General features: G+C 65.9%; 50 protein-coding genes (2 of these 50 cut by a window edge). 11 read left to right on the top strand and 39 right to left on the bottom strand.

From position 1 onward, the window contains the following. From MUN23_RS03115 to MUN23_RS03025, 19 genes are all read right to left on the bottom strand, one after another. On the bottom strand, positions 1–325 hold the beginning of the coding sequence (locus MUN23_RS03115; protein WP_248762054.1) for a response regulator. 3,212 nt of this gene lie to the left of the window's left edge; the window shows 325 of its 3,537 coding nt (coding positions 1–325); its start codon is at positions 323–325; its stop codon lies beyond the left edge, outside the window. A 101-nt stretch (positions 326–426) separates the two neighbouring features. Further along, a complete protein-coding gene (locus MUN23_RS03110; protein WP_248762053.1) occupies positions 427–1,752 on the bottom strand; it encodes a rhodanese-like domain-containing protein in 1,326 nt (441 codons plus the stop codon). A gap of 39 nt (positions 1,753–1,791) precedes the next feature. After that, complete coding sequence (locus tag MUN23_RS03105) at positions 1,792–3,933, bottom strand: bifunctional diguanylate cyclase/phosphodiesterase (RefSeq protein ID WP_248762052.1); 2,142 nt, start codon at positions 3,931–3,933, stop codon at positions 1,792–1,794. A 131-nt stretch (positions 3,934–4,064) separates the two neighbouring features. Continuing rightward, positions 4,065–5,477, bottom strand: coding sequence for a UDP-glucose/GDP-mannose dehydrogenase family protein (locus MUN23_RS03100; RefSeq protein ID WP_248762051.1), 1,413 nt, complete (start codon positions 5,475–5,477; stop codon positions 4,065–4,067). Continuing rightward, the gene (locus MUN23_RS03095; RefSeq protein WP_248762050.1) at positions 5,474–6,679 is read right to left on the bottom strand and encodes a glycosyltransferase family 1 protein; all 1,206 of its coding nucleotides are present in this window, start codon (positions 6,677–6,679) and stop codon (positions 5,474–5,476) included. Before MUN23_RS03095 ends, MUN23_RS03100 begins: the two co-directional genes overlap by 4 nt. An 87-nt stretch (positions 6,680–6,766) precedes the next feature. Continuing rightward, on the bottom strand, positions 6,767–7,015 hold the full coding sequence (locus MUN23_RS03090) for a hypothetical protein (RefSeq protein ID WP_248762049.1): 249 nt from the start codon (positions 7,013–7,015) through the stop codon (positions 6,767–6,769). After that, entirely contained in the window at positions 7,008–8,441 is a 1,434-nt protein-coding gene (locus MUN23_RS03085) for a flotillin family protein (protein ID WP_248762048.1), read from the bottom strand. The genes MUN23_RS03090 and MUN23_RS03085 overlap by 8 nt, the downstream gene beginning before the upstream one ends. A gap of 204 nt (positions 8,442–8,645) precedes the next feature. Continuing rightward, a complete protein-coding gene (locus tag MUN23_RS03080; RefSeq protein WP_248762047.1) occupies positions 8,646–9,500 on the bottom strand; it encodes an HNH endonuclease in 855 nt (284 codons plus the stop codon). Between the two features lie 196 nt (positions 9,501–9,696). Then, positions 9,697–10,026: a ferredoxin gene (gene fdxA / locus MUN23_RS03075; RefSeq protein ID WP_248762046.1), complete on the bottom strand. Its 330-nt coding sequence runs from the start codon at positions 10,024–10,026 to the stop codon at positions 9,697–9,699. A gap of 6 nt (positions 10,027–10,032) precedes the next feature. Beyond that, positions 10,033–11,517 (bottom strand): aldehyde dehydrogenase family protein, encoded by a 1,485-nt coding sequence (locus MUN23_RS03070; protein WP_248762045.1) that lies wholly within the window; start codon positions 11,515–11,517, stop codon positions 10,033–10,035. Between the two features lie 40 nt (positions 11,518–11,557). Continuing rightward, a complete protein-coding gene (locus MUN23_RS03065) occupies positions 11,558–12,370 on the bottom strand; it encodes an SDR family oxidoreductase (RefSeq protein ID WP_248762044.1) in 813 nt (270 codons plus the stop codon). Next, positions 12,370–13,344, bottom strand: coding sequence for a dihydrodipicolinate synthase family protein (locus tag MUN23_RS03060; protein ID WP_248762043.1), 975 nt, complete (start codon positions 13,342–13,344; stop codon positions 12,370–12,372). The genes MUN23_RS03065 and MUN23_RS03060 overlap by 1 nt, the downstream gene beginning before the upstream one ends. 26 nt (positions 13,345–13,370) lie before the next feature. Beyond that, entirely contained in the window at positions 13,371–14,156 is a 786-nt protein-coding gene (locus MUN23_RS03055; protein WP_248763976.1) for an enoyl-CoA hydratase-related protein, read from the bottom strand. A 20-nt stretch (positions 14,157–14,176) separates the two neighbouring features. Then, entirely contained in the window at positions 14,177–15,469 is a 1,293-nt protein-coding gene (locus MUN23_RS03050) for a CaiB/BaiF CoA-transferase family protein (protein ID WP_248762042.1), read from the bottom strand. Then, positions 15,466–16,878 (bottom strand): FAD-dependent oxidoreductase, encoded by a 1,413-nt coding sequence (locus MUN23_RS03045; RefSeq protein WP_248762041.1) that lies wholly within the window; start codon positions 16,876–16,878, stop codon positions 15,466–15,468. Before MUN23_RS03045 ends, MUN23_RS03050 begins: the two co-directional genes overlap by 4 nt. A gap of 10 nt (positions 16,879–16,888) precedes the next feature. Continuing rightward, entirely contained in the window at positions 16,889–18,208 is a 1,320-nt protein-coding gene (locus MUN23_RS03040) for an MFS transporter (RefSeq protein ID WP_248762040.1), read from the bottom strand. Between the two features lie 162 nt (positions 18,209–18,370). Next, on the bottom strand, positions 18,371–18,976 hold the full coding sequence (locus MUN23_RS03035; RefSeq protein WP_248762039.1) for a helix-turn-helix domain-containing protein: 606 nt from the start codon (positions 18,974–18,976) through the stop codon (positions 18,371–18,373). A 580-nt stretch (positions 18,977–19,556) separates the two neighbouring features. Next, positions 19,557–20,285, bottom strand: coding sequence for a hypothetical protein (locus MUN23_RS03030; RefSeq protein ID WP_248762038.1), 729 nt, complete (start codon positions 20,283–20,285; stop codon positions 19,557–19,559). A gap of 399 nt (positions 20,286–20,684) precedes the next feature. Next, positions 20,685–21,143 (bottom strand): DUF4383 domain-containing protein, encoded by a 459-nt coding sequence (locus MUN23_RS03025; RefSeq protein ID WP_056347206.1) that lies wholly within the window; start codon positions 21,141–21,143, stop codon positions 20,685–20,687. Between the two features lie 304 nt (positions 21,144–21,447). Between MUN23_RS03025 and MUN23_RS03020 the strand changes: the two genes are divergently transcribed. Continuing rightward, positions 21,448–22,764: a DUF6350 family protein gene (locus MUN23_RS03020; protein WP_248762037.1), complete on the top strand. Its 1,317-nt coding sequence runs from the start codon at positions 21,448–21,450 to the stop codon at positions 22,762–22,764. 42 nt (positions 22,765–22,806) lie between these two features. Here the strand turns inward: MUN23_RS03020 and MUN23_RS03015 are convergent, their stop codons facing one another. Beyond that, positions 22,807–23,235, bottom strand: coding sequence for a hypothetical protein (locus tag MUN23_RS03015; protein ID WP_248762036.1), 429 nt, complete (start codon positions 23,233–23,235; stop codon positions 22,807–22,809). Between the two features lie 39 nt (positions 23,236–23,274). On the opposite strand from MUN23_RS03015, the gene purN reads away from it, so the two are divergent. Beyond that, positions 23,275–23,841, top strand: a complete 567-nt coding sequence (purN, locus tag MUN23_RS03010) for a phosphoribosylglycinamide formyltransferase (RefSeq protein ID WP_248762035.1) — start codon at positions 23,275–23,277, stop codon at positions 23,839–23,841. A 94-nt stretch (positions 23,842–23,935) separates the two neighbouring features. Here purN and MUN23_RS03005 read toward each other — a convergent pair whose 3' ends face one another. Next, positions 23,936–25,288, bottom strand: a complete 1,353-nt coding sequence (locus MUN23_RS03005; protein ID WP_248762034.1) for an MFS transporter — start codon at positions 25,286–25,288, stop codon at positions 23,936–23,938. 142 nt (positions 25,289–25,430) lie between these two features. Here MUN23_RS03005 and purH point away from each other — a divergent pair, with 142 nt between their 5' ends. Beyond that, on the top strand, positions 25,431–27,125 hold the full coding sequence (gene purH / locus MUN23_RS03000; protein ID WP_248762033.1) for a bifunctional phosphoribosylaminoimidazolecarboxamide formyltransferase/IMP cyclohydrolase: 1,695 nt from the start codon (positions 25,431–25,433) through the stop codon (positions 27,123–27,125). Positions 27,126–27,491: 366 nt separating this feature from the next. Here the strand turns inward: purH and MUN23_RS02995 are convergent, their stop codons facing one another. After that, positions 27,492–28,460, bottom strand: coding sequence for a serine protease (locus tag MUN23_RS02995; protein ID WP_248762032.1), 969 nt, complete (start codon positions 28,458–28,460; stop codon positions 27,492–27,494). Between the two features lie 242 nt (positions 28,461–28,702). Here MUN23_RS02995 and MUN23_RS02990 point away from each other — a divergent pair, with 242 nt between their 5' ends. Together MUN23_RS02990 and MUN23_RS02985 are read left to right on the top strand one after the other, a co-directional pair. Continuing rightward, positions 28,703–28,930, top strand: a complete 228-nt coding sequence (locus tag MUN23_RS02990; RefSeq protein WP_248762031.1) for a hypothetical protein — start codon at positions 28,703–28,705, stop codon at positions 28,928–28,930. Between the two features lie 228 nt (positions 28,931–29,158). Then, a complete protein-coding gene (locus MUN23_RS02985; protein WP_248762030.1) occupies positions 29,159–31,378 on the top strand; it encodes an NADP-dependent isocitrate dehydrogenase in 2,220 nt (739 codons plus the stop codon). A 119-nt stretch (positions 31,379–31,497) separates the two neighbouring features. Here the strand turns inward: MUN23_RS02985 and MUN23_RS02980 are convergent, their stop codons facing one another. From MUN23_RS02980 to MUN23_RS02930, 11 genes are all read right to left on the bottom strand, one after another. Further along, positions 31,498–31,983: a hypothetical protein gene (locus MUN23_RS02980; protein WP_248762029.1), complete on the bottom strand. Its 486-nt coding sequence runs from the start codon at positions 31,981–31,983 to the stop codon at positions 31,498–31,500. Beyond that, positions 31,980–33,194 carry a serine/threonine-protein kinase gene (locus MUN23_RS02975; RefSeq protein ID WP_248763975.1) on the bottom strand — a complete coding sequence of 405 codons (1,215 nt, stop codon included), beginning with the start codon at positions 33,192–33,194 and terminating at the stop codon, positions 31,980–31,982. The genes MUN23_RS02980 and MUN23_RS02975 overlap by 4 nt, the downstream gene beginning before the upstream one ends. Before the next feature lie 267 nt (positions 33,195–33,461). Next, entirely contained in the window at positions 33,462–34,802 is a 1,341-nt protein-coding gene (locus MUN23_RS02970; RefSeq protein WP_248762028.1) for an LPXTG cell wall anchor domain-containing protein, read from the bottom strand. Positions 34,803–34,889: 87 nt separating this feature from the next. Beyond that, on the bottom strand, positions 34,890–35,513 hold the full coding sequence (locus MUN23_RS02965; protein ID WP_248762027.1) for a hypothetical protein: 624 nt from the start codon (positions 35,511–35,513) through the stop codon (positions 34,890–34,892). Between the two features lie 474 nt (positions 35,514–35,987). After that, positions 35,988–37,058 carry a Gfo/Idh/MocA family protein gene (locus tag MUN23_RS02960; protein WP_248762026.1) on the bottom strand — a complete coding sequence of 357 codons (1,071 nt, stop codon included), beginning with the start codon at positions 37,056–37,058 and terminating at the stop codon, positions 35,988–35,990. Between the two features lie 34 nt (positions 37,059–37,092). Then, positions 37,093–37,782, bottom strand: a complete 690-nt coding sequence (locus MUN23_RS02955) for an ABC transporter ATP-binding protein (RefSeq protein ID WP_248762025.1) — start codon at positions 37,780–37,782, stop codon at positions 37,093–37,095. Positions 37,783–37,784: 2 nt separating this feature from the next. After that, a complete protein-coding gene (locus MUN23_RS02950) occupies positions 37,785–39,245 on the bottom strand; it encodes an ABC transporter permease (protein WP_248762024.1) in 1,461 nt (486 codons plus the stop codon). Between the two features lie 216 nt (positions 39,246–39,461). Further along, positions 39,462–40,559: a sugar-binding protein gene (locus MUN23_RS02945; RefSeq protein WP_248762023.1), complete on the bottom strand. Its 1,098-nt coding sequence runs from the start codon at positions 40,557–40,559 to the stop codon at positions 39,462–39,464. Positions 40,560–40,609: 50 nt separating this feature from the next. Continuing rightward, entirely contained in the window at positions 40,610–41,893 is a 1,284-nt protein-coding gene (mmsB, locus tag MUN23_RS02940; RefSeq protein WP_248762022.1) for a multiple monosaccharide ABC transporter permease, read from the bottom strand. A 48-nt stretch (positions 41,894–41,941) separates the two neighbouring features. After that, positions 41,942–43,498 carry a multiple monosaccharide ABC transporter ATP-binding protein gene (gene mmsA, locus MUN23_RS02935; protein ID WP_248762021.1) on the bottom strand — a complete coding sequence of 519 codons (1,557 nt, stop codon included), beginning with the start codon at positions 43,496–43,498 and terminating at the stop codon, positions 41,942–41,944. Positions 43,499–43,629: 131 nt separating this feature from the next. Continuing rightward, a complete protein-coding gene (locus MUN23_RS02930) occupies positions 43,630–44,820 on the bottom strand; it encodes an ROK family transcriptional regulator (RefSeq protein WP_248762020.1) in 1,191 nt (396 codons plus the stop codon). Between the two features lie 206 nt (positions 44,821–45,026). Here MUN23_RS02930 and MUN23_RS02925 point away from each other — a divergent pair, with 206 nt between their 5' ends. Beyond that, positions 45,027–45,821, top strand: coding sequence for a carbon-nitrogen hydrolase family protein (locus tag MUN23_RS02925; RefSeq protein WP_248762019.1), 795 nt, complete (start codon positions 45,027–45,029; stop codon positions 45,819–45,821). On the opposite strand, the gene MUN23_RS02920 is transcribed toward MUN23_RS02925, so the two are convergent. Both MUN23_RS02920 and alr read right to left on the bottom strand, forming a co-directional pair. Beyond that, positions 45,800–47,449 (bottom strand): PucR family transcriptional regulator, encoded by a 1,650-nt coding sequence (locus tag MUN23_RS02920; protein WP_248762018.1) that lies wholly within the window; start codon positions 47,447–47,449, stop codon positions 45,800–45,802. The genes MUN23_RS02925 and MUN23_RS02920 overlap by 22 nt on opposite strands. Continuing rightward, complete coding sequence (gene alr, locus MUN23_RS02915; protein ID WP_248762017.1) at positions 47,439–48,653, bottom strand: alanine racemase; 1,215 nt, start codon at positions 48,651–48,653, stop codon at positions 47,439–47,441. The genes MUN23_RS02920 and alr overlap by 11 nt, the downstream gene beginning before the upstream one ends. Positions 48,654–48,753: 100 nt before the next feature. On the opposite strand from alr, the gene MUN23_RS02910 reads away from it, so the two are divergent. Together MUN23_RS02910 and MUN23_RS02905 are read left to right on the top strand one after the other, a co-directional pair. Next, on the top strand, positions 48,754–50,292 hold the full coding sequence (locus MUN23_RS02910; RefSeq protein WP_248763974.1) for an amino acid permease: 1,539 nt from the start codon (positions 48,754–48,756) through the stop codon (positions 50,290–50,292). Further along, a complete protein-coding gene (locus tag MUN23_RS02905; RefSeq protein ID WP_248762016.1) occupies positions 50,289–51,986 on the top strand; it encodes an NAD(P)/FAD-dependent oxidoreductase in 1,698 nt (565 codons plus the stop codon). The genes MUN23_RS02910 and MUN23_RS02905 overlap by 4 nt, the downstream gene beginning before the upstream one ends. Here MUN23_RS02905 and MUN23_RS02900 read toward each other — a convergent pair. The 3 genes from MUN23_RS02900 to purU all read right to left on the bottom strand — a co-directional run bounded on the left by MUN23_RS02900 (position 51,983) and on the right by purU (position 54,111). Next, the gene (locus MUN23_RS02900; protein ID WP_248762015.1) at positions 51,983–52,501 is read right to left on the bottom strand and encodes a gamma carbonic anhydrase family protein; all 519 of its coding nucleotides are present in this window, start codon (positions 52,499–52,501) and stop codon (positions 51,983–51,985) included. The two genes, MUN23_RS02905 and MUN23_RS02900, sit on opposite strands and share 4 nt — an antisense overlap. A 76-nt stretch (positions 52,502–52,577) precedes the next feature. Then, positions 52,578–53,240, bottom strand: coding sequence for a class I SAM-dependent methyltransferase (locus tag MUN23_RS02895; RefSeq protein ID WP_248762014.1), 663 nt, complete (start codon positions 53,238–53,240; stop codon positions 52,578–52,580). 10 nt (positions 53,241–53,250) lie between these two features. After that, complete coding sequence (gene purU, locus MUN23_RS02890) at positions 53,251–54,111, bottom strand: formyltetrahydrofolate deformylase (protein WP_248762013.1); 861 nt, start codon at positions 54,109–54,111, stop codon at positions 53,251–53,253. Between the two features lie 257 nt (positions 54,112–54,368). Between purU and glyA the strand changes: the two genes are divergently transcribed. Further along, on the top strand, positions 54,369–55,667 hold the full coding sequence (gene glyA, locus MUN23_RS02885) for a serine hydroxymethyltransferase (protein WP_305886577.1): 1,299 nt from the start codon (positions 54,369–54,371) through the stop codon (positions 55,665–55,667). Positions 55,668–55,670: 3 nt separating this feature from the next. Beyond that, the gene (locus MUN23_RS02880; RefSeq protein WP_248762012.1) at positions 55,671–56,570 is read left to right on the top strand and encodes a bifunctional methylenetetrahydrofolate dehydrogenase/methenyltetrahydrofolate cyclohydrolase; all 900 of its coding nucleotides are present in this window, start codon (positions 55,671–55,673) and stop codon (positions 56,568–56,570) included. A 91-nt stretch (positions 56,571–56,661) separates the two neighbouring features. On the opposite strand, the gene MUN23_RS02875 is transcribed toward MUN23_RS02880, so the two are convergent. After that, positions 56,662–57,102 (bottom strand): CHRD domain-containing protein, encoded by a 441-nt coding sequence (locus MUN23_RS02875; protein ID WP_248762011.1) that lies wholly within the window; start codon positions 57,100–57,102, stop codon positions 56,662–56,664. Positions 57,103–57,253: 151 nt separating this feature from the next. On the opposite strand from MUN23_RS02875, the gene MUN23_RS02870 reads away from it, so the two are divergent. Then, positions 57,254–57,671 carry the 5' portion of a hypothetical protein gene (locus MUN23_RS02870; protein WP_248762010.1) on the top strand. 146 nt of this gene lie beyond the right edge of the window, so 418 of the gene's 564 nt are visible here — the first part of the coding sequence; it begins with the start codon at positions 57,254–57,256; its stop codon lies beyond the right edge, outside the window.

Here is a 57,671-nt window from a genome sequence, read left to right as displayed (position 1 = left end):
GGTAGACGTGGTCGTTGGCGAGGCCGTAGTAGGTCCAGATGGCCTGGCCGGCCGCCCAGACATAGGCGGCCACCGACATGAGGGTCCAGGCCCGGGCGTTCACGCCGCCGCGCAGCGCCGCCCGGCCGCAGCTGAAACCGGCCAGCAAAGCAGCCGCGAGGATGGAGAAATCACCCGCCACCACGGCCGTGGGAGTGCCGCTGTCGGCGGCGAAATACAATCCAAGAGCGCCTAGGGCCACAGCGGAAATCGCGATCAGCCACACCAGCGTGGCCGTGCTCCTTCCGGTGGTGCGACGTTGCTCCAGAAGACCGGTCTGAGACACGCGGATTCCTCCCCATAGGTGCGCCCGTCACCCGTAAAAGCTGAGACCCGGGCCCGCCCGAGACCTGGGCGAAGACGCATCCCTATGATATCCCTCACAACTCAAGAAGGACCGTACTTCCCGTCCACATGAACCACCTGCCGGCCCGCGCGTTGCAGCAGGCTCGCCGCCACCCCGGAACGGTATCCCGTGGCACAGTGCACCCACACCGTTCCCGCGGGAATCTCGGCCATCCGCCCCAGCAGCTCATGCAGCGGGATGTTCACTGCCCCGGCGAGGTGGCCGGCGTCGTACTCATCCGTCCGGCGGACATCGAGCACCACGTCCCCGGCGGTCCGCCCATGCAGCATGTCGGCCCAGTCCACACGAGGATAATGCACGACGGCGGTGCCCGGCGCGAGTGCCGACGGGTCCGTTCCGAGGGCGGCATCCGGGGAGTCGATGCCGATGCGGGACAGGTCCCGGATGGCTTTTTCGATGTCCTCTTCTGATCCCACCAGCGTCATTTTCTGGTTCCACGGCAGGACCCAGCCCAGGTAGGCGGTGAAGCTGGAGCCACGGCCATACTCGAAACTCACCGAGCCCAGCAGGTGCCTGCTGGCGAAGGCCACCCGGTGGCGCAGATCCACCACCCATTCGCCGTCTGCGAGCCGGCGGCTGAGCTCCTCCGGATCCACGGATTCCGGCACAGTGAGGTCCGCCGGCCCCGGACCCTGCCGGTTCGCCGGCGCCATGTGCGCATAGTAGGACGGGTAGGCCGTCAGGTTGCTGATGAGCTCCCGCACAAAGTGGTCCTCATCGGCGTCCGTAAACGCGTGGTTGGATTTCTGCTGTTCGGCGACGGTGGACGATCGGACGCTCGACGCCGGCCCGGACGAACAGAACGAGCCGAACCCATGCGTGGGGTACAGGGCTGCATCCGGCTGGGCCTCGGCGGCCAGGCGGCGGACCGAGGAGTACTGCGCGCGGGTGAGGTCCTCGGTGTCCTCGTCACTGACCAGATCAGTCCGGCCCACCGACCCGTAGAGCAGGCTGCCGCCCGAGAACACGGCCTGCTGCTCGCCGTCGCTGACCACGTAGCTGAGATGGTGGTGGGTGTGGCCGGGCGTGGCCACGGCCTTCACGGTGAGCCGGCCCACCTGGACCGTGCCGCCGTCGGCCATTGGCGTGTGTTCGAACCCGACGTCGTCGTTTGCGCTGACGAAATACTCGGCACCGTGAGCGCGGGCGAGGATGAGCCCGCCGGTGAGGTAGTCGTTGTGCAGGTGGGTTTCGGCAACGTGGGTGATCCGGACGTCGGCTTCCGCGGCCGCGGCGTCCACCCGGTCCGTGTCCCGCTGCGGATCGATGACCAGGGCCACCTCGCCGTCGTGGACCAGGTAGCTGCGGTCCCCGAGCGGCCGCGTTTCGATGACAACGACGTCCATAGAACCCATTGTCCTCGCGCAGCCCGTTGTTGGCGCCGGTCAGGCGGTTGTAGGCCGCCTGCCCGCCAGCGCTGCCAGGGCGTCTTCCGCCTGCCGGCAGGCCAGCCCCAGCTGCTGCCCGGTCTCAGGCAGCGAGAACAGGTACCCCTGCAGCGAATCGCAATCCAGCGCGGTCAGGTAGTCTGCCTGCTCGGCGGTTTCGACGCCTTCGGCGGTGACGGTCAGGCCCAGGCTGTGGGCCATGTTGATCATAGAGCTCAGGATGGGCAGGCGTTCCTGTCCCGTCCGGACCATGGACACAAACGTCCGGTCGATCTTGACGGTGTCCACCGGCAGGTCCTGCAGCCGGCCCAGCGACGAATAGCCCGTGCCGAAGTCATCCAGCGCCACCCGGACGCCGGCCTCGCGCAGGCTCCTGAGCTGCCGGATCAGGCCGCAGTCCGGGTCGAAAAACACGCTTTCCGTGACCTCCAGGACCAGCTGGTACGCGCCCACGCCACAGGCAGCGGCCAGGCGGAGAATGCCGTCGGCAAACGCCGGTTCCTGCAGCTGCACGCCGGACACGTTGACCGCGAGCGACCGCGTCAGGTCCTCGCGCAGCCAAGGCGCCAGCTGCACCAGGCTGAGCCGCATCACTTCGTTGCCGATCTCGCCGATCAGGGCGCTGCGCTCCGCCATCGGGATAAAGACCGATGGCGGGATGCGCTCGCCGGCGTGGTCCCACCGCGCCAGGGCTTCGAACTGGACTGTTTGCCCGATCCGCGGGGAGACAATCGGCTGGAAGGCCACCGAGATCTCACCGCGGGTGACCGCGAACTGCAATCCCGCTTCCATCTCCGTCCGCTGCACCAGCGCAGTCATCATGTCCGGATGGAAGCGCAGGAAACGATTCTTGCCCGCAGCCTTGGCCGCGTACATTGCGATGTCCGCCTCACGGAGCAACTCGGAAGCGACGATCGCCTCCTTACCGATGGAGGCGAGTCCCAGGCTGAGGCTCGGCCGCAGCGCCGTGCCGTTGATGGTCACGGGCACATGCAGGCAGCGGACGATGCATTTGGCAATGGCATCGGCGTCGGGGCAGGCCGTCAGCAGCACCACAAACTCGTCGCCCCCGAGCCGGGCCACCACATCCGCGGTGGGGACGCAGCCGCGGAGCCGGCGTGCCACCTCCAGCAGCATGTCATCGCCGGCCTGGTGGCCGAGGATGTCGTTGACTTCCTTGAAATTGTCCAGGTCGATGAGCAGGACGTCCACTGTCTTCAGGCGTGGTTTTTTGAGCGCCGCAGCGAGGGCCTGGTTGAACACCGCCCGGTTGGCCAGCCCGGTCAGCGGGTCCTGGAACGCAAGTGCTCTCAGCAGTTCCGCCTGCGCGGCCAAATCAGTCAGGGCCTGCTCGGCCTGCTCCTGCGCCTGCCTGCGCGGAGTGACATCCCGGAAGCTCCACACCCGGCCCGCGATCCTCTCACCAACCCGTTGGGGCCGCGAGTACCTTTCAAAGGTCCTGCCATCCTTGAAGTCCAGCACGTCGTGGCTTTCTGCCGCCGGGTTCGCCACAACTTCGGCGATCCTTGCCATGAAGGCCTCCGGGTTGGCAACCTGGGAGATGATCAGCCGCATGACGGGCACTTCGGTGTCACCGTCCAGGAGTTCCGGCGGGATGCCCCACATCTTCAGGAACTGGTCGTTGAACCCGGCCACACTGCCGTCCGAGCTGATCACAAGGATGCCGTCCGCAGTGGATTCGAGGGTGGCCGTCAGCAGTGACATGGCCTCGAGAAGGTCAGCGTCAGCTCCCTTCCGGTGTTCCGTGCTCCGGACCGAAACCAGCAAGACCTGCGAGCCGCCGTCGTCCAGCAGTGAGCCTGCCACCTCGGCGGAGAACTCCGTGCCGTCCCGGTGCAGTCCGTATACCTCACGCGGCGGCAGCGGTTCATCGGGCTGCGCCTGCAGGTGCTCCTGAAGCAGCCGCGTTTCGTTCCGGAACCCCTCCGACAGGAGCAGCCAGTGGTCGCTGCCGATCAGCTCAGCGCGAGTGTAGCCGAACAGCTTGCTTGCTGCCGTGTTGGCCATTTTGATGGTGCCGTCCGCGTTGACCGCCAGAAGCGCATCCGGACTGGCATCAAGAAGCGCACCGAAATTCGACGCGCCCACATCCTTGCCCTGCCGCCTGGAACCCCCCATGCGTCACCACCCCCACGCACATCATAAAGTGCAGGTTGTGATCGCGGTACGAAAACGCGTGACTTTTGTGCGGCGTTTGGAATTGGAGGACGGAATTCGCGCTTCGCTTGGTCCGCGGCGGTGGAAACGGGCTAAGAGTTACGCATTCCCGTCAGCCCGGCCCCGGAAACTTGCCCGGCCCCGGAAACGACGCTGACAGCGGCTCCGGCGTTGGTCCCCAGCCCGCGGACCACCCAGCCCTCCGCCTGCCAGGAAGCAGCATCCAGGACGTTCCTGGCGTCCAGGATCACCCGCCGCCGCACCAAAGCGCCCGCAGCGGCAGGGCTCAGGCGCCGGTATTCGTCCCACTCAGTAAGGAGGAGCACCAGTTCGGCACCCTCCAAGGCCCGCGTTGCGGAGGCTTCGAACCGCAGCTGCGGATACCGCAGCCACGCGTGGTTTACGGCTTTCGGATCGGTCACCGTCACGTGCGCGCCGGCCGCCGCCAGCCGGGCCGCCACGTCCAGGGCGGGGGAGTCGCGGATGTCATCGGTCTCCGGTTTGAAGGAGGCTCCGAGGATGGTGATGGCGCGTCCGGAGAGCGCGCCGCCGCACAGTTCCCCGGCCAGGGACACCGTCCGGGTCCGCTGGCGGACGTTGATGGCGTCCACCACGCCCATCCAGTCGGTCACAGGGTCCACGCCCAGCGCGGCGGCCTGGCTGCGGAGGCTGCGGATGTCCTTGGGCAGGCACCCGCCGCCGAAGCCCAGCCCGGCATGCATGTAGCGGTTCCCGATCCTCGGGTCCATGCCCATGGCCTCGCTGAGTTCGGCCACGTCCGCGCCGGACGCGTCGCACAGTTCGGAGATGGCGTTGATGAAGCTGACCTTGGTGGCCAGGAACGCGTTGGCGGCCGACTTGATCAGTTCAGCCGTGGCGAAGTTGCACACCAGGCGCGGAATGCCGGCGTTCAGCAGCGGCTCATAAACGGCATCCAGGGCAGCCGTCACGGCACGCGGCGCCCCGGTCTTGGGGTTGAAGGCCGCGGCGCGTCCGCCCGCCACACCGTAGACCAGCCGGTCCGGCACCAGCGAGTCCTTCACTGCTGTGCCCTGCCGCAGGAACTCGGGGTTCCAGCCCAGCTGCACGTCCGGCCGCCCCGCGAGGACGCCCTGGAGCATGTCCACCGTGCCCACGGGCACCGTTGATTTACCGACGACGACGGCGCCCCTCGCCAGGTGCGGGAGCAGCGCCTCGGTGGCGGAAACGAGGAAGGTGAGGTCGGCGCCGTCGGACGTTTTGGACTGCGGCGTCCCGACGCACAGGAAGTGGACCTGGGCGCCGGCGGCAGCGGCGACGTCGGTGGAGAACGTGAGGCGGCCGGTGCTGCGTCCGTCGCGGAGCAGTTCGTCCAGGCCGGGTTCGAAGAAGGGGGCCTGGCCGCGGCCCAGCTGGTCCACTTTGGTGGCGTCCACGTCGATGCCCACCACGGTGTGGCCCATGGACGCGAGCGTGGCGGCGTGCACGGCGCCGAGGTAGCCGCAGCCGATCACCGATATTTTCACAGGGACGCTCCACTTTTGGTTTGGGCAGGCTCAACCACCGGGCGGCGGCTCTTGGTTTCGACGGTTTCAGCCAACGGTTCTCCGGCGATTACTGATTGGTACTGACGCACCAGTTCGGCGCTGAGCACCGGCCACGTCCGCGCCTGGACCGAGGCGTGCGCTGTCCTGGCGAACGCGCGGCGCTTGGCGTCGTCGCCCATCAGGTCCATCACCCGGGCGCGGAAACCGGCCAGGTCGCCGGGCTGGTACAGCCAGCCTGTACGGGAGTTTTCCACCAGGTCCAGGGGCCCGCCGCGGCCTGTGGCCACCACCGGCACCCCCGATGCCATGGCCTCCTGGATGGTCTGGCAGAACGTCTCGAACTCGCCGGGATGGACAAAAAGGTCGAAGGACGCCACCGCCTTCGCCAGCTCCTCACCGCCGAGGAACCCGGTGAACACGGCGTCCGGCAGGGCTTCCTGCAGGGCGGACTTTTGGGGTCCGTCGCCCACAATCACCAGCTTGGTATTCGGGACCTTGGCGAGCGCGGCGAGGTCCTCCACCTGCTTTTCGATGGCCAGCCGGCCGACGTAGCCGATGATGCGCTCACCGCCGGGGGCAACCGTTGCCCGCCACCCGGCGTCGCGCTTTTCCGGCGAAAACCGCGCGGTATCCACACCGCGCCGCCACATGCCCACCCGCGGAATCCCGCGGCCGCGCAACTGGTTCAGCGCGAAGGTGGACGGCACCAGGGTCCGGGTGGCCAGCAGGTGGATGTTCTCCACCCGGTTCCACGCCCAGTTCTCCAGGAACGGCACACCATAGCGTGCGGCGTAGCTGGGAACCTCGGTCTGGTAGATGGCTATGGTGGGGATCCCCAACTGATGCGCGGCCTGCACTGCCCGCCACCCGAGGATAAACGGCGAGGCGAGGTGGACAACGTCGGGTGCGTAGTCGGCAAGGATTCGCTTGACCCGGTACACACCGCCCATCGCCACTCGCACGTTGGTGTAGCCAGCCAGCGGAACTGCGGGAACCCGGTGCACCGTCGCGCCGTGAACCATCTCGGCCGGTCCCACGAACTCGGAGACGGCATAGGTGGAAGGGGCGATGACCAGGACGTCGTGGCCCTGGTCCTCCAGGTGTTCAAGCACCCTCAGGATGGAGTGGGTCACTCCGTTCATCAGCGGCAGGAATGACTCGGCAACAATTGCGATCCTCACCCCTCCACGGTGGGCGCGGCGCCTGTCGGGGCGGGGTCACCCGGGTTGAGTAGAGGGAAAGGTTGGGTTAACAGATCAGCGGTGGGGTCAGCCGCCTTCGCCGTGCCGCAGCACGTCCGGGAGTTCGTCCACATAGACCGTTTGCGGCGGCTCGAAATAGATGACCAGCACCTCGTCACCGACTGCAAAGACGCTCGTCTTGTCGAAGGGGTGGGCATGGAACGCGTTGGTGCCGCCCAGATAGGGCAGCATGACCTCGCCGAGGGTGCCGGGGCCAATGCGCCCGGTCACGCGGCCGATCTTGCCGGTAAGGCTCCGGTCAACGTTCTTATGCATCGGGGGCTTTCGCGGGGCGCTTGCCTTCCCGGCTGTTCTTCAGTGCCGAAGACAAGGCAGGAAGGTAGTCGCCCACCTGGGCCAGGATGCCGCCCAGCATCTTGTTGACGCCCTCGCCGCCGTTCAGCACGGTCATCTGGCCCACGTGGGAGAAAGGCTCGGCCGCTGCGGCGATGATGGCCGGCATGTTTTCGGCCAGCTGCTGCGAAATGACGGCGTCCTGGTTGGTCCCGAGTGCTTCGGCGCGCGCCTTGATGCCGTCTGCCTCGGCCAGCGCCTTGGCCTTGATGGCGGAGGCCGCGGCTTCACCGCGGGCCCTGGTGGCAGCGGCTTCGGCCTCGCCGGTGACCTTCGTGGCTCCGGCCGCGGCCGCCGCGGCAGTGGCGTTCGCCTGGGCCTGGAGCTCCGTCCGGCGGGCGTTGGCCTGGGCTTCGAGTTCGGTGCGGCGGGCCAGCGCCTCGGCGGCGCTGATGTCCGCCGCCTTTTGGCCTTCAGCGTCGGTGCGTTTGGCATATGCCTTGGCATCGGCCGGCTTCCGGATGGTGGTCTGGAGCTTCTGCTCTTCCCGGTCCGCCTCCAGCTTGGCCACTTCCGTTTCCTGCACGACGACGTGCTGCCGGGCTGTTGCATCGGCCAGCGGTCCAGCCTGGGCGGCCTCGGCTTTGGCCCGTTCGGCGTTCGCCTGCGCCACCGACTGCCGGATGGCCGAAATGCTCTGCGCGTCCGCGATCATTGCGGCCGCCTCGGCTTCCTTCTCGGCCGCCTCACGGTTCCGCGTGGCCTCCGCGATCCGGGCCTCCATTTTGACCTGGGCAATGTGGGGCTTGGCGATGTTCTGGATGTAGCCCGTGGGGTCCTGCAGGTCCTTGATCTGAAGCGAATCCACCACCAGCCCCAGCTTCTCCATTTCCACTCCGCTGGCGCTGCGGACCTGGGACCCCAGCTTGTCCCGTTCGCGGATGATCTCTTCCACGGTCATGCTTCCGATGATGGACCGCAGGTGGCCCTCAAAGACGTTGTAGACCTGGCTTTCCATTTTGGGCTGCTGGCCCAGGAAACGCCTGGCCGCATTTGCGATAAACGGCGGGGCGTCACCGATTTTGTAAATTACCACGCCCTCCACAATCACCTGGATGCCCTGCGAAGTCACGCAGGAAACCTTTAACTCCGTTTCATTCAGCGTCAGGGAAAGCATTCGGACGGTCTGCAGGCCCGGAAATACCAGGGCGCCCTTTCCGGTGACAATCTTGAAGTCCATTCCGGCCCGGGTTTCCAGGGTCCCGCGGGTCAGGCCGGAGATGATCAGGGCCTCATTGGGCTCCGCCACTTTCCACATCAGTTTGATGGCCCCCCAAACAAAGCCGACCACCAGTATTGCCCCGATAATCGCGGCAAGAAGCGGGAAGAATGCTGACAGATCCGGCATGACGAGGTCCTTTCGCGTGCGGAACAGGCCTCCCAGGAAAGCCCCAATAATGGCAGCTGCTCAGGCCTTGCCGGTATTGCGTGTCGCCAATTCCGGCCTGCTGGCCAACTGTTGTAGACAGTCTGGTTGGCGCCCGCCCAAGAGTCCAGAGCGCGGGCTGTTGCGTGGGGTTTTCAACAGGCTGGATCTCGACCGACCAGGTTCCTATTTGCCGAGGATCTCGCGGGCAACGCGCTGGGCCTCAATCTCCTCAGGGGCAACGGTGGTTCCGCGGAGGTATCCGGCGGTGGCCATGATTTGCCGCAGCTCGGCGTGCGTGCGCGGCGTGCTCACCCCGTGGTGGGCCATGGCATGGCAATTGGCGCAGAGCGGAACCAGATCCGTGAGCGGATCCAGCTGGTAGCCGCCGCCGAGTTGGGCCGCCGGCACCACATGGTGGACGTCGATGAAGTCCTTGCCGAGCTCCCCGTACGCCAGTTCGAAGGAGAACCCGCAAGCCGCGCAGCTGCTGCCGCGGTGCGCGATGCACGCCCGCCGGGCCGCCGCATCACGCTCGTACCGGTTGGCGGTGACGTGCACGACGGCGGTCTCGGGGTACGTGCCGGGCACAGGTTGGGTGGGGTCAGGTCCTTGCGCCGGCCCGTGAGTGGCCCAGAGCGCCCGGACCGCGGCTTCGTCGCCGGACTCCAGCGCCATGCCCCCGGTTTCGGCGCTGGCCCACACGACGCCGGGCACCGCTGCGTCGAGGACCGCCGCAGGCACGTGGTCGCCCAGCGGCAGGAGCGCATCGAACGCAACCTGAACGGTGAACTCAGGCTGGCCCGACGAGGCCGCCTGATCCGTCTGCCCGGGCTGCCCCGACAGGACAACGCCATGGCCGAGCAGGCCGGGGCCGTGCGCTCCCAGCAGGAGCAGCCACACGCCGGCGCCCGGGGCAACGCTCCGGCCCACGCTCCAAGGCTCCAGATGCAGGCCGGTCACGGCAACCTGTTCAACAACAGCCGCGTAGTTCCAGCGGTTCCAGCCAGCCGGGTCCCAGCCCAGGATGATGTCGCTCATGGGGCCATTGTTGCAGGCCCCATGGCCCGTGCCGCCTTTGGCGCGAACGGACACTTGGGGCCCTGATTTCCAAGCGCGAACTGGCAGCTATTACCCTCAAAACCGAGTCTTGAGGGTAATAGCTGCCGGTTCGCGCCAGAGGGTGGGCCTCAAGTGTCCGTTCGCGCTTGGTCAGCGGGGTGCTGTTTCGGCACGCTCACCCACCGACCGGCTCGGTCATCGGCTCGGCGGCGACCACCGGGTGGTCCCGGCCCAGGTTCCCGAGGCCGGCGGCGCCTTGCGGGGATCCCAGCTCCTCGAAGAACTCCACGTTGGCTCGGACATAGTCGGCCCATTCATCCGGGACGTCGTCCGAGTAGTAGATGGCCTCCACGGGGCACACCGGATCGCATGCCCCGCAGTCCACGCACTCGGACGGATGGATGTAGAGCGAGCGTTCGCCCTCGTAGATGCAGTCCACCGGGCATTCCTCGATGCACGCCTTGTCCTTCACATCCACGCACGGCTGCGCGATCACATACGTCACGGCTGGCTACACACCCGTGTAGACGGTTTTGCCCCAGGTGAAGAAGTCCAGCGCGGACCTGCCCTGCTCGCGGAACGTGTTGGTGGAGGAATCTTTTACCCCGCCGAACGGCACGTTCAGGTCCAGGCCCGCCGTCGGACGGTTGACTTTGATCACGCCGGCCTGGGCACGGGCGGCGAAGTCCGTGGCGCGTGCCAGCGAGTCGGTGCAGATGCCGGCGGTCAGGCCGTAGCGGGAGTCGTTGATGGCTGCGAGCCCTGCCTCGTAGTCGGCCACCTCCAGGACCGTCACCACGGGCCCGAAGATCTCCTCGGTCACGGCGGCGTCGTCGAACGGGAGGTCGGTGAGCACGGCGGCCGGGACGAAGAGCGCGCCGGCGGGGTCGCCGTCGTACGATCCGTGCAGGAGGGTTGCCCCGCGTTCGACGGCGGCGCGCACCGCCGCCTGGTCCTGCTCGAACTGCTGCCTGCTCACCACGGCCCCCATCCGGACAGCGTCCGGCCCATCAGTGTCGAGGCCGTCCCCGACTGTGTAGGCGGCGGCTTCCGCCGTGAGTGCCTCCAGGAATTCCTTGCGGACTCCGGGCGTGACGTAGACGCGGGACGTTGCCGTGCAGGCCTGGCCGGTGAGGCCGAAGGCGCCGGCCGCCACCACCTGGGCGGCCTTGCGGGGATCGGAGTCGTCCAGGACCAGCACGCCGTTCTTGCCGCCCATTTCGAGCTGGACCCGGGCGCGGCGGGCGTTGAGGATCTCCTGCAGTCCGAGCCCCACGTTGGTGGAGCCGGTGAAGGAGAGCCCGGCGATGCGGGGATCGCGGGCCAGGGCGTCGCCCACCACGCGGCCCTTGCCGTGAACCACGTTGAACACGCCGGCGGGCAGTCCGGCGTCCTGCAGGGCGCGGGCCAGGTGCGTGGCGGAGAGCGGGGTGAGCTCGGCCGGCTTGATGACCACGGCGTTGCCGCTGATCAGCGCCGGGGCGGCCTTCCAGGCCGGGATGGCGATGGGGAAGTTCCACGGCGTGATGAGCCCGACGACGCCGAGCGGTTCGCGCCGGGTGGTGATGGTGGTGTCCGGCAGGCCGCTGGGCAGGACTTCGCCGGTGGCGGCCCAGCCGAGCGAGCCGAAGAAGCGCAGCACGTCCGAGGCGCGCTTGACCTCGCCCTTGGCTTCGGCGAGGGTCTTGCCTTCTTCACGGACCAGGTCTTCGGCGATGGCGGTCTGGCGTTCGATCAACAGGTTGCCGGCGGTGATGAGGATGGCGCCGCGGGAGGGTGCGGGCAGGGCGGCCCAACCGGGCTGGGCGGCGGCGGCAGCGCTGATGGCTGCGTCGACGTCGGCCGCGGTGCCGCTGGGGGAGAGGGCTGCAAGCTCGCCGGGGCGGGCCGGGTTGATGCGCTCCGTGCCCGCTTCGCCCAGCCATTCGCCGTTGATGAGGTGGTGGGCGGTGATGAGTTCGCGCTGCGTTGAGACGTCGGTGGCTGTGGAAGTCATGGTATTCCTTCGGGTCGTCGGGAAGAAGGGTGAGGGGGAGCTAGAGGCTGCGGATCAGGCCGCCGTCGCACCTGAGCGCGACTCCGGTGATGTACGACGCCGGCGCGCTGCAGAGAAACGCGGCGGCGGCGCCGAACTCCTCCGGTTCGCCGTAGCGGCGGGCGGGGATGGTCTTTCGGGATTCGAGCTGGATCTCTTCCAGCGTGGTGCCGCGGCGTTTGGCGGCGGCCTGGTCCAGTTCCGCCACGCGGTCGGTGGCGATCCGGCCAGGCAGGAGCATGTTGACCGTCACTGCGTCCAGGGCCACTTCGGCCGCGAGGGTCTTGAGGTAACCGGCCAGTGCGGCGCGGCCCGTGTTGGACAAGGCCAGGTTGGGCAGCGGAGCGGCCACCCCGCTGGAGCCGACGGCGAGGATCCGTCCCCACCGCCGTTCCCGCATGCCCGGAAGGACGTGCGAGATGAGGGCGTGGTGCGGCTTGACCAGAAGGTCGAAGGCGGCGGCCATGTCCTCGGAGCTCAGGGTGGCCGCGGCGCCGGGTTTCGGGCCGGGGCCGTTGAGGACCAGGATGTCGATGGGCCCCAGGTCCGCCACGGACTGTTCGATGGCGGACACGATGCCTTCCGGCGTGGTCAGGTCCGCCTCGATGGCCACGGCATCAAAGCCGGTGCTGGCGTAGGCGCTGTGTCCGTGCACGCCGTGCAGTTCCGCGACGATCTCCTTCGCCCGGTCGCGGCGGCGTCCGATGATGGCCACCCGGACACCTTCCGCCGCGAGGGCTTTGGCTATGGCCAGGCCAAGGCCGCCCGTGGATGCGGCCACCAGGGCTGTTTTTCCGGCGATTCCCAGATCCATCAGAACCTCCCTGCCGGCGCAGGTGCGCCGTCCGGGGCGGACTGTAACTCCAGGGCGTCGGACGCCTCGCGCAGATGGACGCCCATGCTGGACCTCAGGTCCTCGGGGAAGCCGGCAGCCGGCGGACGGACGCCCGCGTCCCGGATGAGGCCGCGTTCCCGCAGGCATTCCTTCCGGATGGCCAGGGCCACCTTCGACTGCTGTTCGAAGTTGATCAGCGGCAGGTACGGCAGCAGCTGGTCCCGCGCGGCCTGGTACCCGTCCTCCTGCCACGCCCGGACACACGCGATCAGCGCCTCGGGGTAGGAGAAACCGGTCATGGCTCCGGCCCCGCCGGCCATGAGTTCGTCCAGGAGTCCCTGGCCGCCCAGGCCGCCAAAGACGGAAACCCCGACGGCGGCAGTCAGCTCGGCGATGGCCACACTGGTGGGCGGCGCCTCGGCTTTGACCGCGATGACAAAAGTGCACCAGGTCACCACCGAGATCAGCGCCTTGGTGCTGATGCTGACGCCGCTGGCCAGCGGATAGTCCTGCAGCACCACCTTGGCGCCGGTGGCACGGTGGATGGCGTCCAGATGGGCGATCACCACTTCCGGCCGGGCCGAATTGGCCTGCACCATAACGGCCGCCAGGCGCCCGCCGGCCACGGCCTGGGCTGCGCGGATTTCCTCGATGGCGGGGCGGGCGGCCAACGCGGTCACGCCCACTACCAGCGGGAGGTTGGTGCACTCGACGGCGATCTCCAGGACCTGCCGGCGTTCTGCCACGGTGAGGGCTGCGGCTTCGCCGAAGACACCGAGGACCGTCAGCCCCGTGGCGCCGATGGCCTCGTAGTGCTCGACCATCCCGGACAGGCTGTCCAGGTCGACGTCCAGCGTGCTGCCCTGGAACGGCGTGGCAACCACGCCCCACACGCCTGGAGCCAAGGGCTCGCGTGTGTCCTTCCCGGTTCCGTTGTTCAGCGATTCAGTCATTGAATCCTCCTCGAAATTGTTGGGCATCAGCGGCCAGGCCAGACCGGCGGCCGCTTTTCCTGGAAGGCGCGCACGCCTTCGGCTGAGTCTTCGCTGTCCAGTGCCGCCATCAGTGCCGGCAGCCGGAGGCCGCGGGCCTCCTTGGCCGTGAGGTGGCCGGTTTGCGTGACCATCTGCTTCACGGCCCGGACTGAGGTGGGGGCGCAGGCCAGGATCTGGTCCACCCAGCGCTGCACCGCGGCGTCGAGCTCTTCGGCGGGGACCACCTCGTTGACGAGGCCCATGGCCTGCATCTCGGCGGCGTCCGCCTTCCGGCCTGTGAGCAGCATGCCCATCGCCTGGGTGTGGGGGATGCGCCGCACCAGTTGGTGGATGCCGCCGTCGAGCGCCAAACGCCCCACCCGCGGTTCCGTCAGCCCGAACTTCGCGCTGTCCGCGGCGATTACGATGTCGGCGCCGAGCACCATTTCCATGCCGCCGCCGAGTGCGTAGCCGTTGACCTTGGCGATGACCGGGATGTCCAAGGTGGCGCGGAGGCTCAGGCCGCCGAACCCGTTCGGGTCCAGCCCGGCCCAGTACTCCAGCCCCGTCTTATCCACTGCGGTGGCGGACATGTCCGCCCCGACGCAGAACGCGCGGGTGCCGGCGCCGGTGATAACAACGGCGCGGACGTCGGGGTCAGCTTCCAGCTGGTTCCAGATCTCGTTGAGAGTGGCCTGGGCGGTGCCGTTGACGGCGTTGAGGACATGCTGGCGGTCGATCACCACCGTGGCAACGTGGTTGGTGATGGTCAGGGTGACCTGGTCAACCATGGTCTGTTCTGAAACGGCGGTCACCGGAGAACCCCCAGCTGCTGCAGGCGCTCGATGGTTTCCTGATCGAAGCCGTTCTCCAGCAGGACCTCGACATTGTGCTCGCCGAGCCGCGGCGCGGCGCGCCGTACCGTGGGCGGGGTGGCGGAGAGCCGGATGGGTGCGTTGAGCATGCGCACGGTGCCCACGCTGGGGTGTTCAACCTCCACGATCATGCCGTTGGCTTCGGTCTGGGCGTCGGCCAGGGCCTGTTCCAGCGTGTGGACGGGGGCGTTGAGCAGCCCCTGGTCCTCGAGCTGGCCGGTCCAGTACTCGGTGGTGTTGGTGGCGATGCGCTCGCGGAAGATCGCCTGCAGGGCCGGCTTGTGCGCGAACTGCTGCTCCAGGTTGGCGAACTCGGGCCGGAGCGTGAGGTCCTCGTCCAGCCCGAGGGCTTCGGAGATGCGGGCCAGCGGGTCCGGGGTGAAGCCGCCCACCATGCACACGGCGCCGTCGGTGGTTTCAAAGACACCGCTCAGGGGCATGGCGCCCCAGTTGACCTCGTAGCCGCGGTTGAGCTGCATGCACGCCTCCTGCATCTGAAGGTGCAGCATGGAGTCGTACATGGTGACCTCCACTTTCTGGCCGACGCCGGAGGTTTCCCGGGTGCGCAGCGCCAGCAGGATGCCCTGCATCAGGTGCATGCCGGTGATGTAGTCGCAGAGGGTGGTGGGGTAGATGGCGGGCTTCTGGTCGTCCGATTCCCGCCGCCACATCACGCCGGAGTAGGCCTGCGCGATGGCGTCCTGGCCGCCCTTGTGCGAGTACGGGCCAACAGGGCCGAAGCCCGTGCCGGAGGCCCAGATGATGCCCGGGTTCTCCGCCTTGAGTTCCTCGTAGCCGAAACCCATCCGCTCCATCACGCCGGAGCGGAAATTGCTGACCACCACGTCCGCGTCCGCCAGGATGGCGTGCAGCACGTTCCGGCCTTCCTCCGTGCGTGTATCGATGGAGACGCTGCGCTTGTTCCGGTTGATGGACAGGAAGATCGGGTTGTCCTTGCCGTCCTTGTCCGGGAACGAGTTGCGCGAGATGTCCCCGGCGCCCGGCCGTTCCACCTTGATGATGTCCGCGCCGTAGTCGCCCAGCAGCTGCGTGCAGGACGGGCCCATAAACACCTGGGTGAAGTCCACGATCTTGATGCCGTCCAGCGGCAGCGGGGTTGCGGCGGGCTGGGCAGAACCGGCCTCAGCAGCGGCGGCGGGTGCCGCCGTCGTGCGTTCAGCTGTTGTGCGTTCCGCGGGAACTGTCAGTTCTTCGGTGACGGTGCTCATGCCGGCACCGCCGCGTCGGCGTCCAGGGTGGCGTTCGACGACGGGACGTCGCCCGGGTCGGCGCCGTGCCGGCGCATGCCCTGCTGGATGTCCAGCGCGGACACGTCGCGGACCAGGATGCCGTTATCGACGGCGAGGGCCGCTGCGACGCCGACGGCCTGGCCCATGGCCATGCAGGGCGGGATCTCGCGGGACATTTTCTGCGCCTCGGGGGTGGCGGAGTAGTGGCGGCCGGCCACCAGGAGCTGGTCCACTTCCGTGGGCAGCAGCGAACGGTACGGGTAGTAGTAGTCGCGGCCGCGGGCCACGGTGTCGGCGAAGTGCCGGCGCTGGGTGACGTCGTCCTTGGTCATGACGTATTCGCCCTGCAGGAGGCGGGTCTGGCGGACGCCCATCTGGGAGGCGACGTCCAGCATGTAGCAGTTTTCGAAGCCGGGCAGGTTGGCGCGGACGTAGTCCACGGCCTCGGAGATCCGGTCGCGGGCGGCGAACTCGGCGGCGGTCATGTCTGCCGGGTCCGTGCCGTCGAAGCCGGTCATGTGCGGGGCGTTGCACCAGACCACGCCGTCGATGGGGGTCTTGAGCCACCACAGTTCCCAGGCGCCGCCGAGCAGGCGCTTGATCTTGCGGTTGATGGCGCGGGCTTCCTTCGGGTTGGCCTGCTCGAAGGCCTCGGCTGCATCCGTGTTCACGTTGCCCAGGCGGAAAACGAGCGTGGTGAGGTAGTTGTCCTTGGCGTAGCTGGCGCCGGCCCGGGACGCGACGTCGATGTCGCCGGTGGTGTCGATGACAATGTCTGCCATAAAGGCCTGCGGGCCCAGCTTGGTCTCGCAGATGACACCCTTGATCACGCCGTTGTCCACGATGGGGCGGGAGAACCAGGAGTGCAGGCGCAGGTCCACGCCGGCCTCCCGGACCAGGTCGTTGGAGACGCGCTTCCAGCCGTCCGGGTCGAACGCCGCGGCGTAGCAGATGGGCTTGGGGTTGGTGTGGGAGTGGAAGTCGAAGGTGCCGTAGCGGCCCCACTTGTTCCAGAGTTCCTCGGACGTTTTGCGGTCATCAGCCGGCGGGACGACGGCGAGGCCCAGCTTCTGCAGGCGCTCGACGTACTCGGAGACGATGCCGGTGACGGTGATTTCCTGGCCGTTGATCATGTCGTCGAGCACCAGGACCATGCCGCCGGAGGCGAGGCCGCCGAGGGATGAGTAGCGTTCCAGCAGCGTGACTGTGGCGCCGGAGCGGGCCGCGGTGACGGCAGCTGCCACGCCTGCGGGGCCACCGCCCACCACGAGGACGTTGGAACGGGAGATGACGGGGGCGGTGAGGTCCGCCGTCGTGGTTGCAAGTTCCAGCGAGTTGAAGGAGGAGTTTTTGGGCGCGACGGAGTCGGCTGGGTGGAGCGGGTTCATGGGAGGATCCTTAGTTTCCGACGAAGATGCCGTTGGTGCGGCGGGCGGCGAGGTAGAAGGCGATGCTGAGGATGGACAGGACGGCCACGTATACGGGGAAGACCCAGGTCAGGCCCAGGGACTGGAGCCAGACGAGCAGGTAGGAGGCGGTGCCGCCGAACAGGGCGACGCCGATCCCGTAGCCGAGGGCCACACCGGTGCCGCGGCAGTTCTTGGGTATCAGGGACGTGCTGACCACGTTGTAGAGGGTCATGTTGAGGACCAGGACCAGGGAACCGCCGAGCAGGACCGCCGCGAAGCCGCCGATGCCGGGCTGGACGTACATCAGCATGAGGAACACGGAGGGGATGGCCAGGATGCGGGTGATCAGGAACCAGCGGGACATCGACTTGCCGTCGGCCAGCTTGCCGATGATCCAGCTGCCGACCACCATGACAACGCCAAGGGCGGTGGTGATGGCGAAGACCGACGTCGGGTCTTCCTTGAAACCGCTGCGGGCGGCGCTGGGCAGTCCGACGTTCCAGGCGTAGTTGTAGGCCTGGGCTGCGCCGACCACGAAGATGATCGCCAGGACGGAGAGCCAGTGCTTGCGGACCCCGGTCCAGACGGCGGCGGGGGAGTTGCTGGCCATTTCTTCGGGCTTGAGGGTTTCCGGCAGGGCGCGGCGGAGGTAGATCACCACGAAGCCGAAGAGTGCGCCGATGATGAACGGTACGCGCCAGCCCCAGTCGGCCATAACGGCGCCGCCGAGGGTGAGGCTGCAGAGGAAGCTGACCAGTGAGGCGAGCAGGATGCCGATGTTGACGTAGAAGGACATGATGCCGGCCACGTAGCCTTCGCGGCCTTCAGGCACCAGTTCCACGGCATGGGAGGTGGAGAGCGGGGCTTCGATGCCGGTGGAGATGCCCTGCAGGATACGGCAGGCCACGAGGATGATGCCGGCCCAGGCGCCGATCTGCTGGTAGCTGGGGCAGACGGCAATGACCAGGGTGGTGCCGGCCATCAGCATGATCGACATCAGCATCACCCGGCGTCGTCCGATCCGGTCCGCCAGGGTGCCGAGCAGGATGCCGCCGAGGGGGCGGAAGGCGAAGCCGACGGCGAAAACGGCCAGGGCGTTCAGTGTGGCCGAGAGCGGATCGGTGTTGGGGAAGAAGTTCGGGCCGATGAAGGCCGAGAGGAGGCCAAAGACCATCCAGTCGTACCATTCCAGGGCGTTGCCGAGGCCCAGTCCCAGCAGGCCCTTGCGGACCTCGGGGGTGAACTTTTCGTGTTTGCGGGTGGGGGAAGCTGACGTGACTGCGTTGTCCGTCGTTTGGATATCGAGCATGGAAGTGTCCTTACGCTTACGCCTTCGGAGGCGTGGGAGGGTATGACGCATCGACGCCTGTCGAAGCAGGCGTCCATGCGAAAGTGGCAAGGATTGTCGGCGGCCACAGTTCGTGTCCGGACAGTTATGGGAAAACGCTGACGCCGCTTGGGGACGGCAGGATTACCACGCGTGTGGTGCGTTGACCCAGATCGCTACGCATACCTCTTCGTAGCTGTTTTTGTACCAGTGGGGGATCTCTGAGGAGTACGTGATTGAGTCGCCCTCGTCCAGGCTGTAGCAGACGCCATCAAGGTAGACGTCCTTACGGCCGGAGATGATGTAGCAGAACTCCTCACCGCTGTGGGTAAAAGGTGTTGAACTGGTGTCGTGCCCTGGGGGCGTACTGATCCATTGGGCTTCGATGCCACCATTTACGTCCGGGGTGAGCAGTTCATGTTCTGCTCCGCCCACGGACTCGCGGGTGACGTTCTTCAGGCTGCGCCGCGCGGATCTGCGGACCACGGGGGACTTCGTTTGCTCCTGGCCGATGAAGAATCTCCCCACCGGGATATCCAGGCCGTGGGCCAGTTGCGCCAGGGTGGTGAAGGACGGGTTCGCCATGCCGCGTTCTATCTGGCTGACGATCGCTTGGCTGAGGCCGGTGATCTCCGAGAGCTTGGCGAGGGTCATGCCCTTTTCCTTGCGCATGGTGCGCACCTTGTTCCCGACAGTCGCCAGCAGGGCGCTGGTGGCGGGCGGGGCTTGGGTTGCGCTCTCGGTGGTCATCGCGAATCTTTCACTGGGTGATCTGACTCACATAACTATAGTGAAGATTTTTAGCGAGTCAACGGTTCTTCCTAAGTAAAGTGAAAAAATTTACAGAAGTGTGGGTTGGGTGCCAGAAAGCCTTTGGCGCGAACGGACACTTGGGGCCCCGATTTCCAAGCGCGAACTGGCACGAGATGACCTCAAATCCGAGTTTTGAGGGTATTACGTGCCGGTTCGCGCCGGAGAGTGGGCCTCAAGTGCCCGTTTACGCTTGGTCAGAGGGATGCGGTTCAGGTGAAGAAGTCCAGCACGGACCTGCCCTGCTCGCGGTCAACGAGTCATCCTAAATAGGGTGAACGTTGTACAGGAGTGCGGTCTAGGCGGGTGGGTGGCCCTCTCAGCCGCCCACCCGCACCTGGTGCTAGCCGAGCTCGCGCATCGGGTCGGGCCAGTTGCCCACTGTCGAGATGACGTGGGTGCGGTTGATCACAGCACTGTAGATGGACATAACGGTTTCTCCTGACTGAACGTGGTGTCCGCGCGCCGGTGGTGCGCGGGTGGGTCATGCTCTGCCGCGAAAAGGGCAGAGGTGACCTGTTCAGTCGGGTGAGGACCCTGGATCGAAGGAAGGACCGGCCGGCAGCGTCACGGCGCCGGACAGGTGTGGTCCACTGGTGGCTGTGGGGAGGAATGGCCAGGACCCGCCAAGGTCAGCCGCCCCCTCGGAGCCTCCGGCTGACCCGGAATTGGCCGTCCCGGCGCCATTGGCCAGGGCCGGGGGAATTCGCAGCGCAGGGTTTTGCGGCCCGTTTTTGGGGCCGGTAGGGCTTGCCGTTGCCTCCGGGGTGGAGGCCACGCCTGAGCGGTCCTGGGCCGGGCCGAAGACGAACCTCGGGGTGTTGGTGGCCGCCAGGCCCACCGGGCTGGCCGGTGTCGGGCTAACGCCCGCATTGCTGCCCTCCGCAACCGCGCTCGACGCCGGGAGGCTGGGTGCCGCCGTCGGCAGGGGGCCGGGTGCCGGCGTCGTAAGCGGTGGCTGGCCAGGCAGCGGCCGTATGCCAGGAACGGGCAGCAGATCGGGCACGGGCAGGGCTCCAGACAGGAGCGGCGGCAACTGCTCAGGCAGCGGCAGGACATCGGGGAGGGGAAGCGGGAGGGGCGCCTGTACCAGGGGCAGATCGGGAAGCCCGGGCACCAGGCCAGTAACGGTATCAACAGTGCCGGTGACCGTCGGCAGCGCGGGGGCTGCCAACGCGTTTGCGGCGGCCTCGGTCGAATCCGCCAGGGACGTTGCGGTTGCCAGTGCAGTTCCGCTTGAGCTCACCACGGCGGGAGGCGCCGGAACAGGACTGGGTTTCGCAAGAGCGGACGAAACGGGCTTCAGAAGGCCTCCCGCATCCGGGACGGGGCTTGCAGCGGTGGCTGTTCCCGCTCCCCACACGAGCTACGCCAAGGCGCTCAGGAGGGCCAACAAGACAGGTCGGGACGCGGAGCGGCAACGAGCCCGCAGTATCGCCCCCATCCGATCCCCCCATCGCCGATGGGCATCAGCGTACGCCTGGCCCCGGCCACCGTCCAGTATTAGTTTTCGCCGCCGTCGCGCACAAAGAAGCCGGTGCAGCTGGTCGCGGAACGCGGCAACTGCACCGGCGAGTAGGACGAAAATTCAGAACTTATTGATCATTTCTCATTCGCGGCTCCTGTTTCCCGGCTTGTCATTTCCGGGCTATTTCCTCTCGCCGGACATGTTCCTGGAGAACAGCCAGCCAGCAGCTATCATCGCCACGCCCAGCACCAGGTGGGTCCAGTTGTCAGCCATGTTGAACGACAGGAAGTTGGCCGCCGAGTCAACGCCGACACTGAGCCCGAAAATGCTGAGGATGATGTACAGCGCGCCTGCTCCGATGAGGAAGTTCCGTGCGCCATGCTCGGTCCGGGACATCGCCCAGCCCGTTGCGCCGATGGCCAGCTGCACAATATTGAGCAGCATGGACACCTGGAACAGCCCAAGGAACATTGCATGGGAATCAGGTCCCAGGAACATCAATTCGCTGTACTGGGTGGTGACGCCGGGGATAAAGCCCAGGGCACCCACCACCAACAACAGGATACCTACTCCCATGCCCGCATTCTGGACGTCTGCGCGCCCAAAATGAACGTGTGCATGTGGGGATGCGGTAGTCATTTTTTTCTGCCTCCAACCACTGATTGCGGACATTCCAATTTTACGGCGGCCCCGCGGAAAAAGCGCCGAATCAGGCCCGGATGGGGACATCTGCCCAGCAACATGAGCGACCCGGATGAGGCGCCCCGACAGTCTGAACGCCCGACGACAGCGCCATCACCGGCGGCGGCCGTCCCGCCGTCGTCGTCCGGTTCTTCGCCTGCTCAGCGCGGCGGACTACGAACTCTGGTGAGGCGCGTCTCGCAGGGGGAATCAGCCTGTCGAAGCCCGGTCCGGAGGCCCGGCCGTGACACCATGGGACACGATGAAACTGCGCGCTGATCAGACCGGAGACCGTGGCCTTCCCATGCCCTTGTGGCTGCAGGGAGGCCTCGAAACGGCGCAGGCTGCCATCATCTCCGCGCTCCTGGCCGTGGTTCCCATTGTGGCCGTGTGGGCCACCGCGGGCTTCCAGAACACCGCCTTTGATGCCCTGGCCCGCCTCGCCGGCCAAGGCTGGCTTCTGATTCACGGGGTGCCGCTGCAGCTCGCAGTCGTGTCCGGCGAGGCTGGTGCGGCCGGCAGTCCAGGCTCCGGCCTGCTGACCCTGGTGCCCCTCGGCCTGACCCTGATCCCGTTTTTGCTCGCCTGGCGTGCGGGGCGGCGCCTGGCCCGGGCCTCCTATACGGACCAACTGTGGCAGGCGCTGCTCGGGTCCTGGGTGGTCTACTCGGCGTTCGGCGCTGCCACCGGCTTTGTGTGCCGCACGGCCGACGTCGTCATTAACATCTGGTTGGCAATGCTCATCCCGCTCATCCCGTTCGCCCTCGGCATGGTGATCGGCGCCCGCCGCGAGGCAGGCTCGTGGAGCCGGCTGATCGGCGTCGACGCCGTCGACTGGATCTCGCGCACCAGCCAGCATTCCCGCTGGGCCGGCTCCTATCTGGGCTCCGCGGCGAAGGCGGGCTGTGTGGCTCTTCTGGCGGCTTTTGCGCTCGCCGGTGTGCTCCTGGCCGTGGACCTTTTTATCCACTGGAACCTGGTGATTGCTGTCTATGAAGCGCTCGACGCCGGCGCGGTAGGGGGTGCCGCCCTCACCATCGCGCAGCTTGGGTACCTGCCCAACCTTGTGGTTTTTGCGCTGGCCTGGGTCTCGGGCTCGGGCTTCGCCCTGGGCGTGGGCTCGCAGGTGGGGCCGCTGGGCACCGCCACCGGGCCGCTGCCGTCCATTCCCGTCTTCGCCGCTATCCCGTCAGGCCCGCTGGACTACGGGTTCGTGGCGCTGGTGCTGCCCGTTCTGGCGGGTATCCTGGCCGGCTGGTGGTTCCTGCGCGAAGGCGAAAACCACTTCGACGAGTGGCTCTCCATCAAGATTGACGCGCGCTGGTTCACCGCCACGGTGTCCACCCTTGCCCTCGGCGCGCTGGTCGGGGTGGTGTCCGGTCTGCTGGCCGCGGGCCTGGCCTGGCTGGCCCGTGGCTCGGCCGGGCTGGGACGCCTCACGGCCATCGGACCCGACCCCTTGTGGATGGGACTCTGGATTGCCGCGGAGGTGGGCATCGGCGTTGTGATCGGTTACGCAGCAGGACCGTGGCTGGAACGCCAGCAGCACGTGGATGAGGAAGCGGAACTGGCCCGCTGACGTTCGCGGCTGTTGCCGGCGTGGCTGCTTGTGCTGTGGCTGCTACCTGAGACCCGGCAGCGAGCTTTCCAGTTGGACCCGGCAATTGGAGAGCGCCTTGTCGGTGAGGGCCTCGCGTGAGCAAGTCTGGAAGTCCTGGACCTGGCGGAAAAACAGCGCCGTGGCCAGGATGACCAGCAGCATGATCAGCGATACCACCAGCCCCGAGATGGTGCCGAACAGGACCAGCTTGGACTCTTTGAGCCGGGCCGACCGGACCAGCAGAAGGATACCCAGCACAAAGCTCGCCGCGGTCAGGATGCCGGCGAGCCAGAGGTAGCTGACGTCGAGCTGGTAGACGAAGAAGGCGCCCAGCACGGTGACTATGAAGATCCGGAACAGGTTGCGGGTTTTGGTGAGCGAGTCCTTGGCGGCGTCGCTGAGCGGCTGTTTGGTCCGTTGCTGGCCAGCCGGTTCCGGGGTGTTGTTCATGTTTTCCAGCCTACGCGAGCGTGCCCATAAGCTAGACCCATGCGCATCGTAGTCCTCGTTTCCGGTACCGGGTCCAACCTCCAGTCAGTCATCGACGCCGTCAAGGCGGGGGAGCTGGACGTGGAAATCGCCGCGGTGGGCGCCGACCGGGAGGGGACCTACGGCGTCGAACGCTCCTCGGAAGCCGGGCTGGAGACGTTTGTGGTCAACTTCAACTCCTTCCCCACCCGTGATGAATGGGATGCCGCACTGACCGCCCGCGTGGCGTCCTACGCCCCGGACGTGGTGGTCTCCTCCGGCTTTATGCGTATCGTCAGCGCCGACTTCATCGCAGCCTTCCACGGCAAGTACCTCAACACCCACCCGGCCCTGCTGCCTGCATTCCCCGGCGCCCACGGCGTCCGCGATGCCATGGCCTACGGCGTGAAGGTCACCGGCTGCACGGTGCACTGGGCCGACGCCGGGGTGGACACCGGGCCCATCATCGCCCAGGAAGCCGTCACGATTGAACCGGGGGACACCGAGGAATCCCTGCACGAACGCATCAAGGTGGTGGAGCGCCGCCTCCTGGTCAACACCCTGGCCGCCCTCGCCGCTGCCGCCTAACCCCCTGATTTCTTGATGCTCTATCACTTAGGGTCGTTCTGAGTCCTCAGAACGACCCTAAGTGATAGAGCATTCAGGAGGGGCGACGGCGGGGCTACTCGAGGCGGCGCTGCTTGGTTTCGGGGGAGAAGAACGCCATCCACAGGACGGCCACCAGCACCAGCCCGCCGGCCAGGGCGAAGGACGTGGCCAGGCCGAGCTCGGGCCAGAAGTAGTTCGCAAATATCAGGGGCCCAAAACCAGCCCCCAGCCGCGAAAATGTTGATGCCCAGCCGAAACCCGTGCCGCGGAGCTCGGTGGGGTACAGCTCAGACACGTACGCGTAGAGCACGGGAATCGCTATCTGCACCACAAAGCCGAATACCAGCAGCCAGAAAACGGCTGCCGTGGGGATGTCCACCACAATCGCCACGATCACCAGGGTCAGCGCGGACAGCGGGCCGGTGATGGCCAGGATCCGTTTGCGGCCCACACGCTCCACCAGCAGCGCGGCCACAACAACACCCAAGAGCCCAACCGCGGCCATGGACGCCGTGGTCACAAACGCCTTGTAGTCGGCGAAGCCCGCGCCGATCAGGATCCGCGGCATCCATGTCAGGGACAGGTAGTAGACCAGCAGGATGCTGAAGAACAGGGCCCAGGCCGTGGCCGTGATCTTCCAGTTGAACTGCCACACCAGCCGCAGCTGGTGCCACGCGCTGCCGGCGGAGAGCCGCGGAACTTCCTGCGCGTCGGGCAGGCTGTAGGCCCGGGGTTCGGCGCCCGTTGCCGCCACGAGGTCGTCGATGACCTTGGCAGCTTCCTCGCGGCGCCCCTTGCGGATGAGGAACAGCGGCGACTCCGGAACGCTGCGCCGGACCCAGAACACCAGGAGCGCAGGCAGCACCATCACCAGCATGGTCAGCCGCCAGTCGCCGAACACTGCCACGAGGCCGGCGGATACAAAACCGGCAAGGGCCGCGCCCACCGGCCACCAGCCGTCCATCGCGGTGAGGACCTTCCCGCGCTGCTTGCGTGGTGTGAACTCACCCACCAGCGCGTAGTCCACCGGAATGCAGCCGCCCAGACCGAAGCCGGCCATAAAGCGGAACACGCAGAACCAGATGAAGTCGGGGGAGAAGGCGCCCAGGACCGTGAAGAGCGAGAAGATCAGCAGCGTGGCCGTAAACGCCTTCTTCCGCCCGATCGTGTCCGCGATGGTGCCCCACACAAACGCGCCCAGGGCCATGCCGATCAGGTTGGACGTACCCACCCAGGCCACTTCGCCGGGAGCCAGGGCCCAGTGCGTCGAGAGCAGCGGGATGAGGATGCCGTTAAGCGTCACGTCCCAGGCATCGAACATAAAGCCGAGGCCGCCGATCACGAAGATCCTGCCCTGGACTTTCCAGCGCCAGGGCAGTTCCTGGACCACCTGTTCGCCGCTGGGCACAGTGGTGTAAGTATTCATCGCAGCCTCCTGTGAAAACTCTAACCGTGCCCACTGACGTTCACACTGCCGCCGGCAAGCGGGGCAAACCGCACAACACGATAAACTGGGCCCATCCCCACCAACCGCGGCACTGTTCCGCGAGATCAGACGGAGACTTTTTGTGAGCGTCACGCAGCCTGACCGTGTATCCATCGACCGTGTTCCCATCCGCCGGGCGCTGATCTCGGTCTACGACAAGACCGGTCTGGAGGATCTCGCCAAGGGCCTGCACGCAGCCGGCGTGAAGATCGTCTCCACCGGTTCCACGGCCAAGAAGATCGCCGCGGCCGGTATCCCGGTCCAGGAAGTCGAAGAAGTCACCGGGTCTCCGGAAATGCTGGACGGCCGCGTCAAGACCCTGCACCCGCGCGTCCACGGCGGCATCCTGGCGGACCGCCGCGTCCCCGCGCACATGGAAACCCTCGCCGGCATGCAGATCGAAACCTTCGACCTGGTGGTGGTGAACCTCTACCCGTTCGTTGAGACCGTGAAGTCCGGCGCCGCGCAGGACGATGTCGTTGAGCAGATCGACATCGGCGGCCCCGCGATGGTGCGGTCGGCAGCGAAGAACCACGCCGCCGTCGCGATTGTTGTTGATCCCGCGTTCTACGGCTCCGTGGTCACCGCCGCCGCTGAGGGCGGCTTTGACCTGAAGACCCGACGCCGGCTGGCCGCCAAGGCCTTCGCCCACACCGCCTCCTACGACAACGCCGTGGCCACCTGGACTGCCAGCCAGTTCCTGGATGAAGACGGCGACGGCATCATCGACTGGCCTGCCTACGCCGGCCTGTCGCTGGAGCGCTCCGAGGTCCTCCGCTACGGCGAAAACCCGCACCAGCAGGCTGCGCTGTACGTGGACAAGGCAGCCCCGGCCGGGATCGCGCAGGCCGACCAGCTGCACGGCAAGGCCATGAGCTACAACAACTTCGTGGACGCCGACGCCGCCCTCCGCGCCGCGTTCGACTTCGCCGAGCCCGCCGTCGCCATCATCAAGCACGCCAACCCGTGCGGTGTCGCCGTTGGTTCCGCCTCGGCCGCAGACCCGATCGCCGACGCCCACGCCAAGGCCCACGCCTGCGACCCCGTTTCGGCCTTCGGTGGCGTCATCGCTGCCAACCGGACGGTCACCGCAGCCATGGCGCAGACCGTTGCCGGCATCTTCACCGAGGTTGTCATCGCCCCGGACTTCGAGCCGGCAGCCGTGGAGATCCTCGCCAAGAAGAAGAACATCCGCCTGCTGGCGCTGCCCGAGGGCTACGGCCGCTACCCGGCCGAAATGCGCCAGGTATCCGGCGGTGTCCTGGTCCAGATGAGCGACAAGGTGGACGCCGACGGCGATACCCCCGCCAACTGGACCCTCGCCGCCGGCGAAGCAGCTGACGAAAACACGCTCGCGGACCTCGCCTTCGCCTGGACCGCCTGCCGTGCCGCCAAATCCAATGCCATCCTGATCGCCGATCACGGCGCAGCCGTGGGCATCGGCATGGGCCAGGTCAACCGGCTGGACTCCTGCCGCCTGGCCGTCGAGCGTGCCAACACGCTGGGCGTTTCGGTGGAGTCCGACGTCGAAGGTGCTGGCGGTGCGGCTGGCCCGTCGACAGCAGAGGCGAGCGTTGCACCCGAGCGCGCCCGCGGCGCCGTCGCAGCCTCCGACGCGTTCTTCCCGTTCGCTGACGGCCTGCAGATCCTGATCGACGCCGGCGTCCGCGCCGTGGTCCAGCCCGGTGGTTCCGTCCGGGACGAGGAAGTCGTCGCCGCGGCCAACGCGGCCGGCATCACCATGTACTTCACGGGTGCCCGCCACTTCTTCCACTAATCCCCACCGGCTCCCTAACCTCGCAAGCTCGGTCAGGGGACCCTGCCGGCGTGGGCCCACCCACCGGCTCCCTAAGCTCGGTCAGGGGACCCTGCCGGCGTGGGCCCAGGGTTAAACGTCGACGGCGCCTGTCCCCGAAGAGGGGACAGGCGCCGTCGGGCCTTAACGGGCAGCCAGGAAGGACGTGGTGCCGGGTCCGCGCCCCGCTGCATGAGGCGCGGACCCCCTTCCGGAAGCCGAAGCTCCCGGGGCTTTGCAGCGGCCATTCGCTGTTTGGTCCAGTACTCGAGGATCTCCTCGCGGGGCTGGCCCGATTTGCTGTGGCTGACGGATCCGTTCCCGGATGCCTCGTCCGGCGAGGTTTTCCTAGGCTGCTGCGGCACTGTCGTAGGTCGCTTTGATGACGCTGCCCCAGTACGGGCCGTACATCACGGGCTTCGGGCTGTAGCCGTAACTGTTGACGGAGTTCTGGAAGCCGTCGGAGCCGCTGCCGATGAACCACGGGCCGCCTGAAGAGCCGCCGGTCATGTCGCAGGGGATGCCCTGCGTGCCGAACTGCGGGTTGGTCTTGTCATTGGTGGCGGTGCCGGTGCAGCTCCAGAGCCGCTCGCCGTTAAAGGGCTGGGCGGCGGGGTAGCCGTAGGCGGTGTACTGCAGGCCGCGGTCTTCATTGAATGCCACGCCTGAGCCGCCGACGACATCCTCCAGCAGTGCGCCGTCCTCCCTCGGGTCCATCACGGCAAAGCCGGTGTCGTAGCTGATGTCCCTACCCGCGCTCCACTGGGTGGGCGTGAAGTACTCGTCGGCGGTCCACGCACCATAGGGGGCCACCCCGTCCTTGTACTTAGGGACAAAAACGAAGTTGGTGGCGAACGAGCCGGGACCCTCGTTGAGGCAGTGTCCGGCCGTGGCAACTGTGCTCTTGTTCGACGCCGACACGACGTTTCCGGAGCAGACGTAATTTTGGCCGCCGAGGGTGAAGAACACCTTGCCGATGTGGGCTACAGGGCTTGCAGGCTGAGAGAGTGAGGGCTTGCCCGTGGTGCCCGCCACCTTGGTTTTAGGTCCCTTCAGCACGCTCGCCGCGCTGGAAGAGCTGCCGCGCTCCAGCGCCTTGCTTGCGAGGACATCGCCGGGAATCGCCGCGCGCATGCGGTCTGATGTCCAGTAGTCTGCCGCGCCGGTGCTGTCCGCCGTTGCGCGGGCAACCGAAGGTACTGCCTTATCGTCCGACGCCGATGGGGCAGCGTTGGCGCCCCCGGCGCCAACCAGCGCGATTATGGCAGCTGCCGAAAGGCTCAGGAAGCTGGCAGCCAGGGAGCTGGTTCGCGTCATTGTTGTCCTGTCTAAAACGGGTGTGAGGGGGTCCGGGACGGCCCGCCGCGTGACTCCTCGAACCTATCGACGTATGACAAATTTGTAAATAGTAGTGACGCCTCGGGTATGGTCGCGGGCAGGCGTTCATGATCGCTCGCTGGTGCGCCGCTCTGGCAAAAACGGCCGCCAAAGGGTACTTTTCTCTATACAGTTACACGTCCGATCTGGGCTCCGGACTCTCAGCGAATTGGGGTCCCGTCGTGATTGCTTTCAGGAAGTCCGCCAAAAGGTCCGCCGTCATCGGCCGGCATGTTACAGCTGACGCCGGTGGCCGAAGTGCTGCCCCGGATGTTGAGGCCTACGCCGCAGCCCTTCAGTTGCGCGACGTTGATCCGGTCCACTCGTTCACAGCAACGGAGGAATTGCGGCGCCAGGACCCCAAGTACGTGCAGCTCTGGCCCAGTGACATACCCCACAAGAGGCGCTGACCTGATCCTCACCTGCGCCGGTGGCTCCCGGAGGTAAAGCGCGACGGCGGCTGGCGGCCCGGGGTGCGCACCGCCGTCGGGCGTTCTCCCATGCCCCAATCCGCTGTAATGCAAGGGCCGTCCGGCCGCCCCGGTACGGTTCAAGGCCGTGTCCTCAGGTAAGTTAGGGGGTGGTGAAATAGAACAAATTTCCAAAAAATCAGCCGACCTCCAGGGAGACGCCCGCGCATGTCCAAGATTATCTATACCCACACCGACGAAGCGCCGATGCTGGCTACTTATTCGTTCTTGCCGATCATCGAGGCGTTTGCTTCGACCGCAGGTGTGGAGGTGGAGACCCGTGACATTTCGCTCGCAGGCCGCATCATCTCCGTGTTCGGTGACTACCTCACCCCGGAACAGCAGATCGGCGATGCCCTTGCTGAACTGGGTGAGCTGGCAAAGACGCCGGACGCCAACATCATCAAACTGCCCAACATCAGCGCTTCCATCCCGCAGCTGAAGGCCGCCGTCGCCGAGCTCCAGGGCCAGGCCTACAACCTGCCGGATTACCCGGACAACCCCTCCTCGGACGAGGAAACGGCCGTCCGCTCCCGCTACGACAAGATCAAGGGCTCCGCTGTGAACCCGGTCCTGCGCGAGGGAAACTCGGACCGCCGTGCACCGCTGTCCGTCAAGAACTACGCCCGCCAGAACCCGCACTCCATGGGTGCCTGGTCCGCGGATTCCAAGACCAACGTTGCGCACATGACGGCTGACGACTTCCGCGCGAACGAGAAGTCCGTGGTCATCGAGTCCGACGGCACCATCGCCCTCCAGCTGGTCCGCGAAGACGGCTCGGTCAAGGTCCTGAAGAAGGCCTTCCCGGTGCTGGCCGGCGAGGTCATCGACGGCACGGTTATGCGCGCCGCGGCGCTGGACGAGTTCCTGGCAGCCCAGGTAGTCCGCGCCAAGGAAGAGGGCGTCCTGTTCTCAGCGCACCTGAAGGCCACCATGATGAAGGTCTCGGACCCCATCATCTTCGGCCACGTGGTGAAGGCCTACTTCTCCGAACTGTTCGAGACCTATGGCAAGCAGCTCACCGCCGCGGGCCTGAGCCCCAACAACGGCCTGGCCGCCATCCTGAGCGGCCTCGAGGAGCTTCCGGAGGACGTCCGTGAAGGCGTGAAGGCGCTCATCCAGAAGGGCCTGGAGGACGGCCCGGCCCTGGCGATGGTGGACTCGGACAAGGGCATCACCAGCCTCAACGTGCCCTCCGACATCATCGTGGACGCTTCCATGCCCGCCATGATCCGGTCCTCCGGCCACATGTGGGGCCCGGACGGCCAGGAAGCCGACACCTTGGCGGTCCTCCCGGACAGCTCCTACGCCGGCATCTACCAGGTTGTTCTGGACGACTGCCGCGCACACGGCGCCTTCGACCCCACCACCATGGGCACCGTCCCGAACGTAGGCCTGATGGCCCAGGCCGCCGAGGAATACGGCAGCCACGACAAGACGTTCGAGATCCAGGAAGCCGGCACCGTGCAGATCGTGGACGGTTCCGGCGCTGTGCTGATCGAACACGAAGTCGCCCCAGGTGACATCTGGCGCGCCTGCCAGACCAAGGATGCCCCCATCCGCGACTGGGTCAAGCTGGCCGTCACCCGCGCCCGCGCCTCCAAGACGCCCGCAGTGTTCTGGCTGGACGAGACCCGCGCGCACGACACCAATCTCATCGCCAAGGTCAACGAATACCTCAAGGACCACGACACCGAGGGCCTGCAGATCGAGATCATGTCCCCGGTGAAGGCAACTGCCTTCACCCTGGAGCGCATCCGCAAGGGCGAGGACACCATCTCCGTCTCCGGCAACGTGCTCCGCGACTACCTCACGGACCTGTTCCCCATCCTCGAACTGGGCACCAGCGCCAAGATGCTGTCGGTTGTACCGCTGATGAACGGTGGCGGCCTCTTCGAGACCGGCGCCGGCGGATCTGCTCCCAAGCACGTCCAGCAGCTGCTCAAGGAAAACCACCTGCGCTGGGACAGCCTGGGTGAATTCCTGGCTCTGGCCGTCAGCTTCGAGCACCTGGCCACCACCACGAACAACGCCCGCGCCCAGGTCCTGGCAGACACCCTGGACAAGGCGACGGGAACCTTCCTGCTGGAAAACAAGTCCCCGAGCCGCCGCGCGGGCGAGCTGGACAACCGTGGCAGCCACTACTTCCTCGCCCGCTACTGGGCTGAGGAACTGGCCAAGCAGACCGAGGACGCGGAGCTGGCGGCATCGTTCGCGGCTGTGGCCAAGGAGCTTTCCTCCAACGAGGACACCATCGTCGGCGAGCTTGCCGCGGTCCAGGGCTCAGCGGTGGACGTCGGCGGTTACTACCGTCCGGATGAGGCCAAGGCCTCGGCCGTGATGCGTCCGTCCGCCACGCTGAACAAGGTCATTGCGACCCTGAACTAAGCGGAACCGAAGCTAAGAGGCGGCGCCCCGCGAAACCGGGGCGCCGCCTTTTTCGTCTAGTCGACGGGACCGAATGAAGCACGGGTGGGTTAATACGTGATGTGCCGTCCGTCTGCCCGTCAGTCGTCGTCCTTGCCTTTGCCTCTATTTCCCTTGTCGTATGTGGGCGCGGGAGATACCGGCGCGGTGACCGCTTTCTGGGCCGCATCGGCGTCTGCCTGCTTTTGCGCAGCGGCCGCGTCCTCTGCGGCCTTCGCTGCTGCGGCGTCGGCTACGGCCTTGGCCGCCGTCAGGTCTGCCCGGACGGCAGTGGCGGCCGTCGTGATGCGGCGCCGGCGTTCCTCGGAAACCTGCCCGGTCCCCGCACCGGACGCGAGGTCGGCCTCGAGGCTATCCAAAGCTGCCAATCCGCCAGCGGGGTCATTATTCGCGGAGGCCTGGGTGACGCGGAGGACTCGTTCCTGGAGTTGTCGGGCGGCATCACGTTGAAGGCCGGTCTCAGCCGGACCGCACGCTGCCATTGAACCGGCGAGCAGAAATGCTGCTGCCGCTGTCAGGCATTTGGCAGCGGCCGAACGCCCGCGGTGCTTCGGTGCAGGGCTCATGGTTCCACGCTCTCCTGAAGTTCCTTGAGGTGGTCGCCCAAGGTGCCGTTGACGGCGGGGTAAGGAACGACGTCGGGCGTAGGCTGAGGTGCCAGGCTCAAGGTCAGCGCCCCCACGGCTGCTCCAGCGGCGAGCACGCCCAGTGCGGTGACAGTCCAGAACCGCCTTCCGGTGTGGCGGAGACGAGACAAGTCCGGGACCCAGCTCCGCGCGTCAGGACCGCGGGTGATGTCCAGCTTGCCCTTGCTGGACCGGACTACAGGCAGATCTGATTCCGCGGTGATGGCGATGGACGGCGGCCTGAACGGCATAGCCGGGAGTACGCGGGTTATCTCCGGCGCGAGCTCGCCCGGTGCGGACACGGGTGACACCAGGGCCTGACGCAGAACGGATTCAACGTCGGACGCTACGGGACGTTCCAGCGGTTCGATGGCAGTCATGGAACGGATCAGATCAGCCCACTCCGCCGGAAGGTCAGCGGGAATCTCGGGTGCCCGGTGCAACCTGGCAACTGCGGATTCCACGGCGCTGCCCGGGAACTCAACGGTTTGCTTGACGCATTCCAGCAGTACCAGACCCAGCGAGTAGATATCAGTGGCGGGCGACAGGGGAGAACCCATGGCCTGCTCCGGACTGAGATATGCGGCCGTCCCCACCATGGTTCCCGTGGCGGTCAGCCGGGCTGAATCCGCCATCCTGGCGATGCCAAAATCCGTGAGTTTGGGTCGTAGAGGTTCGCCCGGACGGATCTGTACGAGCAGGATGTTCCCGGGCTTGATGTCGCGGTGGATGATGCCGAGGCTGTGCACGTAGGCCAGCGCGTCGGCGACACCGGCCCCGATGACTGCAAGCTCGTCCAAGGGAACTGCACTGTGCCTGATCCGGCTGCGGAGGTCCTGGCCCTCCACCAGCTCCATCGTCAGGAACGGCCGAGGTTCGTCCAGGACACGGGTATCGATGCCTGCATCGAACAGCGTGACCAGGCTGGGATGGTTGAGTGTTGCCAGCAGTTGGATTTCGGATTCCTGGCGCCTGAGCTCATTGGCATCCGGTGCCTGTGGGGCAAAGAGCTTCAGGGCGATATCCCTGCCCAGGTTTTCGTCCCGGGCGCGGTAGACGGATGACATGCCGCCGCGGCCGATTATGTCCGCCAGCCGGTAGCGTCCGCCGAGCGTTTCATTCTTAATGGAGCTAGGCGAATCCGCCACCATGACCAGTTCCTCCCGGTGCGCTGCGGCACTATTCCTGCTCAATAATACCGGCCGGTAGGGCATCCTTTGAGCCGTCTGCCGGCACGCCGGCGGCCCGGCCGAGAAGTGATTGGGACTTTCTCAGCCGGACCTCCGGTCACAAGGACAAGTGCTGGTGGTTGAGCTCTCCGGTGGCCACCTCCTATCGGAACTGTTGGCTAGGCCGCGAACGGCGGAGCCGGTGCGTTGACGGTCTTAGCCGTCGCAGTCCGCTGAGTGCGGAGTCCGCTAGGCCTTCCGGCGCCGCTTGAGCATCAGCAGTCCGGCAAGCAGCAGGATGACGGCGAGAGGGATCAGTGAAGCATCCATGCCCGTCTTGGCCAAGGTGGCGGTGCCGCCCTGAGCTGAGGTGTTGCCCATGGTGTTTTCTGCGGAAGATACCGAGCCGGAGGTGGTGCCGGCGGGAACAACAGTGATACCGGTCGTGCCAGCCCCCGTGGTGCCGGTAGTTCCGGATCCCGGATCGGTGGTGCCGGTAGTCCCGGTTCCCGGATCGGTGGTGCCGGTAGTTCCGGTACCTGGATCCGTGCTGTCCGTGTCACCCGTCGTGCCGGTTCCCGGGTCCGTTGTGTCCGTACCGGGCATTTCCGTACCGGGGGTTTCAGTACCTGGGGTTCCACAGCCATCGGTGCCGCCGCCGATGATGACGCATGCATCAATAGCAACATTCGCGCCGTCAAGAACGCCGGACGTGCCCAGGCCGAGGTTGATATCGGCCGCTGCGGCGACCGCGGTGGTGCTGTCAGCGCCGCTGCCGTTGGTGTTGCCGAGGAGGTTGTCTCCGAGGTTGAGGTCTACTACGGCGGCGACGTCGGCGGTGGCGTTGGTGGTGCCGTTCCCGTTGGTGTTGTCTCCGAGGTTGACGTCGACGATTGCGGCTACGTCAGCGGCGGTGCCACTGTCGTTTGTACCGCCGAGGATGCCATCACCGAGGCCGAGGTTGATATCGACGGCGGTGGTGCTGTCGCTGCCGTTGCCGTTGGTGGTGCCGAGGAGGTTGTCTCCGAGGTTGACGTCCACGACGGCGGCGAGGTCAGCGGTGGTGCTGTCAGTGCCGCCGCTGTTGGTGCTGCCGAGGAGGCCGTTGCCGAGACCGAGGTTGACGTCGACGATTGCGGCTACGTCAGCGGTGGTGCCGCTGCCGTTCGTGCTGCCGAGGAGGTTGTCTCCGAGGTTGACGTCCACGACGGCGGCGACGGCGGTGGTGCTGCCGGTGCCGGTGCTGTTGGTGTTGCCGAGGAGGTTGTCTCCGAGGTTGACGTCCGCGACGGCGGCGACGTCAGCGGTGGTGCTGTCAGTGCCGCCGCCGTTGGTGCTGCCGAGAAGGCCGTTGCCAAGGCCGAGGCTGACGTCGACCACAGCGGCGACGTCAGCAGTGTCCGACTGCGTTGAGCCACCCAGCAGGCCCAACGACGTCGCATCTGCGGACGTCGCCGCTGAGACCAGTGCGGAGGCCGTGAGGTCCGGTCCGCTGGTTGTGTCCGCGGCGCTGGCCGCGGTGGCGCCGAAGGCTAGTAGCCCGCCGGCAAAGAGGGTGCTAAGCAGCCCCCTACGAAGGTTGCAATTCATGGTGATGTCTCCTGAAGAGTTGATTTGGGGCGCTGTTCAGCGCCTTGAGGCCGTGTTCTACCCATGAATAAGGGCAGGGGGGCTCAACTAGTCAGGAGAAGAACCGGGGTCGAATGACACCGGCGAAGGGGCATGCTGAGATGATCCTCTGACCGGGAAGGATCCCGGGAGCGGCAGGTCAAAACCGAACTCATTCAGCCAGGCAGCAGAGCCTGAGGGGCCGGATGGCGAGGCGCCACCCCCTGCCCCAGATGCAGGTCCTGCCGGGGCTGGAGCCGGAGGCATGGACGGATCGACTGTCCACGTATTTCCGGGCGCGGCCGGGAGCGTTCGTGCGCTGGTCTTGGCCAGCGCGGACGACGTGCCAGTGGCGGCCCGAAAGTGGTCTGCAGTGTTGGTGGAGCGGCCCGGCGCATCATCGGTGCTGTGCTCAGCACCTGCAGTTGGTCCCGCGGCGGCATCCGTGCTGGTGGAGGCCTCACCGGCGACGGCAATCCCGTCAACGATCAGGTCGGGCAGCGTGACCGGCACGGCCGCCACGGTTGCATCCACCAGATCGACCAGGGGCTGCAGCACGGGTTCAAGAACGGGGACCGATTCAGCGAGTGGCGGAGCGACGGTCTCGATCAGGTCAACGGCAGCCTTATCGACCACTCCGGCAACCGGGACGGCCACGGAAGTGACGGTGCCCGCCGGAACCACGCTGTTCACTACGGGTAATGGGGCTATCAGGTGGTCGGCCGTGCCTGCCACCCTGCCTACTACGGGCTGCAGGAGTCCGTTGGGAGAAGGAGCCGGGGACGCGGCCTCAAGAATGGGAGAGACAGCACCGGACAACGGCGCAGCCAGGGACGAAACCGATGAAGAGAGGCCACCGAGAAGGGATCCTGAATCTCTCGAAGAGTCTGCTGTTGCGGCTGAAGCGGAAAGTGTCAGCCAAGTGGCAGTCACTGCACCTGCGAGGAGAAGCGGCCGGAGCGCACGCCACGGCGAACGGAATTTAGCCATGCGTACCACCCCCAGCATCGTTGAGACCTACGATTTCATCAGCGTAAGACTCCCGCGTGCAGGAAGTCTAGCGAAACGGAAAATAAATCCAGCAAACTTACTAATTTGTCACTCGCCCATCGATAACCGAAAGATGACTGTCAAGCATGTTTACAAAAAAGTCATAGGCCAAAACGATCAGTGGGCGTCGTTCGGGTAGCTCACGCCCAGCTGCCCCCGCACTCCGTCAAAGAGCCGCATGGTCTTGATGGAATCCTCCAGCGGCATGACCGGGCTCTCGGTCAGACCCTGCTGGATGCACCGGGTCACCTCGCGCAGTTCGTAGGTATAGCCGATGCCGACGACGTCGAACGCCTCCGTACGCAGGCCCTCCCGTCCGACGCCGATCACCAACTCCCGCGGATTGTTGATGGAACCGACGCTCTGGAGGTAGCCCAGGCTGCCGGCCACGGTGGCAGTCCGCGGACCGTACGCCAGGAGCGAGGACGTCAGCTGGGCCTGGGCACCATGGTTGTAGCCGAGCGTCAACGCATTCTGGGCGTCCACGCCGTCGTCATTAATGAAGCCGGTGGCACTGACGGTCTGCGGGAACCCCAGCGTTCCTACTGCCCACAGCAAGGGGTAGACCGAGATGTCCAGGAGGGCGCCGCCACCGTCCTGCCTGGCCCACAACCTGGACGTCGGGGAATAGGGCGCGGGAAAACCAAGGTCAGCGGTCACCCAGTGCACGTCCCCGAGCTCCCCGGACGCGGCGATCTCGAACGCCCGCTGCATGCCCGGGAGGAAGCGGGACCACACGGCCTCCATGAGGAAGAGCTTCCGCTCCCGGGCAAGCGCGACGAGCTCGCTCGCCTCCCTGCCGTTGATGGTGAACGCCTTTTCGCACAGCACGTGCTTGCCCGCATTGAGCGCAGCGAGCACAATCTGGTGGTGCTGGGCGTGCGGCGTAGCGACGTAGACAACGTCCACCGAGCCATCGGCGAGCAGCCGCTGGGAGCCGGGCACGCCGTCGTCGTCCCCGTAGGCCTTGGCGAAACCATAGTCCGCCGCGAAACTCTCCGCAGTGCCCTGTGAACGGGAGCTGACGGCATAAAGCTCGGCGTCTGGAAGCAGTGCCAGGTCCTGCGACACTGAGCGCGCGATCCCGCCGGTGGCTATGACGCCCCACCGCAGGCGTTTTCCGGTGGCAGACCGGGGATCCGGATCGGACTGGGTGGACAGCCACGGTGTGGCAATGGGCGCGCTCATGGTGCCCATCCTCTCATTCAGACCGGTGCGGGCGTCAGACCAAGTCGCGCGCCGGTTCTTCCGTCAGCCTGCCCTGCTGGAGCCTGAAGCGGCGGTCCGTCTTGTTGGCCAACGCCTTGTCGTGGGTGACCACGAGGATGGTGGTGTTGTGGTCACGGCTGAGCGAGCTGAGCAGTTCGATGATGTGATCGCCCGTCTGCTCATCCAGGTTGCCGGTGGGCTCGTCCGCGAGGATCAGCTTGGGTTCGTTGGCCAACGCCCGGGCGATCGCCACGCGCTGCTGCTCGCCACCGGACAGCCGGTTGATGCGCCGCACCTGTTTCTCCGGGTCCAGCTGCACCTGCTCCAGCAGTTCCCTGGCGCGGGCAACCCGGACAGCCCTGCGCACGCCCGCGAACTCCATGGGCAGCATGACGTTGTCCATCGCCGAAAGATTCGGGATCAGGTTGAACTGCTGGAAAACGAACCCGATATCCCGGCGCCGGTACTCGGTCAGCTTGCCGTCCGGCATCCCGGCCAGGCTCACGCCGTTGACGACGACGTCTCCGCTGGTCGGTTTGTCCAGCGCACCCAGGAGGGACAACAGGGTGCTCTTGCCGCTGCCGCTTTTGCCGACGATGGACGCCAGCGTGCCCTGCTCCAGAACAAAACTGACGTCGTTGACCGGCTTGATGGTGCGGTCACCGGAGTTGAAAGTGCGGACCAGGTTCTTGACTTCAATCATGGCTATTCTCCTCGCAGGACTTCGATGGGACGGATGCGTGCCGTGAGCAGCGCCGGGACCAGCGCGCCGATGATGGCCACGCCGAACACCGCTGCGATGCCGGCGGCGATGACCCCGGGGGAGGCGCTGGCGGTGACTGACGTCAGCAGCTGGGAAGCGCCGCCCAGGGGTCCGCCCTGGCCGCCGGGGAAGCCTGCGCCGCCGCCCGGCATTCCGGCGCCGCCTGCAGCGCCGGCCATGGCGGCCCCGCGACCGGTGGTAGTGGCCGCCGTCGTGGTGGTGTTGGTGCTGATCAGTGCAGAAGCGATGCCGCCGCTGGCAAAGGAGGCGACGGCGGCGCCCACCGCGCCGCCCATGGCCACGAGGACCAGCGCCTCCAGCACGAACTGCAGGCCGATGGTGCGGTTGGGTGCTCCGATCGCCTTCAGGACACCGATTTCCCGGCGGCGCTCGCGGACCAGCATGACCATGATCAGCAGGATGATCAGCCCGGCGGTCCCCAGGGCTGCGACGAAGGCGATGAACGAGATGTTCTTGACGCTGCCGAGCGAGCTGACGGCGGACTCCAGGTTCTGGCCCTGGGTGACGTCGGCCTTGTCGGTGCCGAGGGCGGACTCAAGGGCGGTCTTGGCGGCCTCGAGATTCTCCATGCTGTTCACCGTGACAATCATCGAGGACAGCTCACCCGGCAGTTCCGCGACGGTCTGCGCCGTGGGCAGGGTCAGGTACAGGGCGTTGTTGCCGAACGTGGTGCCTGAATCGAAGAGGCCGGCCACAGTGAACGTCTGGTCGTTTATCGTGAACGTGGAACCGATGGCCAGGTTGTTCTTCTCGGCCAGGCTGGTTCCCAGGAGGGCGTTGGCGGATTCAGCCGCGTAGTCGCCCAGCCCGGTGCCTTCGGTGATGGTCAGGACCTTGCCGGTGCTGTCCACCTCGCCGCCGATTCCGGTTGCGGTGATGGGAAGCGAGCGTACCGGCTGCGCAGCGGTGGTTCCGGTGGTGCCGTTCGCGGCCTGGTTCCGGCCACCGAGGGTGCCGGCGTCGATGGCCGCTGTGAGGCTGGTGGTCAGCGTGGTGGCGTTCTGTCCGCCGGGGCCGCCCTGGCCGCCGCCGGGGCCAGCCTGGGTGCCGGCCGCCGTCTGCGCTGCCGCTTCGGCGGCGTTCCGCAGCCGGAGTGAGCTGGTGCCGACGACGGAGGTTATGTTGGGGACGGCAGCCGCGGTGGCTGCCTGCTGGGCGGTCAGCGGTTCGCCGCCGCCTTCGAAGCCCTGGCCGCCGGCCGGGTTGACGGTCAAGACGGTCCCGACGGACGCGTTCAGCTCCTGGACTTTGGCTCCGACGGCCTGGTTGGCCACCAGCATGGCCAGCGCAAGTCCGATCGCGACGGCCAGGACTGCCACCACCGCGGCTGTTCGGACCTTGTTTCTGAAGGCATTGCCAACACTCCGGGCAAGGACGCTCACTGTACTCCTAGGATCTGGGGCCGGCGGAAGGCCGGCATCTGCTCCTACCCTCGCGGCAGGGCCTGTGCAGGAAGACGGCCGAAGCTGTGTTTGTGCTGTGAAAGGCTGCAGGAAGTGAGAGAGCGTTGGAACGCGGAATGCCCCGGTTCCCTGTGGGGAGCCGGGGCATTCTGTGTAAACCGGTGGTGACCGGCGGACCGCGTTACTTAGACCGCGTTACTTGGTCAGTGGGCCCAGTACCGGATCGTCCACGTAGGCCGTCTTCACGTTGGCGGCGGTCACGATGACCGGCGGCAGCAGGAAGGCGGGTACGGTCTTCACCGTGTTGTTGTAGGACTTGTCGTCGTTGATCTCAGGCGTCTTGCCTGCCTGGAGATCCTTGACCATCACGATCGCGTGCTCAACGAGCTTGCGGGTGTCCTTGTTGATGGTGGAGTACTGCTCGCCGGCAAGGATGGACTTGACGGATTCCTCCTCGGAGTCCTGGCCAGTGATGACCGGGAGCGGTTTGCCGGCGGCCTTGACGGAGGTGATGACTGCACGTGCAAGCGTGTCGTTCGGTGACAGGACACCGTCCAGCGACGCCGTGCCGTAGGAACCGGTCAGGAGGGTATCCATCCGGCGCTGGGCGTTCTCAGCCTTCCAGTCCTGCGTGACGGCCTTTTCAAACGTCGTCTGGCCGGAGAGCACCTTCAGCGTGCCGTCGTCGATCTTCGGCTTGAGGACCTTCATGGCGCCGTCGAAGAAGACCTTCGCGTTGGCATCATCCGGTGAACCAGCCAGCAGCTCGATGTTGTACGGGCCGGAAGGTTTCTTGGCCTTCATGCCGTCCAGGAGGGCCTGGCCCTGGAGCTCGCCCACCTTGAAGTTGTCGTAGGCCACGTAGTAGTCCACGTTTGCCGTGTTCAGCAGGAGCCGGTCGTAGGCGATGATGGTGGCGCCTGCGTCCTTGGCCTGCTGGAGCTGGGTCCCCAGCTGGGAGCCGTCGAGGGCACCCACGATGATCACTTTGGCGCCCTTGGCGATCATGGCGCTGATCTGGTTCTGCTGCTCAGCCACACCGTTGTTGGCGAACTGGACGGTCGGCTTGAAGCCGGCACTGTTGAGTCCGTCGTTGAACAGCTTCTCTGCCAACACCCAGTTTTCGCTGGTCTTCTTGGGAAGCGCGACGCCGATGGCGGAGTCCTGTGCAAAGCCGCTGGCTCCACCGGTGGTGCTGGAGGTGCCGGGTTCGGCCCGTCCGCAGGCCGTCAGCGCCAGTGCTGCGATTGCAGCTATCGCTGCTGCCTTTCCTGCTTTACCAATCATTCGCATTTCTTGGTCCACTTTCTCTTTTGGTGTACTGGTTCGGGAACCTGAATCGCTCAGGCTTCCCTGGCGATGGTTTCTTTGGTGGAGGTGACTTCGTCCGGCTGCAGCGGTGTGCCGGGCCCGCCGGACGGACGGTTGAAGTTCTTCATCATGAGCCCGATGATCGATGCCCGGCCCTGCGACTTGTTGTAGACGTCGATGGCCACGGCCACCAGCAGCACCAGGCCCTTGATCATGGACTGCCAGTCGGCGCCGACGCTGAGGAGCTGCAGGCCGTTGTTCAGCACAGCCATGACCAGGCCTCCGACGATGGATCCGATGACGGTGCCTACGCCGCCCGTCACGGCAGCGCCGCCGATGAAGACAGCCGCGATGGCGTCGAGCTCCCAGCCTGTACCGTCCGACGGTCCGGCGGAGGTTGACCTGGCCACGAAGATCATTCCGGCGAGCCCGGCGATGATGGACATGTTCATCATGACCAGGAAGTTGATCTTCTTTGACTTCACACCGGACAGTTCGGCTGCATGGCGGTTGCCGCCCACTGCGTAGACGTGGCGCCCCACCACAGTCTTGGACGAGACGAAGCCGTAGATCAGAACCATTAGGGCGAGGATCAGGCCGGGGATGGGGAAGGACGTGCCCGGGCGGCCGGTGGCAAACAGGTACGTGGCGTAGAGAATCGCGCCGCAGATCAGGACCAGCCTCAGGACACTGACCCAGGTTTCCGAAACCTCCGCTCCGAGCGCCTTTGCGGAGCGCCGCCGTCGTACTTCGCTGTAGACCACGAAGGCAACGGCGGCGAGTCCGAGGAGCAGCGTGAGGTTGTTGAAGCCGGTGTTCGGTCCTATTTCGGGGAGGTAGCCGGCGCCGATGTACTGGAACTCCCGGGGGACAGGAATCGAGTTGGACTGGCCAACGAATTGTTGCGCCCCGCGGAAGATCAGCATGCCGGCCAGGGTCACGATGAACGCCGGAATGCCGACGTACGCCGTCCACCAGCCATGCCATGCTCCGATCAGGGCGCCCAGGCCCAGGCCCAGCAGGATTGCCAGGAACCAGGGGATGTCCCAGTCCCGCATGGCGATGGCCACCACCATGCCCACGAAGGCGGCTACGGAACCCACCGACAGGTCAATGTGTCCGGCGATGATGACCAGCACCATGCCGATGGCGAGGATGAGGATGTAGGAGTTGCCGTTGAAGAGGTTGATGACATTGCCCGGAGTGAGCGTGATGCCGCCTGTGAGCCACTGGAAGAGAACTATCAGAGCCACCAAGGCAAAGATCATGCCGAACTGGCGGGTGTCGCCACCGAAGAGTTTCTTGAGCGCGTTCATTGTTTTTTCAGTCCTTGTATCTGGAAGGTTCTGGAAGGCTGCAGTGGATCAGGCGGCTTTGCGGGCGGAGGTCATCAGCTTCATCAGGCTTTCCTGGCTGGCTTCCTCCTTATCGAGAACCCCAGTGATGGCGCCTTCGAAGATCGTGTAGATGCGATCCGAGAGCCCCAACAGTTCGGGGAGCTCGGAAGAAATCACAATGACTCCCTTTCCTTGGTTGGCGAGCTGCTGGATGATGCCGTAAATCTCGTACTTGGCGCCGACGTCGATACCTCGAGTGGGTTCGTCCAGGATCAGCAGTTCAGGATCGGTGAACATCCACTTGGCCAGGACCACCTTCTGCTGGTTGCCGCCGGAGAGCTTGGCAACCCCTTCCTCAACCGACGGGGCCTTGGTCCGCAGGGACTTCCGGTACTGTTCGGCGACCGTGAACTCCTTGTTGGTGTCCACCACGCTGCGCTTGCTGATTTTCTCGAGGTTGGCCGAGACCGTGGTGGTCTTGATGTCGTCGAGGAGGTTCAGCCCCAGCGACTTCCGGTCCTCCGTCACGTAGCCGAGGCCGGCGTCGATGGCCTGGTGGACACTCTTGAGTGTCACTTCCTTGCCGTCCACGTAGACCTGGCCCGACACGAAGTGGCCGTAGGACCGGCCGAAGACGGAGCGGGCCAGTTCGGTACGGCCAGCACCCATCAGTCCGGCGAATCCCACGATTTCGCCGCGCCGAACAAAGAAGTTCGAGTTCTTGCAGACCATCCGGTCCTGGATCTGCGGGTGGGCCACGGTCCAGTTCTTGACCTCGAAGAACACGTCGCCGATCTTGGGGGTGTGGTCGGGGAAGCGGGACTCCAGGGCACGTCCCACCATGCCCTTGATGATGCGGTCCTCGTCGACGCCGTCGGCCTTGACATCGAGGGTTTCGATCGACTTGCCGTCCCGGATGATGGTGATGGAATCGGCGATCTGCTCGATCTCGTTGAGCTTGTGGGAAATGATGATCGAGGTAATGCCTTTTGCCTTGAGGCCCAGCATCAGGTCCAGGAGGTGCTGGGAATCGGATTCGTTCAGCGCAGCGGTCGGCTCGTCCAGAATGAGGATCTTGACTGACTTGTTCAGGGCCTTGGCGATCTCCACGAGCTGCTGCTTGCCGACGCCGATCTCCTTGATGGGGGTGTCCGGGTCTTCCCTGAGTCCCACCCGGGCCAGCAGTTCGGTGGACCGGAGGCGTGCCTCGGCCCAGTTGATGACGCCGCGTTTGGTCGGTTCGTTGCCCAGGAAGATGTTCTCCATGATGGACAGTTCCGGGATCAGGGCCAGCTCCTGGTGGATGATCACAATGCCGGCGTGCTCGCTGGCGCGGATGTCCTTGAACTGCTGGACCTCGGTCTGGTACACGATGTCGCCGTCGTAGCTGCCGTACGGGTAGACGCCCGAAAGCACCTTCATCAGCGTGGACTTGCCAGCGCCGTTTTCGCCGCAGATTGCGTGGATCTCGCCGGCCTTGACTCGGAGGCTTACCTCCGCCAAAGCCTTGACGCCGGGAAATTCCTTGGTAATTGAGCGCATCTCCAGGATGACCGGGTCAGTGTGCGTGGTGTGGGACGTCATTTGTCCTTACGCCTCCAATGCATGACTTCTTTGTCCGCCCAGCAAAGCGCAGGGTCGTCTGATGAAAAAGTAAACTGGATCACACGGGTTGTCGTCAAGTCTTTAACGCAATTAGTGGGATAACGAAACGGCTACGTACGCCGGATCCCGGCATGCTGGAACACCAGTGCGGCTGCTCCCAAAGCCTCTGCGCGGTCCCCAAGTGAGGACATCGTCAGTGTTGTGGTCTCGCCGATCACCGGCACTGCATGCCGGATAAGTCCTCGCCGAATGGGATCGAGCAGCAGGTCGCCCAGGCCCGCAAGAGGACCGCCCACCACGATGACTTCAGGGTTGATCAGGTTCGCTACGTTTCCCAGGGCACGCCCAACTGCCAGGCCTGCATCGTCCACCACCCTGAGCGTGGCGGAGTCGCGCGCCAGGGCTTTGCGCACGATATCCGCAGGTGTGAGGGGTGGGTCTTCCCCGCGGCCCAGCAGCTCCATCATGGTGGTGGTGGAGGCAATGGTTTCCAGGCAGCCACGGTTGCCGCAGCGGCACACGAGCCCGTGCTCGTGGATAGTTGCATGGCCGATTTCGCCGGTAATGCCAACGGTGCCGTAGTAGGGCGCGCCGTTGAGGATAAGGCCGGCGCCGATGCCCGATCCGATCTTGAGGAACATCAGGTTGCTCACGCCGGAATGCGGCCCCCACGTGACCTCGGACCAAGCGCCGAGATTGGCGTCGTTGTCAACGAATATGGGCATTTTCAGGGTTTCTTCAAGGTGGTGAAGAATGTTGATGCCGACCCATTCCGGGAGGATGGCGCCCTGCGCCACGGTGCCGGTCCGGCGGTCGATGGGGCCGGGAATTCCGACGCCGGCGCCCACCACCAGGGTCCGGTCCACGCCGCTTTGCTCCAGCAGTTTGTCCAGTAGTCCGACGGCTGCCCGGATGCCTTCCTCGGCCTGGTGGCCCAGTGGCAGCAGGACGGATTCCTCGGCGATCACGTGGTAGCTCAAAGAGGCCAGGACCACGCGGAGATGCCGCCGCCCGAAGTCGATTCCCACGGCCACCGCGCCGTTGCTGTTGAGCCGCACGTTGAGTGCCCGGCGTCCGGAACTGGTGATCGGTTCGGTCGACGCAAGGCCCGCATCCTGCATGATTTTGACGATATTGGAGACCGTGGCGGTGGAGAGGCCGGTCTGGCGTGCAAGCTCGGCCTGGGTTGACGGGCCGCTCATGAGGGTCTCGATGATCCGTTGCTGGTTCAGTTGCCGGAGGGCTGACTGGGATCCCGGATTTTTTGGCTTGCTCCTCGTCGAGCGCGGTGTGGCGGACATGAAAAGAAGATTGCCCTACTTTGACCATTGCAGTCAAGAAGTTAACGCAAGGAGTTTGCCGGATGAGACAAAATGATGGGACGATCCGTCCGTCCTGTGGCTTTGGCAGGTGCAATTGGCCCGGATGCCGTTCAGGGCCGGTGGCTAGGCTGGAAAAAGCGGACGCATACTTCCTGTGGCCGTCCCGATCATGTGAGGTGGAAACGGTGCTGCTGGCCCTGATGCAGGCAAACGCCCGCGTACTCGACGTTGACGCAAACTGCGCCGCCCTGGATGCGGCTGCCAAGGCGGCCGCCGCGAACGGCGCAGCCGTCCTGGTGACCCCAGAACTCTTCCCCGTTGGATACGCCCCGCTGAGGCTCCGCGCGGAATTCGACCCCGCCGGGCTGCCCGCCATCAGGAAGACGCTCGCCGCCATCGCCCGCCGGCACGGGATCGCCCTGGTCTACAGCCTGCCGTCAGTGACGGAAGGGGGCAGCTGGCACATCACGTCCACGCTGGTGGACACCACCGGGGCAGAGCTTCTCAACTACGCCAAGGTGCACCTCTTTGGTGATAACGAACGCGCGGCGTTCAGCCCCGCCGGGGCGGGTCCCGCCGTCGTCGATTTCAACGGGTTCCGGACATCCATGGTGATCTGCTACGACGTGGAATTTCCGGAAACGGTCAGGGCCGCCGCGCTGGGCGGAGCCGAGCTGCTCCTGGTGCCCACCGCACTGGCGCACGGTTTCGAGACGGTTCCCCAGGTCCTGCTCCGGGCCCGCGCGCTGGAAAGCCAGCTGACCATCGCCTATGCCAACCACTCGGGAACCGAGGACGGCTGCGAATTCCTCGGCGGCAGTGTCATTGCCGGACCGGATGGTTCGCTGCTAGCCACGGCGGGACCGGGAGCCGAACTCCTGTACGCCGAGGTGGAACCGGACGCCGCCCGGAAAGCCCGTGACCTGGTGCCCTACTTGCGGGAACGCCGCCCGGAGCTCTACCGGTCCTGGGGCATCTGAACGATCCCGTCCTCCAGGCCGTCCACGTACTGCAGGGCAATCCACAGCTCTGCCCGCACTTGGGCGGAACTAAGGTCCATGGCCAGCAGCTCGCCCAATGCATTGATCTGGCGCCGCACGCTGTTCCTGTGCAGCCCCAGGACTTTGGCAGTGGCATCCCAGTTGCCGTTTTCGCCCAGCCACGACTTCAGGACACTGAGTTGGGAGCTGATTCGGTCAGGCTCCTGTGCCAGGACCGGTTCCAGCAGCCGGGTGGCAAGCATGGTGCCGGCGCTGCGGCCCAACAGCCCAGCGACTGACCACGTGACGTCATCCACGCGCACACTTTGTCCGCTTGCCTGGACGCGGGACCGCAGCGACGCCGCGCGCTGGTACGCTCCCGCCAGTCCCGCCAGTTCGGTGGCATCCCCGATGACCAGGCGCCAGCCGAGCTTCTCGACTTCGCTTACCAAGGCATCATCAACCTTCAGTCGGGTGACTGTAGCGAACCCGTAATCCGTGATCTCCACGAGCTTGGTGTCGAACAGCCGCCGCCACTGCAGCAGCTCCCGGACGGGACTGTCGCCCGCCGGCCACGTGCCCTGCTCCGCCTTGATACCCTGCACCACGCGAAGCGGCGCCGAACGGGTGGAGGAGGTGCTTTGGGCCAGCAGGTCCCTGAGCCCGTTGATGTGCCGCGTTCCGCCGCTGGCCAGGCTGTCCGGATGCAGCAGCAGCGCTGTGGCCAGCTGGCTCGGCGCGAGGGATCCGCTGGTCCGCTGCCGGACCAGCAGTTCCAGCAGCCCGACGGCGGATGAGACCACGCTGTTCTGCGAAGGCGTCAGCGGCTGGTCCGTCCCGAGAATCAAAGCGCCGAGGTTGGCGTCCCGCGTGCTGCGCAGTGGATGCCCGAACACCAGGACAGATCCGGGAATGTCGAACGAATCCATTTCCACCCGGGGGCCGCTGCCGCCGAGCAGCCGGTCGAGAATCTGCTGCAGGGCGGGAAGTTCGACGCCGGTGCCCGCCCGGGCGCGGACCCTTCCGTCCGCGCCGACCAGCACTGCCCACACGGGAACCCGCTGGGCCAGGGCGGCCAGGAGTTCATGCTCGGGACGGGCGGAGAGGACTGCGCGCATCAGCTGCCGGTTGATGTCCGCCAGCTGCCTGAAGACTTTGGCGTTATCCGATTCGAGCAGCTGCGAAAATTCCAGCCCGATGGCAGCGAACGGCACAGTGCCTGGCACCTCAACCAGCGTCAGGTTATGCCGGATGCAGGCCTTCAACAGTGTCTCCGGCACTGCGTCGAAGTAGGGTTCCAGCCCGAAGCCCAGGGCCCCCACCCCGGCTCCCACCAGACGCCGCACGTACGCGTCAACCCGGGCCTGGTTGCTTGCCTCGCCCACAAACGGCAGCCCCGCCGTGAGGAGGAACTCGCCGTCGAGCAGGTACGGCGTGGGGTCCTCCAGCTCGCTGGGCTCTACCCAGCGCAGCAGGCCGGAACCGTTGCCGCCATCGTGCAGGATCGTCAACTCCGGGGGCAACTTTTCCAGGAACTGCTCCAACGTGACAGCGCTGATCGGCTCGGCGCCGGTCCCTCTTCCTGTTACGGCTCTGGTGCCCGCTCCCGCGGCAGCTTCAGGCGACATGCGGCACGCTGACTTCGGGATCCTGGTAGTCGGGGCACTCGTAGGCCCTGGGCAGCCGCGGCGCTATCCGGTTGATGATTTCGTCGCCGTGGCTGCCGATGGCCGAGCCCCATTCGTCCGCGCTCGCCGCACCTGTGTCCGGATCGCCGAACAGCACGGCCGTGTCGCCGACGGAAACTCCGCAGGCTTCCGGGCCGAGGTCCACCATGAACTGGTCCATGCACACCTTGCCGATCACGGGCACCCGCCTGCCGCCCAGTTGGACAATGCTGCGCCCCGAGATGCCTTTCGGGATGCCGTCCGCATAGCCGAGGGGGATCAGCCCCAGATATCTTGCCTCGTGGGTGATGGCCTGGTGTTCGTAGCTCACGCCGGTGCCGGCCGGAACCTTCTTCACGAGCACAACGGGAGCCGTGACAGTCAGGGCCGGGCGCAGCCCGAAATCCGCGGGGTCAAGATGGTCGGCGGGCGCCAGGCCATAAATGGCCAGCCCGGCCCGCACCATGTCGAAGGCAAACTCAGGGCGGTCCAGGATGTTGGCAGAGCTGGACACATGCCTCAGCTCCGGTTCCAGGCCGCCTTCCCTGGCCTGCCGTACGGCTTCCCCGAAGGCGTCCACCGCTGCGGCGTTCCCGGGGTGGGCCGGTACGTCGGCCCAGGCCAGGTGGGTCCAGATACCCCGGACAGTGAGGGTCCCCTCGAGCTCGGCGTTGCGTGCAGCGGCCACAAGGTCAGGCCAGTCTTCCGTGCGTGCGCCGCCGCGGCTCAACCCGCTGTCCAGCTCAAGGTGGACAGCGGCCGGCCTTCCGAGCGTGCGGGCGATGCCGGCCACTACGTCGAGTTGGGCGGGGCTGCCCAAGGACATGTCGACGTCGTTTTCCACAGCTTCGCGAATGATCTCGCTGGACGCTGTGGCGAGGTACAGCCAGGACAGCACTGGCGCCGTAATGCCTGCGCGGCGTAGCGCAAGGGCCTCGGTGAGCTGTGCCGTTCCGAGCCAGTCGGCGCCGGCAGCGAGGGCAGCCTCCGCCACCTCGACAAGCCCGTGGCCATAGGCATTGCCTTTCACCACCGCCATGAAATGCGGCGCGGGAGTGAGTGCCCGGAGGGCGCGGACATTGTCGGAAATCGCGGCCAGATCAACGCTGACCCGGCCGGAAAGCGCTACCGAAGGCGTGCTGTTCTGTTGTGCATTAAGTCTCATGCCAGAACACTATAGGTCATTTTGCACAATCGTGAGAGGTGGCTCACACGCCTAAGCTGGGCGAGGGGAAATGACAACTACTCACGAACGGACGTCAACGATGACTGTGCCCACCTACACAGAACGCCGGCCGGCACCTCCTGCCGGCCGGCCCGGCCTGGCCGCGCAGCTGCTGCGCCGGAAGCCGATCGGACAGATGGTCAATGAAGCCGAAACAGGCAACGGCGGAACCCGCCTGGTCCGCAGCTTCGGCGTTTTCCAGCTGACAATGATCAGTGTCGGCGCCACCCTGGGAACCGGCATCCTGGTCATCCTCGGCGAATCCGTTCCCTTGGCCGGGCCGGCGATCTGGATCTCCTTCGCCATCGCTGGACTCGCCGCTTTGCTGTCGGCAGTGTCCTACGCCGAAATGGCCGGTCTCGTTCCGGTGGCAGGTTCCAGCTATTCCTACAGCTACGCCACTTTGGGCGAGGGCATGGCCTGGATCTGTGGCTGGTGCCTCGTGCTCGAATACGCAGTCTCGGTCGCGGCAGTGTCGGTTGGGGCCGGCCAGTACGTGAACGAGTCCCTGGCGGTCTTCGGCCAGTTCCTGCCCGACGCAATTTCCCAGCCCCCAGGAGACGGCGGGGTCGTGAACATCCCGGCAATGGTCATCGTTCTGCTCGCCATGATCTTGCTGGTTCGCGGCGCCAAGGAAAGCGCCTGGATAAACACCGTCATCGTGGTGGTCAAGGTGGGAATCCTGATCTTCTTCTGCGCAGTGGCTTTCACCGCCTTCAGCGCCGGCAACTTCGAGCCTCTCCTGCCTATGGGCGCAGCCGGTGTCTCAGCCGCCGCTTCCAGCGTCTTCTTCTCGTACATCGGCTTCGACGCGGCATCCACGGCCGGTGAGGAAGCCCGCAATCCCAAGCGCGACCTGCCGCGGGCCATCATGCTCTCCATGCTGATCGTCACCACCATCTATGTCCTGGTTGCCGTGGCCGCCGTCGGCGCCCGTCCCTGGGGCTGGTTCGATGGTAACGAAGCAGCACTCGTGAAGATCCTCGAGGAAACCACCGGGCAGCCGTGGATCGCCCTGGTCTTCGCCGTCGGCGCAGTCCTGGCCATCGCCAGCATCGTGCTGACTGTCCTTTACGGACAGACCCGCATTCTTCTCTCCATGGCGCGCGACGGGCTCATTCCAAAAATCTTCGGCCGGGTCTCCGCGAGGACCGGCACGCCGGTCGCCGGCACCCTGATCGTGGGCATCCTCGTGGCAGTGACGGCTGGCCTGGTTCCACTCGGCGCCCTGGCTGACGCCACGAGCATCGGCACCCTGTTCGCCTTCGCCCTGGTCAACGTGGCAGTAATCTACCTGCGCCGCACCAGGCCCGAGCTGAAGCGCACGTTCCGCGTACCGCTCTTCCCCCTGACCCCGGTCCTCGGCGCCCTGATGTGCGCTTACCTCATGGCCAACCTGGGCGCCGACACCTGGGTGACCTTCGGAATCTGGATGCTGGTGGGCCTGGCGGCCTACTTCGGCTACGGTCGACGGAACTCCAGGGTAGCGGCGCTGAGCCACGAGGAATACCGTGAGCTGAGCAGGCCGGAATCTACAACGCTGTCCACCCCCGAACAAACTAAGGCAGAGCTTTCATGACCGTCGCCACCGAACTCCCGGCCTCTGACCCGTCCAGCACACAGGCTGGCCCCATCACCATGCTGAACCCTGATTTTCCGTTCAGCTACGACCACTACCTCGCCCACCCGGCAGGGCTCGGTGCGGTTCCGCCGGAACTCTACGGCACTGAGGTGGCCGTTGTAGGGGCGGGCCTTTCGGGCCTCGTCACGGCCTACGAACTGATGAAACTGGGCCTGCGGCCGGTCGTCTACGAAGCGGACCAGATCGGCGGCCGCCTGCGCACCGCCAGCTTCCCGTCCGCTCCCGGCGTGGTGGCCGATCTGGGCGGGATGCGGTTCCCCGTTTCCGGGCGGGCGTTCTACCACTACGTGGACCTGCTGGGGCTGGACACGCAGGATTTCCCCAACCCGCTGGCGCCCGTCACCTCCAGCACCGTGATCGAACTTACCGGCCAGAAACACTACGCCGAGACCGCCCAGGACCTGCCGCCGTTCTTCCGCGAGGTGGCCGACGCCTGGAAGGCAGCCGTGAACGACGGCGCGAAGTTCGTCGAAATGCAGGAGGCCATCCGGGCCCGGGACACGGGCCGGATCAAGGACCTCTGGAACGAGCTGCTGCCGCGCATGGACGAGCAGACCTTCTATGGGTTCATTGCCGGGAGCGAGTCATTCAAGGAAGCCGGCTTTGCCCACCGTGAGGCCTTCGGCCAGGTGGGTTTCGGCACCGGTGGCTGGGACACCGATTTCCCCAACTCCATCCTGGAAATCCTCCGCGTGGTCTACACCGACGCCGATGACCAGCACCGGCTCATCAGCGGGGGAGCACAACGGCTGCCTGAGGCACTGTGGCAGCACGCGCCGTCGGGCATGGCCCACTGGCCCGACGGAACGTCCTTGGCGTCGCTCCACTCCGGCTCACCCCGCGGGGCGGTGGACAAGATCAGCCGCGATGCCGACGACGGCGACCTCCGGATCCGGGAGCGCTGGGGCCGCGAGGCCAGCTACCCCGCCGTGGTCACCACGTGTCAGTCCTGGCTGCTGTCCACTCGCATCCACACCGAGGAGGCACTGTTCCCGGCCGAACTGTGGACTGCGATCGAGCGTTCGCACTACATGCAGTCATCCAAGACGTTTGTGATGGTGGACCGGCCGTTCTGGAAGGACATCGATCCGGACACCGGCCGTGAGGTCCTGTCCATGACCCTCACGGACCGGCTGAACAGGGCCACCTACCTCCTGGATGACGGCCCGGACAAGCCCGCCGTGATCCTGCTGTCCTACACGTGGAACGATGACGCGCTCAAATGGCTGGCGCTGGACGCCGACGAACGCGTTGAGCTGATGCTGCACTCGCTCGAGCAGATTTACCCGGGCGTGGACATCGCCAGCCACATCGTGGGCCAGCCCATCACCGTTTCCTGGGAAGCGGACCCCAACTTCATGGGTGCCTTCAAAGCGAACCTGCCGGGGCACTACCGCTACCAACAGCGCCTCTTCACGCACTTCAAGCAGGACAAGCTGCCCGAGTCCCAGCGCGGGATCTTCCTCGCGGGTGACGACGTGTCCTTCACCGCGGGCTGGGCCGAGGGCGCCGTGACCACCGGCCTGAACGCGGTGTGGGGTGTGGTGAACCACCTGGGCGGGACATCGGCGGTGGGCAACCCCGGTCCGGGCGAACTCCTCGACGCTATCGGGCCTATCAGCCTCGACTAGCCGTGCAGCTCCCGGTGCGCCCGGGCCAGCTCCACGTAGCGGGCGGCATTCTGCTTCACGCCGTCGAACTCCTCGTCGGTGAGTTCCCGCCGTACCTTGGCGGGGACGCCGGCCACGAGTGACCGGGGCGGCACTACCGTGCCTTCCAGGACCACGGCACCTGCCGCCACGAGCGAGCCGGTGCCGATCACCGCGCCGTTAAGCACAGTGGCGCCCATGCCGATCAGGCAGTCGTCCTCCACAGTGCAGCCATGGACGACGGCGGCGTGCCCCACGCTCACGCCCGCACCGACGCTACAGGGGAATCCGGGGTCTGCGTGCAGCACCACGTTGTCCTGCAGGTTGCTGCCGGCGCCGACGCTGATGGCCGCCGTGTCCGCCCGGACCGACACACCATAGAAGGCGCTCGAGTCCTCAGCGAGCGTGGCCTTACCGATGATCGACGCCGTCGGGGCGATGAAGGCGGATTCGTGGACGGCCGGTGTGTTGCCGGCGAAATCGTAAAGAGGAGCCATGGGCCAAGCCTAGGACATCCACCCACCCAACTACCTAGGGGCAGGGTAGTTGTGAGAGCGCAAACGATATGTGCTGCTATTTACTTGGGGAGGAGGGGGTACGGAGGATCAGGAACTGGTAGTGCTGCGTCCAGTTCCCGGCGCCCGGCCCGGACTCTGCGCCGGTGCCTTCCGGCCAGGTGACAAAGTCCTCGATCGCACCATGCCGGCCAAAGACCTGCCGGACCGTCGCATCGCTGCGCCGGCTAAAGAACCGGCGGGGCTCGACGTCGTCCTCGGGGTTCAGGACCTCTACATCCTCACCGGACCAGAGGCCGACGGCGATAGGCGCGTTGGGTGCCGTAACGCGCACCAGCTCACGCAGTACGCCGTCGATATCAGTGGCGGGGACGTGCAGCAGCGTGCTCATGGTCCAGGCGGCCGGAAAGGTTCCGTCCGCGAAGGGCAGTTGCCGGGCGCTGGCCACGGAGACGTCGAGGCCTTTCGCCCGGGACCTGTGGACGTGCTCCTCAGAGAGGTCAACGCCGGTGTAGTGAATGCCGGCCCGGAGGAACTGCAGGCCATCGAGCCCCGTGCCCGAGCCGATCTCCAGGATGTTGTGACGGCGCTCGGACTTAAGTAGCGAAATGAACCGCTGACACTGTTCGACCCGCCGTGGCGTCAGCGGATGTTCCCAGCCGGACGCGGCGCGGCGGTTGTAGAACTCGGCGAGATGCTGCTCGCTGCCCGGTTCCTCCATGGCATCCTCTTTAGTTAAAGACCACTGTCCGGTTGCCGTCCAAGAGGACCCGGTGTTCTGCATGCCATTGGACGGCCTGCGTCAGGGTGCGGCCCTCCACGTCCCGGCCCATCTGCACGAACTGCTCCGGAGTGCGGGCGTGGTCCACACGGATGACTTCCTGCTCGATGATGGGGCCCTCGTCCAGCGCGGCCGTGACGTAGTGGGCAGTGGCGCCGATCAGCTTCACGCCACGGGCATGAGCCTGGTGGTAGGGCTTGGCGCCCTTGAAGGACGGCAGGAACGAGTGGTGGATATTGATGGCCTTGCCGGTGAGCTCCGCGCACAGGTCATCCGAAATGATCTGCATGTAGCGGGCCAGCACGGTCAGTTCGATGTCGTGCTCGGCCATGAGGGCGCGCAGCTTGTCCTCGGCCTGGGCCTTGGTGTCTGGGGTGACCGGGATGTGGTGGAACGGGATGCCGTAGAACTCGGCCAGCCCGGCGAGGTCACGGTGGTTGGAGACGATGGCCGGTATCTCGATGGGCAGGGTGCCGGAGCGCTGCTGGAACAGGATGTCGTTGAGGCAGTGCGCGGACGTGCTGGCCATCAGGAGCGTGCGCACCTTCTGGCCCACGGGGTTGAGGCTCCACTGCATGCCGAAGGAGTGGACCACGGGCTCAAGGGCGGCCTGGACCTCGGCCCGGGAGGCCGGCGTCGTCGCTTCCACCCGCATAAAGAAGTTGCCGGTTGCGGGGCTGCCATACTGCTGCGAGTCCAAAATATTACAGCCCGCCACCAGCAGCGCTCCGGCCACTGCGTGGACAATTCCGGGGCGGTCCGGGCAGGACAATGTCAATACGTAAGCTCGGTTCAGCTGCTCTTCAGTCACGACTACTAGCCTACCCGCGCGGCCTGCCCGCGTTTGGTAGTCTGGTGGGGTCGCAACTGGCGTTGGGTGGCTAACCACCAGGGAGTGGCAATCACGAAGACCACGGATCGTACGCCTGGGCCGAGGGTCATGTCTTACCGGAACTGCACCCTCTGAGGGTGCGGTTCGCTTTCACGCCCTGTCATCAAGGGGCGGTGATGTGCGCCAGCCGGTAGCCTGACCTTAGCAGTGCCCGTATCCCTAGCCAGGAGTTTTTCGTGACTACTACCGCCACCACAACAGCCGCCGTCAGCAACCAGTCGCTGGCCGAGCTTGACCCCGAAATCGCAGCAGTCCTCAGCCAGGAACTTGGCCGCCAGCGCGGCACCCTGGAAATGATCGCCTCCGAAAACTTTGCCCCGCGCGCTGTGATGGAAGCCCAGGGCTCGGTCCTGACCAACAAGTACGCCGAGGGTTACCCGGGCCGCCGTTACTACGGCGGCTGCGAATATGTGGATATCGCTGAGCAGCTGGCCATCGACCGCGTCAAGGCACTGTTCGGTGCCGAGTACGCCAACGTCCAGCCGCACTCCGGTGCCCAGGCCAACGCCGCAGCACTGTCCGCCATGATCACCCCCGGTCACAAGATCCTGGGCCTGTCCCTGGCCCACGGCGGCCACCTGACCCACGGCATGAAGCTCAACTTCTCCGGCAAGCTCTACAACGTTGCTGCGTACCAGGTGGAGCCGGACAACTTCCGCATTGACATGGACAAGCTGCGCGAACAGGCCATCGCCGAGAAGCCTCAGGTCATCATCGCCGGCTGGTCCGCCTACCCGCGCCACCTGGACTTCGCGGCCTTCCGCTCCATCGCCGATGAAGTGGGCGCGCTGCTCTGGACCGACATGGCACACTTCGCCGGACTGGTGGCTGCGGGGCTGCACCCGAGCCCGGTGCCGTACTCCGACGTCGTCACCTCCACCGTGCACAAGACCCTCGCCGGCCCGCGCTCCGGTGTGATCCTGGCCAAGCAGGAGTGGGCCAAGAAGATCAACTCCAACGTCTTCCCGGGCCAGCAGGGCGGGCCGCTCATGCACGTCATTGCGGCCAAGGCCGTTGCCTTCAAGATCGCCGGCACCGAGGAATTCAAGGAGCGCCAGGAGCGTGTCCTCGAAGGCGCCAAGATCATCGCTGACCGCCTCAACCAGTCCGACGTCGCCGACGCCGGCGTCTCCGTCCTCACCGGCGGCACCGACGTGCACCTGGTCCTGGTGGACCTGCGCAACTCCCAGCTCGACGGCCAGCAGGCCGAGGACCTCCTGCACTCCGTGGGCATCACCGTGAACCGCAATGCGGTTCCGTTCGACCCCCGCCCGCCGATGGTCACCTCCGGCCTGCGCATCGGCACGCCGGCCCTGGCCACCCGTGGCTTCGGTGCTGCCGAGTTCACCGAAGTGGCAGAGATCATCGCCACTGCACTGAAGGCCGGCACCGCCACGGACGTCGAGGCACTGCAGTCCCGCGTGGACAAGCTCGCCGCCGATTTCCCGCTGTACCCGCAGCACGAGCAGTGGTAGTCCATGACCACTGAAACCGGAATTGCACAGATTCTTGACGGCAAGGCCACCGCCGCTGCCATCAAGGCCGAGCTGACCGTACGCGTGGCCGCACTCAAGGCCAAGGGCGTCGTCCCCGGGCTGGGCACCATTTTGGTGGGCTCGGACCCCGGGAGCACCTGGTACGTGGGCGGCAAGCATAAGGACTGCGCGGAGGTGGGCATCACGTCCATCCGCCGCGACCTGCCGGAGGAGACCACGCAGGACGAACTCCTGGCCGTGGTCCGCGAGCTGAATGACAACCCGGAATGCACCGGCTACATCGTGCAGCTTCCCTTGCCCAAGCAGATCAACCAGGACGTCATCCTGGAGGCCATGGATCCCGAGAAGGACGCCGACGGGCTGCACCCGATGAACCTGGGCCGCCTGGTGGCCAACGTCAGCGGACCCATGACCTCGCCGCTGCCGTGCACGCCCAAGGGCTGCGTGGAGCTCCTCACCCGGCACGGCATCAGCCTCAATGGCAAGCGCGTCCTCGTGGTGGGCCGCGGCGTGACCATCGGCCGTCCCGTCGGGCTGCTGCTGACCCGCAAGGACGTCAACGCCACGGTCATCCTGGCGCACACCGGCACCGTGGACCTGGCCGCCGAACTCCGCCAGGCCGATGTCGTGATCGCCGCCGCGGGAGTCCCGCACATGATCAAGGCGGCGGACCTCAAGCCGGGCGCAATAGTGCTCGACGTCGGCGTGAGCCGTGTTGACGACGGCAACGGTAAGGCAGTGGTCACCGGAGACGTGGACCCCGCCGCTGCCGACGTCGCCTCGTGGATCTCCCCGAACCCGGGCGGCGTGGGGCCGATGACCCGCGCCATGCTGCTCGCCAATGTGGTGGAGACCGCGGAGCGCCAGGCGGGAATCGCCTAGTTTCGTTCCTTAACAGCAAAGCCCGACGGCGGTCCGCACCTTTCACTTGAGGTGCGGGCCGCCGTCGGGCTTTGTCGTCTGAATCCGGAACCTACTTCAGCTGGCCGCGGACCTCCCCGCCGGGGAAGTCGGCGTTATGCACGTTGACGTAGTAGTTGCGCGGGTTGGCCTCGATGGCGGCCAGCACGGCCGAGTCCGCCGTAGTGCAGGTTTCAATCGTCCAGTCCGTACCGCTGCCCACTTCCAGCCCAACAATGACAGGGCCGGCCACATTGCGGGACGCGAGGTGGATGTGAGCCGCCGTGGCAGGAGCGGATAGATCACGGACCGTCAGCGTATAGCAGAGCTCGTCATCGTCGAGGGTGTAGCTGAAGGATCCGCCGGCCCCGGTGTGGACAGGGTCGGCTTCCTGGCCGGTGTTGAGCGGAATGGCGGGAGCGGCGCCCGGTTTCGCCTCCGCAGGGGCGGTGATCCCCAAAAGGGAGATGATGGCTGTGGCCACCGCGGCTGTCCTGAACGCGTGACTTTTCATGATGTGTCCTCAGATAGACGAATGAACTTCCACCCCCTAGCCCGTTTCACGCTACGCCGCGCCCTGATCAGGCACAATAACGTCCCGGGCCCGGTGTTCGCCGGGGGTGGAAGGTGCGTTGGGGCTCTGCTGCGTTTGAGACAATAGACGCATGCGATCTCTGGGTAACACTCAATCTCCGTCCGGCCGGTCCAAGGGCGGCTTCTCCATGCTGCGGATCAGCGGCCCGGGAATGATGGTCTTTGTCATCGCGTTCATCGTTGCCGTGATCTTTGCCGCGAACCAGAACGACGTCGTGGGCTGGGTTGTCGCCATCATCGCCGCTTTCTGGCTGGCCCTCGCAGCCTTTGTGGTGTTCAGCATCCAGAAGGCGGCCAAAAAAGCCGGCGCGAAGCTGACGGAAGCCCAGAATGCCTTCAACAGTGCAGCCGGACGTGCGCCGTCGTCGTCTTCAGCCGACCATGGCGGCACCCGGGTGGTGTACGAGCGGACCGAAGCGGACGAAGTCCGCGACCTCAAGCTGGACCACTCCTTCAAGATCGTCCAGGTCCAGATTCAAGTAGTGGAGA

Origin of the sequence: Pseudarthrobacter sp. SSS035 (assembly GCF_023273875.1) — a bacterium.
GTDB lineage: Bacteria > Actinomycetota > Actinomycetes > Actinomycetales > Micrococcaceae > Arthrobacter.
The sequence above is the reverse complement of the archived record's forward strand: the minus strand, read 5'-3'. Positions and strand labels throughout refer to the sequence as shown.

Excerpts from the sequence above, each read along its gene's own strand:
- MUN23_RS03045 (WP_248762041.1), bottom strand. The coding sequence starts at position 16,878 with ATGAACCCGCTCCACCCAGCCGACTCCGTCGCGCCCAAAAACTCCTCC.
- MUN23_RS03110 (WP_248762053.1), bottom strand. The coding sequence starts at position 1,752 with ATGGACGTCGTTGTCATCGAAACGCGGCCGCTCGGGGACCGCAGCTAC.
- MUN23_RS03040 (WP_248762040.1), bottom strand. The coding sequence starts at position 18,208 with ATGCTCGATATCCAAACGACGGACAACGCAGTCACGTCAGCTTCCCCC.
- MUN23_RS02970 (WP_248762028.1), bottom strand. The coding sequence starts at position 34,802 with ATGAATTGCAACCTTCGTAGGGGGCTGCTTAGCACCCTCTTTGCCGGC.
- MUN23_RS02875 (WP_248762011.1), bottom strand. The coding sequence starts at position 57,102 with ATGAAAAGTCACGCGTTCAGGACAGCCGCGGTGGCCACAGCCATCATC.
- MUN23_RS02945 (WP_248762023.1), bottom strand. The coding sequence starts at position 40,559 with ATGCGAATGATTGGTAAAGCAGGAAAGGCAGCAGCGATAGCTGCAATC.
- MUN23_RS03020 (WP_248762037.1), top strand. The coding sequence starts at position 21,448 with ATGAAACTGCGCGCTGATCAGACCGGAGACCGTGGCCTTCCCATGCCC.
- MUN23_RS03070 (WP_248762045.1), bottom strand. The coding sequence starts at position 11,517 with ATGACTTCCACAGCCACCGACGTCTCAACGCAGCGCGAACTCATCACC.
- MUN23_RS02920 (WP_248762018.1), bottom strand. The coding sequence starts at position 47,449 with ATGTCGCCTGAAGCTGCCGCGGGAGCGGGCACCAGAGCCGTAACAGGA.
- MUN23_RS03025 (WP_056347206.1), bottom strand. The coding sequence starts at position 21,143 with ATGACTACCGCATCCCCACATGCACACGTTCATTTTGGGCGCGCAGAC.
- MUN23_RS02960 (WP_248762026.1), bottom strand. The coding sequence starts at position 37,058 with ATGAGCGCGCCCATTGCCACACCGTGGCTGTCCACCCAGTCCGATCCG.
- MUN23_RS02975 (WP_248763975.1), bottom strand. The coding sequence starts at position 33,194 with ATGGTGGCGGATTCGCCTAGCTCCATTAAGAATGAAACGCTCGGCGGA.
- MUN23_RS03050 (WP_248762042.1), bottom strand. The coding sequence starts at position 15,469 with ATGAGCACCGTCACCGAAGAACTGACAGTTCCCGCGGAACGCACAACA.
- mmsB (WP_248762022.1), bottom strand. The coding sequence starts at position 41,893 with ATGAACGCGCTCAAGAAACTCTTCGGTGGCGACACCCGCCAGTTCGGC.
- MUN23_RS03060 (WP_248762043.1), bottom strand. The coding sequence starts at position 13,344 with ATGACTGAATCGCTGAACAACGGAACCGGGAAGGACACACGCGAGCCC.
- MUN23_RS03105 (WP_248762052.1), bottom strand. The coding sequence starts at position 3,933 with ATGGGGGGTTCCAGGCGGCAGGGCAAGGATGTGGGCGCGTCGAATTTC.
- MUN23_RS03005 (WP_248762034.1), bottom strand. The coding sequence starts at position 25,288 with ATGAATACTTACACCACTGTGCCCAGCGGCGAACAGGTGGTCCAGGAA.
- MUN23_RS03015 (WP_248762036.1), bottom strand. The coding sequence starts at position 23,235 with ATGAACAACACCCCGGAACCGGCTGGCCAGCAACGGACCAAACAGCCG.
- MUN23_RS02995 (WP_248762032.1), bottom strand. The coding sequence starts at position 28,460 with ATGACGCGAACCAGCTCCCTGGCTGCCAGCTTCCTGAGCCTTTCGGCA.
- MUN23_RS03065 (WP_248762044.1), bottom strand. The coding sequence starts at position 12,370 with ATGGATCTGGGAATCGCCGGAAAAACAGCCCTGGTGGCCGCATCCACG.
- MUN23_RS03035 (WP_248762039.1), bottom strand. The coding sequence starts at position 18,976 with ATGACCACCGAGAGCGCAACCCAAGCCCCGCCCGCCACCAGCGCCCTG.
- MUN23_RS03090 (WP_248762049.1), bottom strand. The coding sequence starts at position 7,015 with ATGCATAAGAACGTTGACCGGAGCCTTACCGGCAAGATCGGCCGCGTG.
- MUN23_RS02880 (WP_248762012.1), top strand. The coding sequence starts at position 55,671 with ATGACCACTGAAACCGGAATTGCACAGATTCTTGACGGCAAGGCCACC.
- MUN23_RS02955 (WP_248762025.1), bottom strand. The coding sequence starts at position 37,782 with ATGATTGAAGTCAAGAACCTGGTCCGCACTTTCAACTCCGGTGACCGC.
- alr (WP_248762017.1), bottom strand. The coding sequence starts at position 48,653 with ATGAGACTTAATGCACAACAGAACAGCACGCCTTCGGTAGCGCTTTCC.
- MUN23_RS02980 (WP_248762029.1), bottom strand. The coding sequence starts at position 31,983 with ATGAGCCCTGCACCGAAGCACCGCGGGCGTTCGGCCGCTGCCAAATGC.
- MUN23_RS03085 (WP_248762048.1), bottom strand. The coding sequence starts at position 8,441 with ATGCCGGATCTGTCAGCATTCTTCCCGCTTCTTGCCGCGATTATCGGG.
- purN (WP_248762035.1), top strand. The coding sequence starts at position 23,275 with ATGCGCATCGTAGTCCTCGTTTCCGGTACCGGGTCCAACCTCCAGTCA.
- MUN23_RS03055 (WP_248763976.1), bottom strand. The coding sequence starts at position 14,156 with ATGGTTGACCAGGTCACCCTGACCATCACCAACCACGTTGCCACGGTG.
- MUN23_RS02985 (WP_248762030.1), top strand. The coding sequence starts at position 29,159 with ATGTCCAAGATTATCTATACCCACACCGACGAAGCGCCGATGCTGGCT.
- MUN23_RS02910 (WP_248763974.1), top strand. The coding sequence starts at position 48,754 with ATGACTGTGCCCACCTACACAGAACGCCGGCCGGCACCTCCTGCCGGC.
- MUN23_RS03080 (WP_248762047.1), bottom strand. The coding sequence starts at position 9,500 with ATGAGCGACATCATCCTGGGCTGGGACCCGGCTGGCTGGAACCGCTGG.
- MUN23_RS02905 (WP_248762016.1), top strand. The coding sequence starts at position 50,289 with ATGACCGTCGCCACCGAACTCCCGGCCTCTGACCCGTCCAGCACACAG.
- MUN23_RS02895 (WP_248762014.1), bottom strand. The coding sequence starts at position 53,240 with ATGGAGGAACCGGGCAGCGAGCAGCATCTCGCCGAGTTCTACAACCGC.
- MUN23_RS02900 (WP_248762015.1), bottom strand. The coding sequence starts at position 52,501 with ATGGCTCCTCTTTACGATTTCGCCGGCAACACACCGGCCGTCCACGAA.
- MUN23_RS02930 (WP_248762020.1), bottom strand. The coding sequence starts at position 44,820 with ATGTCCGCCACACCGCGCTCGACGAGGAGCAAGCCAAAAAATCCGGGA.
- mmsA (WP_248762021.1), bottom strand. The coding sequence starts at position 43,498 with ATGACGTCCCACACCACGCACACTGACCCGGTCATCCTGGAGATGCGC.